Raw genomic sequence first — 57,671 nt, forward strand, 5'->3', positions numbered from 1 at the left:
TTTAATCGGAGCATGTCCCTGATCGTGGTAGCAAGCAACTACGATATCGAAGTCACCGCGGCCTGCACGGAAGAACAATGTATCCGCAGGGAGAGGACCAACCACGTTAATGCCTTCCTGTTGTGCACGCTCAATTCCTGGCTGCAGTTTTTCTTCTTCTTCACCATTACCGAACAATCCGTTCTCACCTGCGTGTGGGTTAATACCGCATACCGCTACACGTGGGTTCTCGAAGCCTGCTTTTTTGAGTGTATCGTGAGCAAGCTTAACTACCGTGTAGGTTCTTTCCGGGTTGATGCTGGCAATCGCATCGATCAAGCCCATGTGTGTTGTCAGGTGAATAACCCGCAGGTTAGGCGTCGTAAGCATCATGGAGAAATCCTTTGTATCCGTCAGATCGGCCAGAATTTCGGTATGTCCCGGATACAGGTGTCCACCTTGGTGCAAGGCCTCCTTGTTCAGTGGAGCAGTGCAGATGGAGTTGATTTGCTGTTTTTTGGCCAGATCAATGGACTTGGCCAGGAATTGAAAGGCTGCATCTCCCGCTACGGCAGATACTTTTCCATATTCGAGATCGGCAGGAACTAGATCCAGATCAATGACATCCACTGTGCCGAATTCATACTTGGCTTCCGAAGGCTCCTGAATAGCGTTGACTTTCAAGCTTGATCCAATGACGGGCAGAACGCGTTCCAATATTTTTGAATCACCAATAACGAGTGGGTTGCAGTTGTCGTAGACCTCCTGATGGCCTAGTGCCTTCATAATAATCTCGGGTCCGATACCTGCTGCATCGCCCATTGTAATTCCAACTGTGGGTTTCATACTGGAATCCCTCCTTTTAATTTTTCAATGGCATGGATGAAGACTTCTGGTGTGCCGAAGCCTCCTGCTTTGGTAATGACATGTAAGCCTTCTATTCCGATAAACTTGGATATTGGAACACCAATCTCAAGTTCGTCCAGCAGCTCGAAGCCGCTAATATTCCACTTCATGCAAATTTGCTTGGCAGTGTCTCCACCGGTCATGGATACACCCTTGAAATTGCCTTCTTCAAGCAATCTGGCACAAATCTCGCCCATAGCCCGCACAATTTCGTTGCTGACCTCGGTATGATCCAGACCGCGGGCTTCACCCGTGGCACGTGCCAGTTCAATATCAACCTGCTCTGCCGTGGAATACAAGACAACGTCATGGCCTGCAAGAGACTTGGTTTTTACTTCTTTATACACACGCTCCATTTCCTCTGTCCGATCAGTTGCAGCGGATACGGCTTTGAAGGAGTGGAATGCAACAGAGGAAACGCTGGTCTGTCCCAGCAGTTTCTTCAACTGAGCACGTGAGTTTTTGTTTACACTGCCTACGACAGTTAGAATGGGTCCAGAGTTTCCCGGTATAGTCAGTTCCGTTGATTTACCCTCCAGACTGTAGTGCCCGGGAAGATAATTGGCAATCCCTGCAGAGCCTGCCCATGCAAAGGTGTACTCCAGTGCGCTGGTCATTTGCAAAATTTGCTCCAGATGCAGTTCCTCCGTCGAATCCACAAGCACGTATGGAATGCCGTTTTCTTTAAACTGGGTTAACTTCTTCTGAATATGGTCTCTGCCTGCTTCCAGATCGGATACGTTAATCTCACCTATTTCATATTTCGTCTGTAACTTCAGCAGTTCCGGAAGGTACGAAACAGTTACAGGTGTTTTGGGATCGTTTGAGATCTCAGTGTCTGCCAGTGGAATTCCGTTCAGGTAATGTACTCCACTTTGGATCGTACGATTGTTTTTCGGATAACCTGGTGCGATCATCATGAAATCCGGTTTAATCACGTCGTACAGTGCATCAATCTCAGTTCCAATGTTACCACGCATGGTGGAATCCATTTTTTTAAAGATGGTATCGAATCCGTTTCTCGTCAGAAACTCCGCTGCGTTACGAACACGCTGATAAGCTTCATCCGAGGCAATGGAACGGCTGTCCGTGTCGAAAACAACAGCATCATAATGACGAATGTTATTCTCGTCCATGTCGAATAGTACACTGGTTTTCAAGCCATGACGGGCAAGCTGGACCCCGCTGTCATTGGCACCAGTCAGATCATCTGCAATAATGGCTAATTTCATGCTGTTCTCGCCTCCTTGAGCAAAAAAAGTGAATTCATGTCCGGTCGTTATAGAGCTACATCCATTTATGTGGTCGGTCTTTGATTGTATTTCTCGACGCCGCCTGATTTCTCCAGCCGTTTAGAGAGGAAACCAATGAAGATCGGCAATAGAATAGCGGTGGTGACAACACTTGCTGCAATCTGTACGGTAGCAATTTCAGCAATTGGAGCAAAAGAAGCATTCGCAGCCACGATAGCAGCAGGTGTACCTACAGCGTTACCGGCTGTGGAACCTTCCGAAGCTCCGACGATGGGATTCCAGCCAATGGCTTTGAAGAGCAGGTAGCCAACGCCGCCAGTGATCAATACTGTAATTACACCGAGCATGATGCCGCTTAGTCCACCTTGAATGATAGACGAGAAGTTGATTCCCATACCTAGTGAAAAGGCGAAGAATGGAACGAGCTTGTCACTGCCTTTGTGCAGCCATTCAGCCAAGCTGCGATCCAGGTTACCAATAACCACACCGACGATCAGGGGAAGCAGTACCGCTACAAAAGCCATCGGGGAGAACATGCCATTGGCAAAGCCCATCGCACCGAAAATAGAGAGTGCAACCATAGTAAGAAAAGGTCCATCGCTGAGCGCGAGGAATGGATAAGCAGCCTTGTCATCCTCTTTGCCGTATTGTCCGGCTAGTGCGATGTACAGCCCGCCGTTGGAATTCGTCATCGCAGCAATAATGGCAAGTGGTGCCAGACCAAGGAATAATCCATTGGAATCCGCGAAGAAAATGGCGATCAAACCTAATATTGCACCAACAGCCCACTTGAACACAAGCAGTGTAATACCTTTACCGACAGATGAACCGGCTGTCTTGAACGTGATTTGTGTTCCGGCAATCAGGAGGAACAAAGCGATCAGCGTGCTTGAACTGTTAACGAACAGGGCTTCGGTAAATCCGCCAATCCGCAAGGCATTGGGGAAGAATGTGTTAATCGTTGCACCAAGTAACAGCGGGACAACCATCATACCGCCAGGAATACGATCTAATGTCGCTTTAATGTTCATAGTAGTAGCTCCTTTGAGTGAGTAATCGTTTTCATGAAGCGCTTGCAGGAATTATCTTAACGCAGATTGTTTATTTTAGCAACATTAATTTGCTGTAAATTTTAAGTAATCACTAAAGTGTTTAATAATGCAACACATTGGGTGATAAAAAAAGCACAAACTTAAAGATTATTCTTTAAGTTTGCGCCAAAGTGTGGCTCGGTTAATCCCCAGGCGATCTGCAGCCTTGGATTGATTATTGTTTTCTTCCTGCAGAACGTGTTGAATAATTTCCTTCTCGATCTCTTTCAGCGTACCGTTTAACCTCATCGTGTTTGTTGCGGACTGCTGATTAAGCAGGCGGGACAGCGTATCTGTCGAGATCACATAATCCTGCTCATTCAGGGCAGCCTGTTTGATAAGATGCTTCAGCTGGCTGACTGTCATCTGTGGAACCTGCTCCCGAATTAACAGCAGTGCATCCTCTTTGATCTTCACCGCAGCGGTTCCATACTTATGATAATAGTCGGTAAGGAACTGCTGGATCAGTGGAGCCAGATCCTCCAGCCTGTCCGCAAGACTTGGCATCATCATGGTACTCAGCTCGATATCAAGCGTCCAATACGGATTCAAGGGCTCTTCTCCCAGAATGAATACACCAATCTGCCTGTTTAGACAGGTTTGAATGAATGAGGTCACCTCTTCATCATGGAGCCGCTGTTCGATATGATTCAGCTCCACGTTGCGGACCTTGGAGAGCGGTATTTTATGCAAATGACCGGCAGGTACCTGCGACAGGTCTATTTGCAGCAGCAGTCCACCGCCTGAGTACATCTGATGCATGTGTTTTACCAGAAATGATTTGCCTGAATCCGCATGTCCGAGCAGATAGATGGGTTCGTGATTTTCATATAAAGCCTGAATGTTCTTCAACATCACCTGCATGGCTGGCGATTCGGCAACAATGGGCTCGATGGATATATCCGTGTAGGTGGTTATGCCGAATTGTGCAAACTGGTAGGGCTGTCCTTTTTCAAGTGTGTAGACTTTATAACCCTTATTATTCAGCGTTGTTTCATGGGCCGTTACCGTCAGCTGATAATCGTCGACCATGAACATATGTTGAACCTGGGATTGCTCAAACTCCAGATTGGTGTTAATCAAATGAATGTAATTATCCGTCAGTGGGTTCTGTTCGAAGTCTGTCAGGTTCTCAAATACAATATCATTCCGGTCATCTAAAATAAGCAGATTGGGGTGTTCCTGTCTGACCAGGTTATTCAAAATGACTGAAATGGCTTGGTTCTTGCTCAGATAGCGAAATACCAGCTGGGCATCTTCAAGCGCGCGCAGAATGGCTTCCTTGCCTGACTGGATCAGTAACCCTTCGAGCCCATAGGTTCTGGCGGTATCTACGGTGATAACGTCCCCAACAATCTGACGGTACCCGGATGCTTTCAGCTCCAGCAGCAGCCTGGCGACATCTTCGGAACTGCGAATCGTATATACCTTGAGGGGCAGGTCCATCAGATCAATAATGGACTGTGCACCTGAGGTGATATTCGAAAAGCCAACGATGGCCGTTTTGCCGTTAAACTGGCTGGCCAGAGTCAACGAACGAATCATGTCATATCCCGAGAGCTGCACGTCAATGACGGGAATCGTGACGGCTTCCTTGATCAGCTGTGCAGTACCCCCACGGCTAATGATAATTTCGGCCCCGTTTCGTTCGGCTTGTGAAGCCAGTTCGGCCCCCTTTGCCAAGTCGCCCACATCGCATTGAATCGATAATTGAGGAAACTGGGGAATGCATTCTTGTATAATGGTAGTCATGGATTCGTAAGGAGCAATGATATGAACTCGTGTACGCATAATGTTCCTGCCTTTTATAGAAATCTCATTTCATGGTTCCCTTATTATAGCCAACTTACGAGAGATTGGCATCTTTGGCTAAGGACAGCTTCAGAGTGCAGGATAATAGAGAAGGATTGCCAGGCTGTTTGCTGCACTACGACCTTGTGATAATTATCACGGAAGTTCGGAATCCATTTTTTCAAAATGAATACATAGCATCAACGATGGTAAAGGAAGAAAGGAGCGTCATGCGATGTCAGCATTTCGTGAAGCGGTAGAGCAGGATCAGATTATTCAATGCGTGGTTAATGAGTTTACGTGCAGAGTGCTCTGGAGCGAAGGTCGTCCATGTCTGGAGTATCAGCATGAGGAGGATCTGAAGCATATTACGGCATATGTTGAGGCAAACTTTGGTGTAGAACTGCTGGATGTATTCTTTACCGCGGTAGAGAGTCTTCCCGCCTGATCCAGATAGCCTTACCATAAAAAATGGATAGTGCAGCTTAAGAGCAACCATCAGCAGGAGCTGATGGTTTTTCATTTGGGAAATACCAGCCAATCCAGGGAAATGAAACCTCGTTCTTGGAATTCATGTATTATAGGGTATATGTAAACTTTTCGGAGGAGGAACACAGGAATGGGAATCTTATCGAGGTTTAGGGACGTGATGAAGGCCAATGTGAACAGCTTACTGGCTCGGGCGGAAGATCCGGAGAAGACCGTGAATGAATATATGCGGAGTCTGAGCAGTGATCTGGGACAGGTAAAGGCAGAGACGGCGGCCGTTCTGTCGGAGGAGAGCAGGGCGAAGCGAGCTTTGGACGAATGCAGCGCTGAAATGAAGAAATTGCAGCGGTATGCAGAGAAGTCGGCAGAATCAGGCGATGAAGATAAGGCTCGGAGTTTTCTGGAGAAGAAAGTGAAGCAGACAGAGAAATGGAACGAATTACAGGCAGCGTATGAACGTGCCTCCGCGAAAGCCAAAATGATGAAGCATATGAATGAGAAATTGGTAGCAGACCTAGGACAATTGGAAGCCAGACATACCGAGCTGAAAGGCAGAATGGCAGAGGCGAAGGCCCAGCAGCAGGCCAATGAACGGAATGCTTCAGCAGGGAAAGCAAATGCGGCTTTTCAGGCGATGGAAGAGAAGGCCAATCAGGCTTTGAATGAAGCAGAGGCACTTGCCGAGCTCCGGGCAGGGAAGCAGGAAGATGATCTGGATGAACTTATTGCGCAGCTGGAGAGAGAAATGAACGCGGAAGCGGGTAATAGTGACAATACAGCTCTCAGTGCGGAGGAAGAACTCGCAGCAATTCAGGAGAAGCTAAAGAATAATTAGGATGGATCCGATTATATTTCATTAATGTTGAGGTGAGCAGATGCCAGTTATTGAATACAAGTGTCCCAACTGTGGCAGTGGTATGGTTTTTGACAGCGCGACAGGTTCATTATCCTGCCCGAGCTGTGGGCGGCAGGACAATATTGAGCAAATCCCTGACCCGCTCAAGAAACAGGTGTTCACGGAAAATGAAGTGAAGCAATATCACTGTAACAGCTGCGGCGCGGATATCGTCACGGAACCGGAGACAAGTGCAACCACGTGCAGCTTCTGCGGGGCAGCTGTTGTGCTGAGCGACCGGCTGACGGGTGATCTGGCACCCGTCATGGTTATTCCTTTTTCCATCAGTAAGGAGCAGGCGAAGCAGGCATTCAAAAAGTGGTGCCGGAACGGCCTGCTGACCCCGAGCGGATTCATGAGCGCAGACCGGATTCAGAATATTACGGGGATGTATGTGCCGTTCTGGTTATATGAGTTACATAACAAAATCGAAGTTCACGGCCGCGGAACCAAGGTGAGAACCTACACGCAAGGCGACTACCATTATACGGAGACACAGCATTTTGATATTTATCGGAAAATCCGGCTCAACTATGTGAATCTGCCCATTGACGCTTCGGAGAAAATGAAGGATGAGCTGATGGATAAGCTGGAGCCGTTTCCCTATAACCAGCTGAAAGAATTCAAGACCCCGTATCTTGCGGGATACATTGCAGAGAAATACAGCTACACCGATGAAGAGTTATATCCGCGGGCCAAGGAGAAGACCCGATCTTATATTGATTCATATATCGCTTCAACCGTATCCGGTTATAACAGTGTAAGTTACACGGACAAACAAATCGATACGACACTTAAAAATGCAGACTATGTGCTGCTTCCCGTATGGATGGTCTATTACGATTTCAATCGTGCCCAATATACCTTTGCCATGAATGGTCAAACGGGTAAAGTGGTCGGCAAACCTCCCATTAGCAAAGCCAAAGTGGCCGGATGGTTCGCCGGCGTTTCCGCCGTGTCCTTATTGTCCTTGAAACTGATCTCCTGGATGATGGGAGGTGGGTTCCTGTGAAACAGGTCAAACAGCTTGCAATGGTGACCACGCTGGTAATGATGGTGTTTGGTCTGGCATTCTCCTTTTTGACTGTTCAGACTGCCTCGGCAGCCGAGAGTAAAAATCTCATCTATGATGAGGCCAATCTGCTGAGTGAGCAGGAGAAAAGCGAATTGAACGCACTGGCGAATGAGTATGGAGCCGAGAGGCAGACGGATTTTATTATCCTGACAACGAACAATACGGAGAATCAGGATGTAGAGCTGCTGACCGAGGATTTCTATGATGAACAGGCACTAGGGTATGATAAAGCCCACGGTAATGCCGTCATTTTGACAATGGATATGAATTTTCGAGAAGTGTACCTGGCTGGATTTTATAAAGCAGAAGATTATTTGGATAATGGGCGGCTGCAAGCTATCCGCAGCAGAATTACCCCCGACTTATCCAATGGTGACTATAAGCTAGCTTTTGAAAAATATATCAGACTCTCTTACGAGTACATGGGGTACAAACCGGGTGTGAATCCTAATAATATTTTATTCAACGGTTGGTTTCAACTTGCTGTATCAGTCGCAATCGGCGGAATCGTAGTTGGTGTAATGGCCTACCGATCTGGAGGACGGGTCACCGTCAATCGAGCGACATATGAGGATTCCGGTAATTCCAGTGTAATTGATCGTCAGGACCGATATATCCGTACAACGGTCACCAAACAAAAAATTGAACGAAACAGTAACAACGGCGGAGGGGGCGGTGGTGGAGGTACCACCCGTGGCGGCCACTCACATAGTGGAAGTAGAGGTTCGTTTTAGTATTTGAGCATTTGGGGCAGGACCAAATAGAAGGGATGGGAACGAGTATGGGATTTTTCAAAAATCAATTTTCGAATGTAGTGGAATGGGAAGAATTCAGAGATGACATGATTTTCTGGAAGTGGAGCAACCGGGAGATCAAGAAGGGCAGTAAGCTGATTATCCGTTCGGGTCAGGATGCGATCTTTTTGAACAACGGCAAGGTTGAGGGAATCTTTGAAGATGAAGGCTCATTTAATATTGATTCCGAGATCATTCCGTTTCTGTCTACATTAAAAGGGTTTAAATTCGGGTTCAACAGCGGCTTGCGGGTCGAAGTGCTGTTTGTGAATACAAAGGAATTTACCGTTCGGTGGGGAACGCAAAGCCCTGTACTTATTCCGACACCACAGCTCCCCGGTGGGATGCCGATTCGGGCCAATGGTACGTTCAACTTCAAGGTCAGTGACTACGTCACGCTGATTGATAAAATTGCAGGCATCAAGCAGAGCTATCTGGTCGAGGATGTCAAAATCCGCATGACTTCTGTACTGGACCAGCTGCTTATGAAGTGGATTAGCCGCGAGGGCAAGGATATGTTCAACCTGCAGGCGAACGCATCGGAGATTGCAAAAGGCATACAAGAAGACCTGGATATGCAAATGATGGACATCGGGATTGGCATAACCGGATTCCAAGTGATGAGTTTCAATTACCCGCAAGAGATTCAGGACATGATCACGAAGACCGCTTCGCATGAGATGATCGGTAATCTGCAGAAATACCAGCAGGTTAGCATGACGGATGGCATCGCATCCGGCAAGGTGAAAGGTGGCGGCGCAGCATCGGATATGGCGGGCATGATGATGGGTATGAATATGGCTAACGAAATGATGAAGAACATGAATCAGAATCAAGGCCAGAATCAAAATAATAATAACAATAACAGTTCAGCCCAAAATACGGATCAACCATCCGCGCCTAAGGAAGGATCTTCTTCTGAGGGAGCCAAGAAGCCGAACTTCTGTCCGAACTGTGGTGCCAAAAATGAAGGAGCCAACTTCTGTCCCAACTGTGGTCAAAAGCTGGTTTAACATAACGGAATTGAAGAAGGGCTCACATCGGAGTGGAAACTCCGTATGGAGCCTTTTTTTCTTTTGCTATTTCATTTTGATAAAAGTGTTGACAATACCTCAAAAATGATTTATCTTTAATTTAAGATATTTAATTCAAAGAAAAACACACCGAAGAATAATATCTAAATCCAATTACAAGGAGAGAGATCAAGATGATAATTCCAACATTGACCAGAATAAATGAACTTTCCAGAAAAGCTAAAGAGGCAGAACTGACAGAGATGGAGAAAGCGGAACAAATTCGTCTGCGCCAGGAATACCTGCAAATCTTTCGCGGTTCGATCAATGATATTCTGTTGAATGTCACCATCTATGATCCGAACGGCGATGACGTTACTCCGGATAAATTGAAACAGGAACAAGCAAGCCAAAACAACAGCTAAATTCAACCGGTCATATATCTTAAAGTAAAGATAATACAAATTACAATAAATAAAAAAACTAAAACCACCATATCCAATTCAAAAGTCCAAGGAGGAATTTTATTATGACACTTCAAACTGCAGGTATCCACCATATTACGGCTTTTGCGGGAGATCCACAGGCCAATGTCGACTTTTACGCTGGGGTTCTGGGACTTCGTCTCGTGAAAAAAACAATAAACTTCGATGCACCAGACGTGTACCATCTGTACTTCGGGGATGAAAAAGGCAGCCCGGGCACCATTATTACCTTCTTCCCATCTGCCGGATCACCTCGAGGCAAAATTGGCGGCGGCCAAGTGGGCATTACCTCTTATGTCATTCCTCCTGGGACTATTGGCTTCTGGCAGGATCGACTGGAACGGTATAACATTGAGGTAACCAAAACAAGTCGCTTCAATGAAGAGCTTCTTCAATTCGAAGACAGCGAAGGCTTACGGCTTGAGCTTGTTGAACGGGAAGAGGGTGCTGCCAGCACATGGGAGCATGAAGGAATTCCGGCAAACAAAGCAATCAAAGGCTTCGGCGGTGCTGTATTGTTCAGTGTGAATCCACTGAGAACGATGGATGCGCTCGAGAACATTCTGGGATTCGTCAGAGTGGATGAAAATGAAGAGTACGCCCGTTTCCGCTCCAGCGGAGATATCGGTAACGTCGTGGACGTTCCGGTCACCCGCATACCTCTGGGTGTAGGCGGCTCGGGCACAGTACACCACATTGCGTGGCGTGCCAAAGATTTTGAAGAGCATGAGGCATGGAGAGGGGCCGTATACCAATATGGCTACCAACCAACCCCAGTCCGCGACCGTCAATATTTCAATGCCATCTACTTCAGAGAAGCAGGCGGAATCCTGTTTGAGATTGCAACAGATCCACCGGGATTTGCCAAAGATGAACCTGCCGATGCACTCGGAGAAAAATTGATGCTGCCAGAGTGGTTCGAACCATACCGTGAACAAATCGAAGGCAATCTGCAGCCGATTGTGGTAAGAGCGTTGGAACCTGCCGCAACAGCTGCTCAGTAATGGACAATATAAACCATAGCGGCCAGAACGATGTTCCGGCCGCGAATGGATTAACTTTTACATAAGACAAATGAAGAATTGAACCCAAAGGAGCATCGAAGGATGATGGAGAAAAAGGTTACCTGGCTGGAGCTGTTTTACGATTTGCTCTTCGTCGCAGCCGTATCCAAAGCAGGACATGTCCTGCTGCATGCCGAACACGGCGTTATTTCGTTTGAATATCTAATGAAATTTGTATTAATCTTCATCCCCGTCTGGTGGGCATGGGTAGGACAGACTCTATTCATTAATCGATACGGTCAGGATGTCCTCAGCCATCGTATCTTTCTCATCCTTCAGCTTCTGTCGGTTCTCGTGATGACGGCAAGTCTTTCCACCCACTTTGATCAGTATTATCTGTCATTCTTCTTAGGGTATATCGGTTCAAGGGCATTTACCGCGATTCAGTATCTTACGGTTCACAAGTCCAAAAGCACACATCAACAACAGGCGGCCCGCTATCTCGGGATCTGCTTTATCATCGGTATTCTGATCTCCTCCGGTTCTCTGTTCTTCGATTCCTGGGTGCGTTACGTCGTGCTGTATGCGGGGATTGCCGTAGATATCGTACTTCCGCTGATTGGACGCAAAAATCTGGTGAAGGTACCGATCCAGACGCATCACCTGCTCGAACGCTTTGCACTCTTTACACTTATCCTGCTCGGTGAGTCGGTAGTTAGTATTATTGCCGTACTGCAGGCAGATCACTGGGATCTGAAATCCATCCTGTTTGCCGCCTTTACTTCCATATTCGTCATTGCGATGTGGTGGCAGTATTTCGATAACGTGGAGAAAAAGGTCAGCAAGGAGATTCAGACGGCGGGGCAAGCGATCATCTATGGCCATCTGTTCATCTACATATCAATGAGTATGATCGCCGCTTCAATTCAGCTGCTGTACCTGAATCAGCTTAACTATGTATTCATGCTGGGATTTGGCTTCGGATCGGTATTGCTCTACTTCCTGTCGACCTCACTCGTGTTCCATCGTTACCGACATGCACACTTAAGACTTCGTCCGCTTCATCTGGTAACGATGGTTGGCGTGCTGGCTGCATTTGTCATTGTGGATCTGATCTATCAGGTTCCGAACTACGTTATCGTGGGTGAAGATATGTTATTCTTCCTTTTATATGCGAAGCTGACGACTTGAATAGCGGTTTGAAACGAATTTATAAGTCACGGACGGATTGCGTTCGTGGCTTTTTGGTTTGATTTTTCTGAAATGTCATGTCGACAATGTGAAAAAGCGGTTTCGTGAGTTATTTTCTTCTATAGAATCTGTTAATATGGGACTATGTACAAGTGAATCTACCAAATCACTGAATATCTCATTTATAAGAGGGGCTTGGTGTAACAAGTACAATAGAACGGAGAGGGCAGAAATAACCTGGAGAAGCGAAGCGTTCGCCTTTATCACCGGATTTCTTCCTTAAAAAAGGGAGTCAGGAAATCTGGGGATAAGAGTGATCGGATGGTTGTTCTGCAATCGAAGTGGTCTAATGTAGGTTGGTTCCAAGTTCATTTTATACATAGCGATTCATGGATTATGGGGAGAACAATCAGGAGGGAAATCATTGAGTACACATCAAATCGGGGTTCCATTGGAAGGGTTTGCAGAATTTAGCCGCACGGTTGCCGCAGAAGGCGCGGTACTATTGAGAAACGAAGGTCAGGTACTTCCTCTTCGTGACAACGAAAACGTTTCAGTTTTTGGCCGGATTCAAGTTAACTACTATCGCAGCGGCACAGGTTCAGGCGGAAGCGTGCATGTAGCATATACAACGAACCTGCTGGATGGGCTTCGCAGCAAGAAGAATATCACTGTTAATGAAGAGCTGGCAGCCGTTTATGAAAAGTGGATTGAGGAAAATCCATTTGATGATGGCGGTAAAGTATGGGCCGCTGAGCCTTGGAACCAGAAGGAAATGCCTCTGACAGATGAATTGGTTGCACAGGCAAGAAGCAAGTCCGGCAAAGCCATCGTGGTCATTGGACGTACTGCAGGGGAAGATCAGGATAATGCCGATGCACCAGGCAGCTACCAGCTGACCGAAGATGAGAAAGCCATGCTGAAGCAGGTTACAGCGCATTTTGAACACACCATTGTGGTGCTGAATGTCTCCAATATTATCGATATGAGCTGGTTGAACGAAACGTATGTACATCCGATTCAGGGCGTCATTTACTCTTGGCATGGTGGTATGGAGGGTGGTAACGCGATTGCTGATGTACTGACGGGTGACGTTACACCGAGCGGTAAACTGACGGATACGATTGCGTATTCCATCGAAGATTACCCTTCAACAAGCAACTATGGCAACGAGTTCAAGAACCTGTATCAGGAAGATATTTATGTGGGTTATCGTTATTTCGAAACGTTTCGACCTGAAAAGGTGCAATTTGAATTCGGTTACGGCCTGTCTTATACGACGTTTGCCATTCAACCGCAAGATGCTCGCACGATTTCCACAGAAGGCCAAACCTTCATTGAGGTCCGTGTAAACGTGACCAACTCGGGCACGACCTATGCGGGCAAAGAGGTTGTACAGGTGTACTACGAAGCACCACAAGGCAAGCTCGGACAACCTGTGAAGGCTTTGGCTGCCTTCGGCAAAACAGGACTGCTCCAGCCTGGAGAATCGGAATTGCTGACGGTAAGCTTCCCGGTACATACCATGGCATCCTACGATGATGCAGGCGTCACAGGATATGCATCTGCTTACGTTCTCGAAGAAGGTACGTATCGATTGCATGTCGGTACCAGTGTAAAACAAGCAGACCCCATCGAAATTGACGGTCAGGATGGGTACATCGTAGAAACGATTGAATTGGTAGAGCAGCTGCAAGAGGCGATGGCCCCAACCGAAGATTTCACTCGGATGAAGCCAGGTGTTCGCAAGGCGGATGGGTCGTACGAGCTCATTTATGTAGACGTACCGAAGCGTCAGGTTTCCATGGCAGACCGGATTGAGCAAAACCTGCCGCAAACGCTGGAGCAAACGGGTAACCAAGGTTACAAATTAAGCGATGTCAAAAACGGAAAAGTTAGTCTGGAAGCCTTCATCGCTCAATTAAGCGATCAGGATCTGGCTGCGATCGTACGAGGCGAAGGTATGAGCAGTCCACTGGTTACCTCCGGTACAGCGTCCGCATTCGGTGGTGTCAGTGACAGCCTGTTTAACTACGGCATTCCTGTAGCCTGCACAGCGGATGGCCCGTCCGGCATTCGTATGGATAGTGGGGAGAAAGCGACACAAGTCTCGATCGGTACGCTGCTGGCAGCAACATGGAATACGGATTTGGTTGAAGAGCTGTACGTCATGGAAGGCCAGGAGCTGCTAAGAAATCAGGTAGATACGCTGCTCGGACCTGGACTCAATATTCGCCGCAGCCCGCTCAACGGTCGTAACTTCGAGTACTTCTCCGAAGACCCGCTGATCTCGGGTGTGTTTGCGGCAGCATGCACCAAAGGTATTATGAAGGGCGGATCCAATGCGACCCTGAAGCACTTTGCCTGCAACAATCAGGAGAAACATCGCAGCAAGGTCGATGCCGTAGTCTCGGAGCGTGCCCTGCGTGAGATTTACCTGAAAGGGTTCGAAATTGCCGTGAAACAAGGCGGCGCCAATTCCATCATGACCTCCTACAACCCGATTAACGGACACTGGGCTGCATCCAACTACGATCTGAACACGACCATTCTTCGCGGAGAGTGGAATTTCGACGGGATCGTTATGACAGACTGGTGGGCCATTATGAACGATGTGGTCGAAGGCGGAGAGGCTGACCGCAAATATACAAACTGGATGATTCGTGCCCAGAACGATCTGTATATGGTCGTGCCGAACTATGGCGCAGAGATTAACGGCTGGGATGATAACACGATTGAGTCCTTGGCAAATGGAACCCTGACACGAGGAGAGCTCCAGCGCTCGGCGATCAATATTTGCAAGTTCATCATGAATGCACCGGTTTCCTCGAGAAAACACGAAATCGTGGAGAACGTGGCTTCCTTCCAGGCCAATGCATCCCTTGCTGCAGACCAGGCCCAGGCTCTGGCTGAGAATGCACAGGTGAAGCCTGCTGTAAGCGAGCCGGTCTACATGAAAGTGGACGAGGCAGGCCAATATCGGATTATCGTACAGATCATGTCCCCTGAGCCGGAACTGGCCCAAAGCGCATGTAATGTGCTTTTGAATGACCAGTTGATGACGACCATTCAGACCAATGGTACAGAAGGCAAATGGATCAGACAGAAGCTTGTAAAAGTAGAACTGGAAGCAGGGCTGTATGAGTTGAAGCTGGACTTCACCAAACCGGGTCTGCAGATCGACTGGATTGAGTTCAAACAGGTCTAGCACAGGCATACAGGCATCCCGTGATGGGCATGTTGTCACTGGACAGGCTGACTGTTATGATGTTGTTAGGAGATCCTGGAATTCTGAACAATCTGGTCAGGAGTGTTGCGAAGGATGAGAAGGTATAATTTTTGGAGTCCAATCCTGCTGATTGCAGTGGCGTTGATTGTAAGAAGCCTGGTAACCAACCTGGGTATGCTGTTCGGCATGTCGCAGGAATCAGCAAGTAGTATTGCCATGATTGCCATGGTGATTGCCGCACTTATTATGTTTAATCGAATGACGAAGGCTCGTCGCAAAAAATAAAAAAGCCAGGATGACCGAAAAGGAAATCAAGGCAAGATAGGCACCCTCCGGGGTGTCTTTTTTTGTATTGACGTGCTGAACCTAACGTTTTAGACTAAACCTAAATCATGATAACGATATGTAAATAACAAAAATAACAATATAAGCAATGGATAAAATTTGCACAATTACATGGAAACGCAGAGGACTGAAAAACGGAAGAGGCGAGGAGCTCCCCTTACCCTGGATGTTAAGCTTCAAAGAGTGAGAAAAAGGACCGCAAATGCACAAGTGATGCGCTTTGTCGGTCCTTATGTCATGGGGCGTGGACGGAACTGGTTCGGTGAGAGTCCGGTACCCCGTCTGAATTGCCTGGAGAAGTGGCTGACGGAGTGATAGCCAAGTTCATCTGCGATATCCTCAATGGTCTTATTGGTACTGACGAGCAGCTGTTTTGCATGGTTAAGCTTCTTCTCCGTGACATATTGCCGAGGGGAGATGCCGTATATTTCTTTGAATATTTTAGTGCACTGGCTGCGGCTGAGATTCAGCTCCTCGGCCATCTGTGAGATGGAACCTTCACTCGAAATCATGTTCAGCAGCTGCTCTTCGATGCGATGTGCAGTATCAGCCTTATGCATGGTGACCTCCGGTATGGCGTCCGGGATAGAATTAGCTTCTTCGGATTGCAGCAGGATGATCTCCTGAATGATCAGGAGGATGTAGGCTTGCAGCGCCATTTTCTGAACAGAGGTCAGGGTGATTCTGGTTTCTGAGCCATTTGGAGCTGACAGGGAAGTCGATGACAGACTGTGCTGCATTTCCCGTTCAATTTTGGCTACATGGGCAGGCAGTTCAGTGGCAGCTGCCTTGCTGTGGGGAATCAGGCGATATTCCTGCTGGCTCAGCGTTCTTCGCAGCTCGGAATCATCAATATCGAAGTGAATGTTAAAAAAGTCAAAGCGTGAATGATGGATCGGTTCCATGTCGCCTGTGGACTCGCTGGTATGGGCGTTCTCCATCTGGTGCCTGGCACCTGCACGGATGAAGAACCAGTCTCCTGGACCAAGCAGAATTTCATCCGCACCGATCAGCATTCTGCCTTCTCCGCACTGGCAATACAGAACTTCATATAAATGATGATGGTGCTTTGGATAGACCCAGCCGGGTGATTTCCTGCCAAAATGACAACCCGTAACCTGCAGTGTGCTCGTCATATTGGGAAAGATCACATCCGTATCCATGGAATCACCGCCTTGAACTTGTTGACACAGATTATACCACTCGGCCAGCAGGCACAAAAGGTCAAAAAACCGGACGCTTTGTGAATGGTGAGAAGCCTCAAGGACTTATATATTGGAAGGAACGAAGGGAGTTATCCAATGAAGAGACAGCCCATATTGGAAGTGATTGCAGTAGATGCAGCAGACGCCAGGGCAGCCGAGCAGGGTGGAGCAGATCGAATTGAACTGGTCTCTGCCATGTCTGAAGGAGGCCTTACCCCCAACGTTGGCATTATCGAGCAAGTGGTGTCCCAAGTTTCCATTCCGGTATATGTCATGGTTCGTCCGCATAGCCGCTCGTTCTGCTATAGCGCTGAGGACATCCGTGTTATGACCCAGGAGGTGCGTACAGCTAGAGAACTTGGAGCATCTGGCATTGTGATTGGTGCCTTGTCGGAAGGCGGGGAAGTTGATCTTGCAGCCATGGCGTCATGTCTAGCCGAAGCACAGGGGCTTGGTGTTACATTTCATCGAGCCATGGATGTGAGCGCAAGTCTGATAGGAACACTCCATTCCATCAGCACGCTGGGACCGGTAGAACGTGTACTGACATCTGGAGGAAAACGGACAGCGCCTGAAGCCATTACTGAATTGAAACAGCTCCATGAACTGGGTCAGGCGTTGGATATAACGGTAATGGCAGGCTCAGGGGTAACCTTGGACAGGATTAGGGATTTGGTAAGGCAAACGGGTATCACGGAAATACATATGGGTTCAGGTGTCCGATATGAAGGCAGTTTTCATAAGCCCATTCATCCGCAGATGGTTGAAGAAGCCAAACAACATCTGTTAAGTGCATTCCAATCCACGAATGACGGGAGTGATACACGATGAGTCATGGACTGCAAGCAGCCGATTGGGTCAAGGCTGCAGCACAAGTCAGTCCTTCCAAGCGCCAGCTGGAATGGCAGGAGATGGAGTTCTACGCCTTTATTCATTTTACGGTAAATACATTCACGGATCGCGAATGGGGGACTGGCGAAGAAAGCCCCGCAATCTTCAATCCTTCGGAACTCAGCGCAGAGCAATGGGTAGAGACGTGTAAGGCGGCAGGGATGAAGGGATTGATCCTGACATGCAAGCATCATGACGGATTTTGTCTGTGGCCAAGTCAGTTTACCGAGCATACAGTCGCAGCCAGTCCGTGGAGAAGCGGCACAGGTGATCTGGTAAAAGAAGTGGCCGATGCCTGCCGTGAGGGCGGATTGAAATTTGGCATTTATTTGTCCCCTTGGGATCGTCATGAGGCATCATACGGGGATTCAGAGAGGTATAACGAGTTTTTCCTCCATCAGCTGCACGAACTGCTCACCAATTATGGCGATATCTTCTGTGTGTGGTTTGACGGAGCATGCGGCGAAGGAGCGAATGGCAAAAGGCAGGTCTACGACTGGGACGCTTACTATGAGCTTATCCGGGAACTCCAGCCGGAAGCTGTGATCTCGGTATGCGGCCCGGATGTCCGCTGGTGCGGCAACGAGGCTGGTCATACACGGGATTCGGAATGGAGTGTTGTGCCGGCGCATATGCAGGATAATGAGAAGATTCAGGAGCAATCCCAGCAGGTGGATGATGGGGAGTTTGCCAGAAGGGTCAATACGCAGGACAGTGATTTGGGAAGCAGAGAGGTCATCCGTGACCTAGGTGACCAACTTATCTGGTACCCTGCCGAGGTGAATACATCCATTCGTCCAGGATGGTTCTATCATGCAAGCGAGGATACCCAGGTCAAAACGCTAGAAGAGCTGCTTACCGTTTATTACGGCGCAGTAGGCGGCAACGCCAGTTTTCTGCTCAACCTGCCGCCGGATCCGCGTGGCCTTATTCACGAACGGGATGTGGAACGGCTGCAGGAGCTGGGAGATGTTCTGCGTACCACGTTTCAGGAAAATCTGGCATTGCATGCAAAGGCTGAAGCATCAGAGACGATGGATGAACAACATGAAGCCTCGCAAGTGCTGAGTGAACAGCGGGATACGTATTGGTGTCCGCGGGAAGGAACAGAGCAGGCGTGGATTGAGGTGGATTTGCTAACGGAGACAACGTTTGACCGGGTTGTGCTGATGGAACATATCCAGATAGGTCAACGGATTGAGCATTTTACACTGCAGGTTAGCAGGCCAGACGGTACCTGGGATGAGATATATACCGGAACGGTTGTAGGGTACAAACGAATTTGTCGCTTTCCGAGAGTCACATCGAGAAGGGTTCGACTAACCATTCATCAATCCAGGTGGTACCCGACGTTGTCCAGGCTGGGTGTATATCTGAGCGAGCGGGGAGAGGTGTAGCATGGCGGTTTTGACCTATCAAGGTTCACAATTCATGTATGATAACAAGCCTGTTCAAATTTGTTCTGGAGCCATCCATTATTTCAGGGTAGTGCCCGAATATTGGGAAGATCGACTATTGAAGCTGAAAGCTTGCGGATTTAATACCGTAGAGACATACGTGCCGTGGAATTTTCATGAACCACAGCCGGGACAGTATCGTTTTGAAGGCATGGCGGATCTGGAGCGTTTTATTCAAATTGCAGGAGATGTGGGTCTGTATGTGATTGTCCGTCCGAGTCCTTATATATGTGCCGAATGGGAATTCGGGGGATTGCCTTCCTGGCTGCTGGCTGATGATGCTATCCGTCTTCGATGTAATGATGAGCAGTTTCTGGCGAATGTGGACCGTTATTATGATGTGCTTTTGCCCAAATTGCAACCGCTCCTCAGCACTCAAGGTGGACCGATCATCGCGATGCAGATCGAAAACGAATACGGCAGCTTCGGAAATGATGCGAGTTATCTGAAATATTTGCGTGATGGCATGGTGCGGCGTGGTATCGATGTACTGCTCTTTACCTCGGACGGACCGACAGACCACATGCTGCAGGCTGGATCAGTGCCAGGACACCTGGCTACGGTCAATTTTGGCTCAGGGACGCAAGGGGCTTTTGCCAAGCTGCGCACATATCAAGCCGAAGAACCACTGATGTGTATGGAATACTGGAACGGTTGGTTTGATCACTGGGGGGAGTCGCATCATACTCGTGATGCAGAGGATGTAGCTGGTGTATTCGAAGAGATGCTGAGAGAAGGTGCTTCAGTTAACTTTTATATGTTCCATGGTGGAACAAACTTCGGATTCTACAACGGGGCCAATTGTCAGCAAAAGGATCAATACGAGCCTACCATTACAAGTTATGATTACGATTCTCTGCTCAGCGAATCAGGGGAGCCAACAGCAAAATTCCATGCCGTACGTGATCTTATTGCCCGGTACAGCGGCCGCGATATGGGAGAGCTTGTGCTGCCTGAATCAAAGGGCACCTTTGCCTACGGGCGAGTGGAGTTGACGGAACAGGCCGAACTGCTGAGACAGGTGGACAATATCTCGGTCCCAGTTCAGCGAACCAATCCGGAACCGATGGAAAAACTCGGTCAGGATTATGGATTTATTTTGTACCAAACCCGAATTTCCGGGCCCAGAGAGCGGCAGGAGCTGGTGGTTCAAGAGGTGCATGACCGTGCACTGGTGTTTGTGGATGGACAATTTCAGGGCGTGCTGGAACGCGGGAACGATGCTTTGTCAGTATCCTTTGAAGTGCCTGAAGAGGGTGCGGACATTACGATCCTTGTTGAAAACATGGGGCGTATCAACTATGGACCTTACCTGAGAGATCCGAAGGGCATTACAGAGGGAGTACGTCATGGCTTTCAATTTCTATTCGATTGGACGATTCATTGTCTGCCGCTGACGGATCTATCCGGATTGCAATTCGGCGAACGATCTACAGATATGGAGGGTCCGGCATTTTACCGGGGGAACTTTCAAGTCAACGAAGCGCAGGATACCTTTCTGCGACTGGACCATTGGACCAAGGGCGTCGTTTATGTAAACGGCTTCAATCTGGGGCGATACTGGGATAAGGGGCCGCAAAAAACCTTGTACGTCCCTGCGCCCCTGCTGCGCCAAGGTGTAAATGAAATCATCGTGTTTGAGCTGCATAAGACGACCGATCAGGCAGTAACTTTTGTAAATAAGGCAGATTTGGGCTAGGAAAAGGAAAAAAGCATAGCAAACGATTATTGGGAATTGTCGAGCCATCCGGAAAAAGGTATACGTTGGGTATGGTCATCGACTACATGAGAGGATGAGGTGAAGTATGAAAGTTGGACTTAGTACCTACAGTTTGCAGCAGGCACTTGATCGCAATGAATTGACCGTACCGGATGCCATCCGATTTATCGCTGACCAGGGCGGCGAGCATGTGGAAATTGTACCGATGGGATTCAGTCTGATCGACAATCCGGAGTTGATTGATGAAATTAAACATACTGCAGAAGAGGTCGGAATCGACATTTCCAATTATGCGATTGGCGCAAACTTCGCTGTACAGGAGGACGCCGATGCGCTGGAGCAAGAGATACAGAATGTGATGCGGCATGTGGATGTGGCTGCTGCGCTGGGTGTTAAGCTTATGCGTCATGATGTAGCTTTTCGTCCGGCCGAAGAAGGGACTGTAGCGCAGTTTGAAACGGACCTGCCGGTACTGGTGCAGGCATGCCAGCGAATTGCCGATTATGCAGCAGGCTTCGGAATTACAACGAGTGTAGAGAATCACGGGTACTATGTGCAGTCCAGCGAGCGAATTCAGCGTCTGCTGCATGAAACGGCACGGGAAAATTTCAAGACCACGCTGGATGTCGGTAATTTTCTCTGTGTGGATGAAGATCCGGTGAGTGCTGTGAAAAATAACATTCCATACGCGTCAATTGTGCACGCCAAGGACTTCTACTGGAGATCTTTGTATCGGAATCCTGGTGAAGGCTGGTTCCAAACCTCGCACGGCAATTACCTGCGCGGTGCTATTGTAGGCAATGGCGATATCGACATGCCTGAGGTGTTCCGTGTATTGAAGCAATCCGGGTATGACGGATATATTTCGGTTGAATTCGAGGGCATGGAAAATTGCCAAACTGCCTCACGCATTGCGATGGATAATGTTCGCCGCCTATGGGAAGAGGCATAGGGCTGAGTATTTGTTTTAAATAAAAGTATGAATAGTTACGTATGGATCTAACGGAAAGTTAATTCAGTTAGGAAAAGTAGTGTAGGGGCGAATTCGATTCTGGAGAAGCGGAGCGTGCGCCTTTATCACCGGATTTCACCTTTGAAAGAAAGGGATTAAAGAAATCTGGGGATAAGAGCGATCGGAAGAACGAATCGCAACCGGAACGTCTACTCTGCGGAACGACAATCATTAGATTTTATTTATGGAGGGATCAGCACAATGTCCAAATTGAAAGTCGCCGTTATCGGTGCCGGATCAATATCCGATTGCCACCTGCAAGCCTATGCCAGTAATCCAGACGTTGAAATATACGCCATATGTGACCTGAATGAAGCACGTGCCGCAGACATGGCGAAAAAATATGATGCAACTCATGTATTCACCGATTACAAGGAACTGCTGGCCTTGCCCGAGATTCATTCTGTCAGCATCTGTACATGGAATGATTCTCATGCAGAGATCAGCATTGCTGCACTGGACGCCGGAAAAAACGTGCTGTGTGAGAAGCCGCTATGCCAAACCGTAGAAGATGCCCTCGAAGTAGAGAAAGCCGTTCATCGCAGCGGCAAGCTGCTGCAGGTCGGTTTTGTACGCCGTTATAGCGACAATGCGCAGATTCTGAAGAAGTTCATTGATGCGGGTGAGCTGGGCGAGATCTATTATGCCAAAGCATCCAGCCTGCGTCGCCTCGGTAACCCGGGCGGCTGGTTCTCGGATATCAATCGCTCCGGCGGCGGTCCGCTGATTGATATTGGCGTGCATGTCATTGATATTTGCTGGTACCTGATGGGCAGACCAAAAGTGAAATCCGTTTCTGCCAACGTGTCCAATCGACTCGGCAATCGTGCCCATATCAAGAATCTGTCCTTTTACAAAGCCGCAGACTATGACGCTGATCAGAACACTGTTGAGGACATGGCGAATGCCCTGATTCGTTTCGAAAACGGGGCAAGTCTGCTTGTGGATGTCAGCTTCACACTTCATGCGAAGGCAGATGAAACCTCGGTCAAACTGTACGGCGACAAGGGCGGTGCCGAACTGGAGCCGGAAATCTCGATCATTGGCGAGAAATTCAACACCATTTTGAACATGACCCCGCAGGTGGATTTCAAATCCTTCGATTTTATGGGCTCGTTTCGTAATGAAATCAACCATTTTATCGACAGCACACAGGGCCGGAAGGAGACGCTTAGTCCGGTAGAGGACGGCGTGGAAGTGATGAAAATGCTCTGTGCCATTTACGAGTCAGCACGCGAGGGACGCGAAATTTCACTATAATAATGCCCTTATTTGTTGAACTGAACGTTTAAGCCAAAACGGAGATTGCAGAACCAATCTGTATTACGAAGTAACAGGACTTAATATGTCTTTCTTAGTTGAACTAAACCGTTACACGTTAACGGAGAGGGCAGAACCAATCTGGAGAAGCGAAGCGCTCGCGTTTATCCCCGGATTTCCATCAATTATAAAGTGAATTCAAAAAAATCCGGGGATAACAGCGATCAGAAGATGGTTCTGACCGCGCAGTGGTCCAGTGTACAGCTATTTATTCAGCTTATGACATCTAATCCAAGGGAGATGAACGGGATGAGCGAAACCAAAGACGTGGTGCTGGAACAGGAAGAACAGGTCGTTGAAGCCGGGGTACACCATTTTAGCAAAGAGGAAGAATGGGTCAAACCAGAAGATCCGCTGCTCCTTGAGCGGCTGGAGTGGTTCAAGGACCAGAAGCTGGGGCTGATGATGCACTGGGGCCCCTATTCCCAGCTTGGACTCGTGGAGTCCTGGGCACTGAGCGATGAGGATGGCGATTGGTCGCGTGATGACATCGACTGGACGGACGACATGGAGCATTTCAAGCGGGAATATTTCGATCTGAACAAAACCTTTAATCCGATCCGTTTCCAACCCGAAGAATGGGCACAGATGGCAGCAGACAATGGCTTCAAATACTTCCTGTTCACGACGAAGCACCACGACGGTTTCTGCATGTGGGACACCCATACGACCGATTATCGGATCACGGGCAAGGATACCCCGTTTCATACCCATAAATATGCGGACATCTGTAGAGTACTCTTTGACGCATTCCGGGCCAAAGGGCTGGGGATCTCGGCGTATTTCTCCAAAGCGGACTGGCATACCCCGTATTATTGGGCACCTGGAATGGAGCGCGGAAGCCACATGTGGCGCGGACCATCGTACGATCCCCACAAGTACCCGTGGCTGTGGGAGAAATTCGTGGAGTTCACACATGAGCAGATCATGGAGCTGCTGACCAATTATGGCCGGATCGAATGTCTGTGGCTGGATGCCGGTTGGGTGCGAGAGGGTCGCCACGGCCAGGATATCCGGCTGGGAGAAGTTGTGGAGCGGGCACGTCAGACAACTCAGCCATGGCTTCTGTCAGCAGACCGCACCGTAGGTGGAGCATACGAAAATATTGTTACCCCAGAGCAGACCATCCCGGAACACCCGATGAATATCCCTTGGGAGAGCTGCATCACAGTGGGTAATTCCTTCGCCTTCGGATTTGATGACCAGTATAAATCGGGAAGACAGCTGGCGCATATTTTGCTTGAAGTGGTGTCCAAGGGCGGCAACCTGGCGCTGAATGTTGGACCGCAGCCGGATGGTCGCCTTCCCAAAGGGGCAGTGAGGGGCATCAAGGCACTTGGTGAATGGCTCAACACCCACGGTGAAGGGATCTATGGAACCCGGATCTGCGGACCTTATTTTACGAAGGATTGGGCCTTTACGCAGAAGGAAGATATCAATACCGTGTACGCCTTCCGTTTATACAGAAACGAGAACGAAGCAGTAGAAGCACAAGTCATCATCCCTTATTTGGTAAAAGTAGAGCGAGTTGAACTCGTGGGCACCAATGACGTAATTTCGTATCAGCAGACGGAGAATGGACTCGTTGTCGATCTGCCGCCATCTGCAGTTTCTGGGACAGCACCGATCACGCATACGTTCAAATTGTTAACAAGTGGGTAGATGGCATGTGAATTCCGGGGGAGCAATCAGGGCCTCCGGGATTTTTGTATTCAAGCATATGGAGGTGGGATTCCTGATAATAAAGGCGCATAAATGCTTGTGCCGCAAGGGTTTATGGAATATGGAGAGGTGGGAGAAAATTACGAATTGATCAAAAAACCATGTTCCATGTACTATCGAATTAAGAAAGCGCTACCTGATACTATTACTAACACGGTTAGCGTCAAAACATCAATTTGATCGAAAAACAGGATGTTTTAGTGAATTGAATGTAATGTATTATTACACTTGAGGTGTAGAAGGAGTGACGCAAATGAGTCGAGCTACGGAAAGCATACCCGCCAACCTGGAACTCCAGCAAAGGAATCAGGTGGAGCCCAAAAGGCAGCATCCATTCATCAAAAGCCTCAAGAAGCATTGGGAGCTCTATCTGCTCGTTCTGCCTCCCGTGTTGTATCTGTTGATCTTCAAGTACATCCCCATGGTTGGGGTCCAGATTGCCTTTAAGGATTTTAGTGTAGTCAAAGGAATCTGGGGAAGCCCCTGGGTCGGATTCAAACACTTCGAGGCATTCTTCGAATCCCCCAACTTCTGGCTCCTGATCAAAAATACAATCGGCATCAGCTTCTACTCCCTGATCGCCGGGTTCCCCATTCCGATCCTGCTTGCGCTGGCGCTGAATGAGATCCGAACGGGTTACTTTAAGAAGACCGTCCAGATGGTCACCTACGCTCCGCATTTTATCTCCACGGTCGTGATGGTATCCATTATTATTCTGATGCTGTCCCCGCATGTGGGCGTGGTAGACAAGCTGTTCACGCTGCTCGGCTTCCCGATGACCAACTTCATGGGCATTCCGGAATATTTCAAATCCATCTATGTCTGGTCCGGTGTATGGCAGGGCATGGGATATTCATCCATCATATACATCGCCGCCCTTGCGGGTGTTGATCCATCGCTGTATGAGGCAGCGAAGATGGACGGGGCTTCAAGACTTCGAAAGATATGGCATATCGATCTTCCAACGCTTGTTCCAGTCACCGTTATCATGCTGATTCTGAGTTTGGGCAGCATTATGGGTGTCGGCTTTGAAAAAATATATCTGATGCAGAATCCGCTCAACACAAGCGCATCGGAGGTCATCTCCACGTATGTGTACAAGGTTGGTCTGATCGGTGCAAATTTCAGCTTCTCCTCGGCAGTAGGGTTATTCAACTCCATTATCAATCTGATCCTGCTGATCATCGTCAACGGCATTTCCCGCAAAGTATCCCAGAACAGCTTGTGGTAAAGGAGGAGCTCATCCATGTTCAACCTGTTTAATCGTAACCGGATCAAGGATCCGCTCGGTGACCGCATCTTCATGACACTCAACTATATCTTTCTGTTCGCCATACTGTTAACGGTATTTTACCCCCTCTTGTATATCATCAGTTCTTCATTCAGCTCTTCACGAGCCGTTACATCCGGTCAGGTGTGGCTGTTCCCAGTGGACTTTAACATCAAGGCGTACATCTCCATTTTCAAAAGCCAGCAGCTCATGCTCGGTTTCTACAACACGATCATCTACACCGTGGTCGGCACCTTCATTAACGTGGCCCTGACCGTCATGCTGGCTTATCCCTTGTCACGCAAGTCGTTCTATGGGCGAGGGGCCATTATCATTTTCATGATGATCACGATGTTCTTCGATGGCGGCCTGATCCCAACCTACCTCCTGATGAAGGACCTGCACCTGCTCGATACACGCTGGGCGATGTGGCTGCCAGGGGCGCTCGCGGTGTTCCAGGTCATCGTCGCGAGAACCTTCTTCCAGTCTTCCATCCCGGAAGAACTCGGAGAGGCGGCGGAAATGGACGGCTGCCGGGATATCCGGTATTTGATCAGCGTCGTACTTCCGTTGTCGAAGCCCATCCTGGCTGTCATGACACTCATGTATGCCGTAGGTCACTGGAATGCGTATTTCGATGCCCTGATCTATCTGCGTTCCGAAAAGTTGTTCCCGCTGCAATATGTCCTGCGCAATCTGCTCATCCTGAATGCGGCTGATCCGGCGATGCTCGCCAATACCAGTCAGCAGATGCGGGATCAGGGCTTCGAGCAGGTATTGAAATATGCACTTATCGTTGTTGCAAGTATTCCAATTTTGATCATGTATCCGTTTGTACAGAAGCATTTTGTCAAAGGGGTCATGGTTGGTTCCCTCAAGGGATAATTCTCAGAAATGATGCCCGGCTGGCCTCTTGAAAGGAGGTGGAAGGAACACGCCGGCTTCCGGGATCGGTTTTATACGAGTGCAGTAAACGAGTTGTATGCCGTTTTGAACAAAAAGGAGGAGTCAGATTGAGAAAATCTTGGATTTCGATGTTGTTTCTGGTCTTTGCTTCGATGGCTTTGTTGTCCGCATGCGGTTCATCTGAAGAATCGGGTGCAGGTAGCGACGGTAGCGGCGAGAGCGGTGGCCCTGTAACGATGACTTTCTTTGCCCCGCAAGGCAAAGCATCCATGGAAGAGAATGAGTTTACCCAATTTATCGAAGACAAGTTCGACGTTACCCTGAAATGGGATCTGGCCCCGACAGACGCATTGCAGGACCGCAGACAATTGCTGCTCGCCAGTGGTGATTATCCCGAAGTGTTCCTTCACGGCAAGTTCACCACCTCAGATCTTCAGAATTATGGAAAACAAGGTGTGTTCCTACCGCTGCAGGATCTGATTAAGGAATATGGCCCGAATCTGACCAAGATCATGGAAGAGAAGCCATATTTCAAAGAAGCCATCACAGCTCCGGACGGCAACATCTATGCCCTGCCGATTTTCAACGAATGTTACCACTGTACGTATGCACAGAAGTACTGGATCAACAGAGAATGGCTCGATAACCTGGGCCTGAAAATGCCAACAACGACGGATGAATTGTACACGGTGTTGAAGGCGTTCAAGGAGCAGGATCCCAACGGTAATGGCAAGGCTGATGAGATTCCTCTCACTGGCGCACCGAACAAGTACGTATGGAACGGCAACATTGATGCCTACCTGATGAACAGCTTTATTTACAACGATAACGACAAATACCTGATCGTGAACGATGGCAAGGTTGATTTTGCAGCAAACAAGGATGAGTGGAAAAAAGGGCTGGAGTACATGAACAAGCTGTATGCAGAAGGCCTGATCGACCCGGCTTCCTTCACGCAAAACGATCAGGCGATCGGACAGCTGGGAAATAAGGAAGGCGACGAAGTGGTCGGCTCCATTACAACAGCACTGGTCAGCTATCTTGTGAACACCTATGACAAAGATATTACACGTCACCAGCATTGGGAGATCGTTCCTCCATTGAAAGGACCGGATGGCGTACAAACAACAGGTGCTACACAGAGCGTAGGCGAGTTTGAATTTGCTATCACCAACAAAGCAACAGAAGCACAGCAGATTGCGGCGATCAAAATTGTGGACTACATGTTCAGTGAAGAAGGTGCCCTGTACGCGGAATATGGCCCGACCGAAGGCAAGGGATGGAAGAAGGCTGATGCAGATGAGAAAAACATCAATGGCGAGCCTGCCAAGTACAGCTACTACAACCTGCCTGAACGTGACCCGAACGTTGTTGTTAACGAAAGCTGGTCGCAGATCGGAGCACATGACTTGTCCAATACGTTCCGTAACCTGTTTGCCGAAGGTCAAAATCCATTAGAGGCAGAAGGCTACGGTACAAGGCTGGCTCAAGCGACCAATGTGTATGAACCATATGCACCAAAAGAAGTATATCCGGCAAATGTATTTATTCGTCCGGAGGATACCGAATCGGCAGCACAACTCACCACGGCCATCAAGGATTATGTGCAGACCAATATGGCACAGTTCATTATCGGCAGCAAAAGCATCGATAAGGAATGGGATTCATATGTCAAAGGCTTCGATGGACTGGGACTCAGCAATTACCTTGAGATCTACCAGCGTGCAATTGAGAAGGATCAATAATAGTTGAGGAATTCAAGATCGAGACTGTCCCGAAGTCACCAGTGACCGGGACAGTTTTATCCTTTGACAACCCCACTTCCTCCGATATAATGCGGATTATTTATAGGTAGTTAACGACCAGAGCGAGTGGTTGTCGTCACATGTATAAACAGTGGTGGGGGGACCTTGGGGATGAACAACAATTGGTTTAGACGTTTGCTGCTTTCGTATCTGCCTGTGTTCTTTATTGTGACTACGATTCTATTTATTATCTTTTTCCAGATTTTCAATGAACAGAACCGCAAGGAAGCACTAAAGGCCAATGAATTTCTGGCTTCACAAGTGACGCAGTATTTGGATAATTCCCTGCGCTCGATCGATTTCAAGGTGCTGCGTGAGATTTTGACCAATCCGAATCTGAAAAATTATTACGCGGTAACCGGAAGTGATGATGTCTATGCCGGCATTCAGGCAGTTCAGGTTATCGACGAATTGAAAATAGAATATCCGTTAATCGACTCCATTTATATGGTCCGTTACAGGGATGATAAGGTATTCAGCAATGGCAAGCCCGTGCCCATCGAGGAGTTCCCGGATGCGGCATTTATAGAAGACAGCCGGGCTGCAGAAACGCAGAAATGGGTCGGCGGAAGAACCTTCAGGGCCTTTCCCACAGAGGAAGGAAAACAAGTCATTACACTGATCCGTGGAGTTGGCAATGGGAGTGGGCTGATTGTGGTAAATGTTGATCTGCAGACGCTGCAGAAGTCCATTATGCAGATGTACGATCCCGAGTTCACCTTCGTCAATATCTACAATCGGTCGGGCGGCAATCTGTGGGACAGCGGTGTGACAGAAGAGCATGCAGTCCAAGCCTCTTCCGGTGAAGTTTTCTCTGAATTCACTTCCAGCTACAGCGGGTGGAAGGTACAGACAGGGCTGAACAATGGCAAAGTCGTCAAATTTGCCCTGAAATTCTACAATATCTGGTTTGTGTTTGCCGTGGCTGTTGTCCTCATTGGTGTGGTGTGGGTGATCTATGTAACGCGCAGGAATTATAAGCCGATTCAGCAGATCGTCACGTTAATTGAGACGGTTGCTTCACAGAAACAGCCAGGCATGGGCCATTCCAAGGAGAACGAATTCCGATTTATCCAAGCCACGCTGGAACAAATGATTGACCAGACGAAGCAGTATCAGGAGGAGTACGAAGAGAATCTGATTTTGAAGAAAAAATACTTCTTTCAGGAACTGCTGGAGGGAACGAGGGAATTTACTGCCGATGAACTCTCGGCCGAGATGAACAGGTTCAGTCTGCCGCAATTGGACGACAGATGGACCGTGATGGTCGTGGAGATCGATCGCTACTCCCGCTTCATTGATGAATACCATGTGCAGGACCAGTCCCTTCTGAAATTTGTATTGTCCAGCATTTTGCAGGAGAGCGCCCGCAAGGAAGATACCGAGGTATGGGCGGAGTGGATCTCGGACCATCGGTTGTATGCCATCTTATGGTTACCGGAGACGCCGCAGCCGGAAGAGAGTGAACGCAGACTGCTGGAAGGTTATCTGGACCAGGTCGAGCAGTATCTGAACTTCACGGTAACCATTGGAATTGGGCGGGTGGCTGTTGATCTGCGTGGTCTCAGAGCATCCTTCAAGGAAGCGGTCCATGCGCTCGATTACAAAGCGGTGCTGGGTGTAAACCGAATTATTCCGTACGGTGATGTGCCGGGCTCAACCAATGACGTGTATGAATTCCTGAAGACCATATCGCTGTTGGTACAGGCCATGCGGCTGTCCGATGACGATTGGGACAAGCATTTTGACAGGCTGTTTGAGCAAATTCATGCCTCGATGCTATCCCGTCAGGAAATCATGAACACGATCCAGCTGTTGTTCCAGCATGTCAACCGGGAATTCGCAGAGCTGCCTCGTGAGTACCACGAGCTTTGGGCGGAGGTCATGGGTCATTTGCTTCGGAATGTGGAGGATTGGGAAACGGCCGAGGATCTGCAGGAATTGTGTAAGGATGGCTTCCAAAAACTTGCCGGACAGATGCAGGTGCTCCGTTGTTCCAAAAAACATCGGACGCATATTCTGGAGATTCGAAAGTATATCGAAGAGAACTATAACAATCCGGATCTGTCTTTGAATTATTTGAGTGACCTGTTCGATATTAATCCGAAGTATTTAAGCAAGCTTTTCAAGGATGAGATTGGTGAGAAATTTGTGGATTTGCTGATCAGTCAGCGGATTGAGAAGGCCAAACAGTTGATGCAGGAGACGGATAAGGCCATTCAGGAGATCAGCGAGGAAGTCGGATACACGAATTACAACTCCTTCAACCGGGCCTTCAAAAATGTGGTAGGGGTCGCACCGAGCGATTACCGAAAAGCCATTTGATCTTAATTGGAACACAAGCAGCAAGCCAAGCCAAATGCATAAGGAGAATGTGTGCACATGGATTATAGAGATGCTTCGTTACCGATCCCCGAGCGGGTACAGAATTTGCTTGAACAGATGACTACGGAAGAGAAAATCGGTCAGCTGATCCAGCCAATGGGCTGGAAGACATACCGGAAAGAGTCGGATGGCACCGTACAAGTGACGGAGGAATTCAAAGAAAATATCGCGCAAGGTGGTGTTGGTTCTCTATACGGCGTGCTTCGTGCCGACCCGTGGACCGAGGTAACACTGGAAACCGGGTTGACCCCGGGCCAGGGAGCGGCTGCCACCAATAAAATTCAGCGCTATGCGATTGAAAACTCACGTCTGGGCATTCCCATTTTGTTCGGGGAGGAATGTTCGCATGGCCATATGGCGATCGGGGCAACCGTATTTCCGGTGCCACTGACCGTAGGAAGCACGTGGAATACGGAATTGTACCGCAAGATGTGTGAGGCCATTGCGGTCGAGACTCGCAGCCAGGGTGGAGCAGCAACCTATTCGCCTGTGCTGGATGTAGTGCGTGACCCAAGATGGGGACGGACCGAGGAGTGTTTTGCCGAAGACCCATATCTGATTGGTGAATTGGCTGTGGAAGCGATCAGGGGATTACAGGGAGACCGTCTCGATTCGGACCGGACCATTATGGCAACGCTGAAGCATTTTGCGGGATATGGAAGCTCGGAAGGAGGGCGTAATGCCGCTCCTGTGCATATGGGTCTGCGCGAGCTGCACGAGGTAGACCTGCTGCCTTTCAAAAAGGCAGTGGAAGCCGGTGCCTGTTCTGTAATGACAGCGTACAACGAGATTGACGGTGTACCGTGCACCTCCAGCACGTATCTGTTGAATGATCTCCTGCGCGAGCAGTGGGGCTTTGAGGGGTTTGTCATCACCGATTTTGGTGCCATTCAGATGCTGGTCAGCGGACACAACACAGCGGAGAACGGGGAGCAGGCCGTAGCTCAGTCTCTTCAAGCGGGTGTGGACATGGAGATGTCCGGATTCATGTATCGTAAACATCTGGCGAAGGCACTGGAGCAGGGATTGATTCATCATCAGGATCTGGATACAGCGGTAGGGCGGATTCTGGAGATGAAGTTTCGATTGGGGCTGTTTGAGCAGCCTTATGTCGACCCAGAATTCGCCGAGCGAGTGATTGGTTGCGAAGAGCATGTAGAGCTGGCAAGGAAGGCAGCCCAGGAAGGGATTGTTTTGCTCAAAAATGAGGAGAATCTCCTTCCGCTCAGCAAGACGAATCCGAAGATCGCGGTACTGGGTCCGAACGCCAATCATACGTATAACCAGCTGGGAGACTACACCTCTCCACAACCGAGTGGACAGATCGTTACCGTGCTGGAAGGCATACGCCGCAAGGTTGGTGCTCATGCGGATCAAATCCTGTACGCGCCCGGCTGCCGGATCAAAGGCGATTCCAGGGAGGGATTTGCGCAAGCACTCGCTTGTGCTGAACAGGCCGACGTCATTGTGATGGTTATGGGCGGATCAAGTGCTCGCGACTTCGGGGAAGGCACGATTGATCTGCGGACGGGTGCATCGGTTGTAACGGATAATCCATGGAATGATATGGAGTGTGGTGAAGGTATCGACCGTTCATCGCTGAATCTGATGGGTGTGCAGCTGGAGTTGGTGCAGGAGATATATAAGCTGGGCAAACCCGTGGTTGTCGTATATATAAACGGGCGACCTATTGCAGAGCCTTGGATCGACGAGCATGTGCATGCCATTTTGGAGGCCTGGTACCCCGGGCAGGAGGGCGGCAATGCGGTGGCAGACATTCTGTTTGGAGATGTGAATCCATCCGGGCGTTTGACCATCTCCATCCCCAAACATGTCGGACAGCTCCCCGTGGTTTACAATGCCAGACGTACGCGGGGGAAGAGATATTTGGAGATGGATCTGGAGCCGCAATATCCGTTTGGTTTCGGACTCAGCTATACCGAATTCGAGTATGACCATGTGAGAGTGGTGCCTGAAATGATCGAACCGAATGGTGAGGCTGAGGTTCAGGTGGAGGTCACGAATACAGGTAAGGTAGCTGGAGCTGAAGTTGTGCAATTCTATATAACGGACGAAGCTGCTTCCGTCACTCGGCCGGAAATGTCACTTAAGGGTTTTCGCAAGATCTATCTGGAGCCCGGACAGACCCAAACGGTTACTTTTACCGTGAATGCAGAGCACCTGGAGCTCATGGACTCCCGCTATCAGTGGGTGGTTGAGCCGGGCAAGTTCCGTCTGATGGTTGGCAGCAGCTCTAAGAAGTGGAAGGCATGCGATTTACAAGTGCGAAGTGAGGTGGGACCGGTATGATTCGGATAAGCCGATTTATAGAGGATATGTCACAGCAGCAATGGTTAGCGAAGGTGGAGCTGCCCGAATGGCAGATGCAGAAGGCCAAATATATACGGCCTGGGGAATACCAGATGGAGCAGGAAGAGGCCTCCGTCCAATTTGTAAATCCCCTTCATAGTACACATGGAACGACATATTTTATGAGCAAGCTCATTGAAATCCCTGGCGATTGGGAGGATCATGCCATTGCTTTGACTTTTGAAGCGGGTGGTGAAGGGCTGCTGAAGGTGAACGGCATGCCGTATCACGGACTGGATCGCAATCATTGGCTGGTCCCGCTTCCCCGAAGCCGGGTTGGGGCATCACCCCTGCTGGAGATTGAGCTGTATGATCCCATTCCGGAGCCGCACGATCCACTGAATCGCCAGGCGGTCATACAACCACCGATCCGGGGCATACATACAGCCCTGGTACATATCAATCGTCCTCTGCAAAGTCTCATGTATAGCGTAACAGTGCTTGCAGAATCGCTAAAGGCATTGCCTGAAAAAGATCTGAAGCGTACCCGGCTGGTTCGGGCCATTCACCAAATCATGGATGAGATGTACAACGAGCCGAGGCGGTGGGTTGAGCCAGCGTGGGTGCAGCGCTTCGAACAATTGCTTGCACAGTCCGTGCAGGAGCAAGATCCGGAAGAACAACGGGATGGATTCATGCATCTTGTGGGACAGTCACATATTGATATCGCCTGGCTCTGGCCTGTACGGGAAACCGTGCGCAAATCCAGCCGTACCTTCTCCACGATGTGTACCTTAATGGACGAACATCCGGGGTTCGTGTATTCACAGAGCCAGCCTCAGCTATATGCCTTCGTGAAGGAGCATTATCCGGATCTGTACGAACGGATCAAAGCTCGCATTGCTGAGGGTCGATGGGAACTCGTCGGTGGCATGTGGGTAGAGCCGGACTTGAATATCCCGAGCGGCGAGTCCCTGGTGAGACAGATTCTGTACGGACAGAACTTCTACCAGGAGGAGTTTGGCAAGCGCTCAAGCATCGAATGGCTGCCGGACACTTTCGGCTACTGTGCGTCCCTGCCGCAAATACTTCAGCTTGCGAATGTTCCTTATTTCATGACCACCAAGCTCAACTGGAATGACACCAATGTGTTTCCTTACGACCTGTTCGACTGGGTTGGCATAGACGGTACCTCAGTGCTGGCGTATCTCAATCACGGGGTGAATGAGCATACGCGTCCCAAGGATGTGGATGAACACTGGCAATCCTATAAACAGAAGGATCTGCATCCGGAGCAAATGCTGCTCTATGGACATGGAGACGGTGGGGGCGGGGTTACACATGAGATGGTTGAGTTTGCGGAGCGTGCCCAGTTCATGGTTGGACAGCCGATCAGCACATTCAGCACGGCTAAGGCCTTTTTCGAAGGGATTTCGACCGATAATCCGACGCTGCCGAAATGGCATGGCGACTTGTATCTGGAGCTGCATCGTGGAACGTATACGACGCATGCGCGAAATAAACGAAGCAATCGCAAGGCTGAGGTGCTGTATAGGGATGCAGAAATCTGGGGGCAGTTTGCAGGGACTGAAGCAGAGCAGATCAAGAGCAACCTGGACGACGGATGGAAGCTGATGATGCTTAATCAGTTCCATGATATTATCCCCGGCACGTCCATTCCGGAAGCGTACGTTACATCAGCGGAAGAGTACACGAGGGTGTTTGAGCTGGGCACGTCGGCTCTGAATAATTCACTCGGCAGCCTCGCAGAGCGCATTGCAACGGATGGATGGGAAGGCATGCCGTATGTCATATTTAACAGTCTGGGCTGGGAGCGCGGAGAAGTGGTGACCCTTAGTGGGGGTGCTGAACTCAGCGGCATGGCAGCGTTTGACCAGAACGGTAATCGGATGGATTGTGATCTGGTGGAAAAGGAAGACGTACGGACCCTGTCTGTCGTTATCCCATCCATCCCTGCGTTTGGTTATACGACGATATGGCTTTGCCCAGACAAGCATTCTGCTCAAGCTGCATGGAAGGAGGACTCTTTTCCTTCCAGCTGGGAGACCCCATTTTATATGGTTGAATTCAACGAGATCGGCGAGATTACCAGATGGTACGACAAATCTGTGGGTCGGGAGTGGTTGAAGCCAGGGGACAAGGCGAATGAACTGCAATTTTTCCACGACAAACCGACCTACTGGGATGCATGGGACATTGATCCGAGGTTCGAATCTCAGCCTGCAGGTAAGGTTCAGCTAATCTCGAAGGAGGTTGTACAGCGGGGTGCAGCCAAGGATGTACTGCGGTTTCGCTGGAAGTTGAATGAATCTGACATCAGCCAGGAAATCGTATTTTATCGTCATCAGCGACGGGTGGATTTCCAGACAAAGGTCAGCTGGAATGAAACTCATAAGCTGCTCAAGGTAGCCTTTCCGGTGGATCTGGTGGCTGCGAAAGCAGCGTATGAAATCCCGTTTGGTGCGCTGGAACGGCCGACACATAACAACACCAGTTGGGAACAGGCACAGTTTGAGGTCTGTGGGCATCGCTGGGCGGATATCTCCGAGGGCAATAGCGGAGTAAGTCTGCTGAATGACTGCAAATATGGATACGACATCAAGGATCGGACAATTCGCCTGTCCCTGCTGCGTGCTCCGAAGTGGCCGGATGAACATGCCGATCAGGGCGAACATGAATTTACGTATTCATTATTGCCCCACCAGGGAGATTGGCGGGAAGCTGGGGTCGTACGTCAGGCGATGAAGCTGAATCATCCCGTTCAGGCCGTTGCCGCAGGCAGGCATGCGGGCGTCCTACCTGCGGAGCATGCCTGGATTGATTATCAGAGCAAGCATGTCATCCTGGATACGGTTAAGGCCTCGGAAGATGGTACGGGAACGATACTTCGCTTCTATGAATCGTCAGGTGGCCGGGAGACGGTACAGGTCCAGTGGAATGACCGGAATGTGGAGGCATCGATCGTCAACCTGTTGGAGGATGAAATCAATCCGCTTGCTTCTGAGAAAGGCACATTCGAGCTAACATTTAGACCCTATGAGATCAAATCGGTGAAACTTCGTCCTGTTGATTAAGGGGTAGCCAGGCATCGCCTGGACAACAGCTTGGAACCTACACGGTAAATGACGTAAATGGAATAAAAGGTGTTGGATTGATATGTGACGGCGATTCATACTTTAGTTATGATGAGGAAGAGTCGATAAGAGTCACTTCTCTATCATTGACGTTCATATCATCTGATTATCGGCTCAGACAGTATCCTGTTTTGAAAATACCAATTCACGGGAGGGCATGACATGACATTAACGAACAAGATCGGTGTAATCGTGGATAGCTTCGGCGTAGGTGTGCGTGAAGGGTTGAAAAAGGCCAAGGATGTGGGTGCTGAAGGTGTGCAAATCTATGCGGTCAAGGGAGAGATGGATCCGGAAAATCTGTCTCCCGCGGCACGCAAGGAGCTTAAAAGCTATATTGATTCCCTGGGTCTTGAAATTTCAGCCCTGGTCGGCGACCTGGGTGGTCACGGATTTCAGGTGAAGGAAGATAATCTATGGAAAGTCGAGAAGTCCAAGCGTATCGTGGATCTGGCTCTTGATCTGGGTACCCATATTGTGACGACCCATATCGGCATTGTCCCGCATGACCCCGCCTCAGAGGTATACGCTACGCTGCACGCAGCATGTGAAGAGCTTGGTCAGTATGCAAAAAGTGCAGGCGCGTACTTTGCAATTGAGACAGGACCGGAGACGGCAGCTGATCTGAAAGGATTTCTGGATACCCTCTCAACAAACGGGGTTTCAGTCAATTTTGACCCGGCTAACATGGTGATGGTGACGGGTGATGACCCGGCTCAGGGTGTGCGTCTGCTGAAGGACTACATCGTACATACCCATGTGAAGGATGGTGTACGCCTGAAGGAAGTCGATCCAAGGGATGTATACGGGGCAGTGGGCTATGCGCCGATGGATCATGAGAAAATTGCCGAAATGGTATCCTCAGGAACCTTTTTCCGCGAGGTGCCGCTCGGAGAGGGTGGAGTGGATTTTGACAGCTATTTTGCTGCCCTTCAGGAGATTGGTTATACAGGGTACCTGACGATTGAGCGCGAAGTCGGCGATCAGCCTGAACAGGATATCCGCAAGGCGGTTGAATTTATCAAACAATACCGTTAGGGAGCTGAGAAGATGAAGGTGGGCCTGAGTACGTATAGCTTGTTGAACGATTTGAAGTCGGGCGAGATGACGGTTCTGGACGTGATCGACTGGATTGCGGCAAATGGCGGCGAGCATATGGAAATGGTCCCGTACGGCTACACGGTGGAAGATAACCCGGAGCTGGCTGATGCGATTCGGGAGCGTGCTGCTTCCGCAGGCATAGAGCTGTCCAATTACTCGATGCCGGCCAATTTTGTACAGGAGACGGAAGAGGCTTTTGAGGAAGAAATGGCCCGGGTCAAAAGGCATGTCGATGTCGTGCACCGAATGGGTGTCAAACATATGCGTCATGACGTGACGGCCTTTACCTTGCCGAAGGAAAACATGACCATTACCTGGTTTGAGCAGCATCTGCCGCTCATGGTTCGGGGAAGCCAAATTATCGCGGACTATGCCGCACAGTTCGGCATTACAACGACGATTGAGAACCATGGGTTCAGTGTGCAGGCAAGCGATCGGGTGCAACGAGTGCTGCAAGCTGTAGACCGCTCCAATTTCAAAACAACGCTGGACATTGGCAATTTTATGTGTGTGGATGAGCATCCGATAATCGGTGTCATGAAGAACTTGCCATACGCTTCCCTGGTTCATTTCAAGGACTTTTATTTCCGTCCATATGATGAACATCCGGGTGGTGGTGATTGGTTCACCACAACTCATGGCAATTTTCTGCGCGGAGCCATTGTGGGGCATGGAGATATCCCAATCCGGAAAATTGTGAAGCTGATCAAGGAATTCGGATATGATGGCAACATTACGGTGGAATTCGAAGGCATGGAAGAGTGTAAGTCTGCATCCCAAATTGCGATGGACAACCTGCGCCGATTTTGGAAAGAAGCATAAGGCAATCATTTGATTTTATATCTCGGGCCACTTTACTTTAAAGTGGCTTTTTTTGGCTCTTTTACACGATTGTATTCGTGCAGACCGATCTGCGAGTATCCTCTCAGTAAGCTAACATATATTGGTTCTGTGCAAGGACCAAGTTACGATCGTCACAAGTGTGATATACTTAATCTATTCAGCCTGGAAATTTACTGGCTATGGATGGGAGAGATCACTGATCTATGCAGGTATTCGAGGACTGGAATCAAAAGGTGAAAAAAACATTTAATGCGACAAACCCCGCGGTTGTACTGACGGTTTCGGAGGCAGGCAGTCTGCTCGGTTTAACTAAAGATCAAATGAAACTGTATGTGGACAAAAACAAGTTAACCAAGGTGCCCATTATGCGAAGCGTACATCGGTATTTGTTGCTGGAGAGCGAGATTGCCGACATCGTCAAGAAGAATAAATCCATATAGTCCTTACATCAGCCATCTTACCGACATGAGTTCGGAAGATGGTTGTTTTTGTTTATATACAAGAAAAGGAGGATAAGTATGCTGAACCTGCTATCCAAATGGCTGTATAGTTGGGTGAACTGGAAATGGGTTTTGATCGCGATCCTGATCTTTGCCGGTTTTATTGCCTACATTTTGCCGTGGCAAGCAGAACAGTCTGAGAAAGCAACGGGTGGAGGGGCATCACCGGATTCGTCTTTCTTGTATTCTGCTGATGATCTGTACCAAATGGCCGAACAGTACGGAGAAACAGGCCAGCGTGCTTATGTAGAGGCGCGGTTCACCTTTGATCTCCTCTGGCCTATGGCCTATCTGTTTCTGCTGGTGATGCTTATATCCATGCTCTACCGCGTGCTCCCTGTAGAGAGCCACTGGCGCCAAATCAACCTGCTTCCTGTTGGAGGCTGGGCCATGGATATGCTAGAAAATATAGGTGCTTCCATCGTTATGCTTCGTTATCCTGGACGCACACCCGTGATAGCCGAAGTAACACCGATCTTTACCCTCTTGAAATGGTGTCTGATCTATGCCAGCTTCGCGGCGCTTGTACCAGGAATATGTATTTTGCTGACCCATTATATCAGGAGAGTCCGGGGATAAGATCTGACCGGAAAGGGTATTGCTTTAAGAAGGAAATACCTGCTTGTCAAAGGACAACCTGTCCTATATACTCATGTCGCAAGCGGCAGGAATGGTTATCAAAACATGTGCTTAAGGAGATGAAGAACGCATGGCGATTAGTTTGAATGTGTATCTTGTAACGGATGGAAACGGAAAAGAAGCAGTCGCGTTCTACAAAGAGATTTTTAACGCAGAAGTGTTGGCAATTCAGACATTTGGTGAAGGTCCGTCAAGTCCGGAGCATCCGATTCCGCCAGAAGCCAAGGACCGTATCATGCATGCTTCTCTGCAGATCGGGGGCTCAGTGCTCATGTTGTCGGATACGTTCCCGGGCATGCCTCATATCATTGGTAACAACATTAGTGTTACTGTGAATACGGATACCCCAGAGGAAGCCAAGCACATTTTCAACAGACTCGAAGATGGCGGAGAGGTGAAAATGCCAATCCAGGAGACATTCTGGAGCCCGGCATACGGCATGGTTACGGACAAGTACGGCGTTCAGTTCCAAATTAGCTGTACACCCGGCCAAGCATAACCATTTGTCTTCGTTCTATTCATAAAAAAAGCAAAGACCTCCACTGCCTGATTTTATCACGCGAGCTGGAGGTCTTTTTGGCCTAGACTTGCTTTTGAATCTTGGAAGGATTGTTGATCTTATAGGGCACCGGATTTCGAGTGAGCTTCTTCTTAATGATCTTTGCTTCAAAAGTAAGGACATCTCCGACTTCAAGCTCCTGCTTCTTCATCGTGGCACTATGGCTGGACCAGGCTTCACCAAGTTCAACGTGATCAGGCTCGGTGATGGCCACGCCTTCATAAACGATAACTTCATCATCATTGTCGGAGAAATGGTTTGGAACCGTCGTAAATTCCTTGACGACTGCCGTCATTTTCACTTTGCCTTCAGGCAGGTCAATCTTGACCGATTTCGCCTTGCTTGCCGTCTTCGCCTTCGGTTTCGCTTTACTGCTTGTCCCGCCTTGTGGGCCAACATATTCCTCTACAAGTCCATCCGGGTCACCCTTCAGTCCGGAATGGCTTTCCCCGGCATCGATGTCCAAGTCATTCAGATCCGATGGAATACCGTCCGAATCGGATATGGCATCCACGTGGACTGAAGCAGTAACAGCATGAGCTGCGTCCTCTGTCCGGGATACGTCCAATGGCTCACTCGCCTTATCCGTTTCTGCTGCCGTCACGGGTCTTACATTGTAGCTCGACGCTTGCATCTCTTTCAGATAAGAGGGATGAATGCAGTGTTTTTGTTCATTATCCAGTTGGATGACGGCAGCCATGTGATCCACATAACCAATGATGGTACAGGGCGTGTTCAGTCCGTTTCCTTTATAGTAGAACGTTTTGAGCTTGGTTGCTTTACCCGAAAGCAGGCCCCACTCCTGGCACTTTTCAATGAGTTCCTCATCGTTGTCCACGGGAATGTACTGCTGAGGCTCTATCATAAAAGCATATGTCATTTCGTGATTCCGCCTTTCCCATTGTTTCTCCATTCATCGTTTCCAATTTACAATCAGTGTATCACAAGTATATACCCGAAGATGCATTTTATAAAAGTCGATCCAAGGCATGCCTATGATATAATTTGAGGAGAATACAGGACAGAAAATTGTTATAGAACCTTATTATACATATCCTCTGAAAGGATGATCACTGTGGAGAAAAAAGTGAATCCCCAGGCTCTATGGCTTGGGTTAGGGCTAGCACTCGGAGTGAGTATTGGTACGGCAACGGATCAGCTCGCCCTCGGCATTGCTTTTGGCGTGGCCCTTGGCGTCGTGATTGGATCAGCGGTAAGCAAACGGGCAATTGCCGGTACGGAAGATATGTTAAAGGAACATGTCCGTGAACTCCGCAGACAGGAAGACTGGGAAGAGGCACTTCAATCTTCGGAGGATCATCCCGTACTCATCCTGAAGCACAGCACCACCTGCCCGATCAGCGCGAGAGCGTACCGCGAGTTTATGGCATTTGTGGGCTCCAATGCGTCCGATCCCAGACAGCGGATGGACTATCATATCGTCAAAGTCATCGAGAATCGCCCGCTCTCCCGCCGGATTGCGGAGGAAACAGAGGTACATCATGAATCACCACAGGTGCTGCTCTTGGATCAAGGGCAGGTCATCAAGCACACATCCCACGGCAAAATCACGAAAAAGAGACTGCTGCAATGGGCACAGAATCCGTTTGGATAAAGATCAAATCACTAATAGACCCGTTTTCTTTCAGCCATTGGCAAAGAGACGGGTCTATTTTTACGTTTTTTTTACACCTTGGCAGGGATTTCTTTACCCCCTTTTTACAGCGTTCAGGTATAAGATTTTACACGTAGCAGGTTGAAAGAACGGTAGAGAGAGGGAGGAAGGGCATATGGTCAATGATGCTTCTATGATCGGATTGGTTGTACTGCTGTTCGTGGTGTTCTGGGGTTTCATTAAATTCTGCGAGAGAGCCTAGGGCTATAGTCAGAGAGGGGAAGGTGCATATGACCGTTATAGGAATAATTGTGCTGGCACTGATAGTCTATCTGGGCTATGTGCTCGTAAAGCCGGAGAAGTTCTGAATCATTTGGAACGCAGATTAGGGAGGAACTATGGATATGGGTAGCGGTTTATTACAAGTGGCGGTCACGCTGCTGATCATCATCCTGCTGGTGAAACCGGTGGGTAGTTATCTGGTCAAGGTATTCGATGGCAAGCGGACAGGACTGGACCGGATCTTCGGTAGGCCTGAACGACTGCTCTATCGACTAATGGGGGTTCGGGAGAATGAGTCGATGGGCTGGAAAAAGTACCTTTCAGCTGTGCTCATTTCCAACTTCGTCATGTTGATTTTGATGTTTCTAGTGCTGCGGCTGCAGCAGTTTCTGCCGCTCAACCCGGATGGCATCAGCAACATGCCTGCAGCGCAGGCGTTTAATACAGCAGCATCCTTCATGACCAACACCAACTGGCAGTCGTATACGGGCGAGAATGCCCTGTCGTATCTGTCACAGATGCTGGCCGTGACGTTCCCGATGTTTACATCAGCGGCAACGGGCTTCGCTGTAGCCATTGCGTTCATCCGCGGACTGGTTGGCCGGAGGGATGAACTGGGGAACTTTTATGTCGACCTGGTACGGTCGATTACAAGAATCTTTTTGCCGCTGAGCTTCATTGTGGCCTTATTCCTGGTCTTTCAGGGTGTGCCACAGACGCTGGCAGGGGCGGTGAACGCGACCACGCTGGAAGGCGGAGAGCAGACAATCACTCGCGGATTGGTTGCTTCACTCGAGTCGATTAAACACATTGGTACGAATGGCGGCGGCTGGTTTGGAACCAATGCAGCACATCCCTTCGAGAATCCAACGGCGCTGGCGAATCTGGTCCACATTGTCTGCATGATGCTGCTGCCCACTGCACTGGTGTATGCATTCGGACTGATGGTAAACAACCGGAAGCAAGGCTGGGCATTGTTTGCAGCGATGAGCTTTCTGTTTCTCGTGATGCTCACGACTGTTTTTGTATCGGAGTACCGCGGTGTACCTGCGCTGGATGCCGCCGGCATTCAAGGGAACATGGAGGGGAAAGAGGTCAGGTTTGGGATAGCCGAATCGGCGTTATTCACGGCAGTGACTACAGCTGCGACAACGGGATCCGTCAACAATATGCATGAGTCGCTCACGCCGCTCGGCGGAATGGTGGCACTTGCTGAAATGATGCTCAATAACGTATTTGGCGGTAAAGGGGTAGGCCTGCTTAACGGATTGCTGTACGTCATTCTGGCCGTGTTTATCTCCGGACTGATGGTAGGACGGACACCTGAATTTCTGGGCAAAAAAATTGAAGGGAAAGAAGTAAAGCTCGCATCGATTGCGCTGCTGATTCATCCCTTGATTATTTTGGCTCCAACTGCACTGGCGCTTATGCGGCCCGAAGCGGTAGCCTCGATTTCAAATTCAGGCATGCATGGCCTGACCGAAGTGCTTTATGCTTTTGCATCGGGTGCTGCCAATAATGGGTCCGCTTTTGCCGGACTGAATGCCAATACCGACTTTTACAATATCGCCATTGGTGTGGTGATGCTTCTGGGAAGGTACATCTCCATGATTGCCATGCTCGCGATTGCAGGATCCCTGGCAACGAAACGAGTAGTTCCGGTAACAACGGGTACACTTCGTACACATACCCCTTTATTCGCAGGGATTCTGGTGATGATGATTGTGGTGGTCGGAGCGCTCACCTTCTTCCCATCACTGGCGCTTGGGCCGATCGCTGAGCATTTGGCGATGCTCCGGTAATGGATGGACGGTCTATGAAGTGGATTACGGAAGTACAGCAAGGATGTTAAGCATGGAGGTGCACGAAATTAATGGGTGCTATAGAGCGAAAGAAGGAACACATGGTGGAAGGAACAAGTAACCAAGCAATTGCAGAAACAGACAACGAAGCATACAGACCAAGCGGAAAGGGTGAGGGAAAGGAGATTAATCCCCGCCAACAAGGTCCAGGCAAAAGGAGATTAAGCGGGGACATCGTACGGCAGGCTTCTCTGGACGCCTTTAAGAAACTTAATCCGATGGTCATGATCAAAAATCCCGTCATGTTTATCGTGGAAGTTGGCACGTTCATCACGCTGCTCTTATGTATCGATCCCGATCTTTTTGCTGCATCGGAAGCGGGACGGGGGTACAACGTTGCGGTGTTCCTCATCCTGTTGTTCACACTGCTGTTTGCCAACTTTGCTGAAGCGCTCGCCGAAGGCCGGGGCAAAGCCCAGGCAGATACCCTGCGCAAGACGAAATCGGATACGACCGCCAAATTGATGCAAAAGGATGGGACAATTCGGCAAGTATCATCGACTCAGTTGAAAAAGGGAGATATTGTCCGCGTGGAAGCAGGAGAACTGATCCCCACGGACGGCGAAATTATCGAGGGTTTGGCCTCCATAGACGAATCGGCCATCACGGGTGAATCAGCTCCGGTCATTAAGGAAGCAGGCGGTGATTTTTCCTCCGTAACGGGAGGTACACGAGTCACTTCCGACTATATCGTCATGCGGGTACAGACCGATCCGGGAGAATCCTTCCTTGACCGGATGATCTCTCTGGTTGAAGGTGCGCAGCGTCAGAAAACGCCAAACGAAATCGCGCTGACCACACTGCTGGCCGTATTGACCCTGATTTTCCTGATCGTCATTCTGACGATGGTTCCGATGGCGAGTTACCTAGGCATTCGCCTTGATTTGGCGACACTGATCGCCTTGCTGGTTTGCCTTATTCCTACAACAATAGGCGGCCTGTTGTCCGCAATCGGAATTGCCGGAATGGACCGGGTCACGCAGTTCAACGTGCTTGCCATGTCAGGGAAAGCAGTGGAAGCGGCAGGGGATATTGATACGCTGATTCTGGATAAGACCGGAACAATTACGTACGGAAATCGCATGGCCTCCGAATTCATTCCCGTTCAGGGTGTGACCGTGCAGGAGATGACCCGGGCAGCGCTGCAGGCCTCGGTTCGTGATGAGACGCCGGAAGGACGCTCCGTGGTGGAGCTTGCAGGCAAGCAGGGAGAGCGCTGGCCGGAGCAGGAATATGCAGATGCGGAAAGTGTGGAGTTTACCGCCGAGACCCGTATGTCGGGTCTCAATCTGGGCAGCGGAATGCAGATTCGCAAGGGCGCAGTAGATGCCATCAAGCATCATATCGCTTCCCGGGGTGGACGAATTCCTGCCGATCTGGATGACATCGCCAATCGCATTGCCAAGGCTGGAGGCACTCCCCTTGCTGTTGCGATCGATGACCGGATCTACGGTGTAATCTACCTGAAGGATACAGTGAAGCCGGGTCTGAAGGAGAAGTTTGCCGAGATGCGGTCCATGGGCATCAAAACGATCATGTGTACAGGCGACAACCCTCTAACAGCAGCCACGATTGCACTGGAAGCAGGCGTGGATGACTTTATTGCTGAAGCGAAGCCGGAAGACAAGATCACCGCGATCAAAAAAGAGCAGCAGGCAGGCAAGCTCGTCGCCATGACCGGCGACGGGACCAATGATGCGCCTGCCCTGGCGCAGGCCGATGTGGGCCTGGCAATGAATTCGGGTACCATGGCGGCCAAGGAAGCGGCCAACATGATTGACTTGGATTCCGACCCGACCAAGCTGCTGTCGGTGGTCTCCATTGGGAAGCAGCTTTTGATTACACGCGGGGCGCTAACCACCTTTTCGATATCGAATGATATTGCGAAATACTTTGCCATTATCCCGGCAATGTTTATTATCGCCATGCCGCAGCTCCAATCGCTGAATATTATGAATCTGGCTTCACCGCAATCGGCCATTCTGTCAGCATTGATCTTTAACGCAATCATCATCCCGCTGCTCATTCCGATTGCGATGAAGGGCGTGAAGTACCGGGCCATGTCAGCCGAGCGGCTGCTCGGACGCAATGTATTGATCTATGGCGTGGGTGGCGTGATCGTACCCTTTATCGGGATTAAGCTGATTGACCTGATCCTTTCGGGGCTGCATCTGGTGTGATACTAACTCCTATAAATTGGACTCCTTTTTACACGAAAACGGAGAGGGCAGAACAAATCTGTAGAAATGAAGTGTTCGCCTAAAAGCTTTTTGCAAGAAAGCTACATCGGAAGATGGGGCTGTAATCGAAGTGATACAGTGTAACGCTCAGTATTTGTTTTAAAATAAACGATTTCAGGATGTGACTGATATGAAGACCATACTGCCTGCCATCCGCTTGTCTGTTGTTCTTATGCTGATCTGCGGTATCGTGTATCCGATGGTGACGACTGCTGCGGCACAGCTGCTATTTCCTGCACAAGCGAATGGGAGCCTGATAACCCAAAACGGAAAAGTAATCGGTTCATCCCTGCTGGCACAGGAAGTAAAATCACCGGCCATGTTCCAACCCCGTGCATCAAACGCGAGTTATGACCCGACAGCGTCGGCAGGCTCCAATCGGGCTGTAGCTTCGGCGGAGTATATTGGTGAGATGAATGATAAGATTGCTCAGCTTAGACAGCAAAATCCGACACTACAGCAGATTCCTGCCGATCTGGTGACGGGTTCGGGCTCAGGTCTGGATCCTGACCTTTCGCCGGAAGCAGCAAAAGCACAGATCCCGCGAATTAGTCAGGCAACAGGTCTTCGTGAGCAGCAGCTCGTAGAACTTGTGGAAGCGCATGTTCAAGGGCGACAGCTCGGCATATTCGGCGAGCCGCGTGTCAATGTGACTGAACTGAATCTGGCGCTGACATTAGAGCTGAATTAGCTTGCAGGAATGTATCTGAGCTCAAGTCAATAACGTCAATTGGACTGCCTAACGATCATTGGCCTTCTTCCGGATTTCGGAAGGGGCTTTCTCCATTTAGATCATTGGAATGGAAAGGAGACATCAACGGATGCATGAGAGCTTCAAGCGCAGATCAGCCGAGGACATTCTGAAGATGATTACGAAGCTGCAGCAGGGCACGCTCACCATCTATATCGGTCCGGTCAGTGGTTCAGGCAAAACCTATCATATGTTAAGAGAAGGGAATACGCTGCGCCAGCAAGGCATTGATGTCGTGATCTGCGCGGTATCGACCATGCAAAGACCCGAAACCGTGGAACAGCTCGGCGAGCTTGAACGGATTCCGAGTATTCACTGGTGCCGTCAGAGAGATGGCATGGAGATGAAGGACCTGAATATAGATGCTCTGCTGGAGCGTAATCCGGAAGTGGTGCTCGTTGACGGACTGGCGCACAGAAACCGCGAGGGAGCTCTGCATGCTACGAGGCTGAAGGATATTCAGTATCTGCTGAAACACAACATCAGTGTGATCACAACGGTGAACGTCTACGAGCTGGAGGGGTATACCGAACTGGCCCGTAAACTTACAGGTATTGCGGCAGATTATACCGTTCCTGCGGGGACACTTGAATTGGCTGACGAAGTGAAGCTGATCGATGTGACACCGGAAACGGTTTTGACCCGGCTTGCTGAAGGACATTTGAAGGGGTATGAGGGAGAGGCTTTGTTAAGGCAAGGCAACCTGGGCATTTTACGGGAACTGGCGCTGAAGCTCGTTGCCGAAGGAGTCAATGAATCCCTGCGGGAACACCGGGAAGAGATGGGTATTACCATGACAACAGGCATCATGGAACGGGTGCTGGTGTCGACCCAATATCATTGGAATGGATCCATTTATATTCGGAGAGGGCAGCAGATTGCGAAGAGACTGAATGGTGATTTATGCGTGGTCACGTTCCGCGATATGAAGAAGGCATTAACTAAGGAAGCCACGGTATTTCGCCGAAACATGATCAAGCTGGTGGAGAAATTCGGAGGAGCATTCGAGGAATTGCCCATGACGCATCGTCGCAGAATTCCATCCACCTTGGCACGTTATGCTGCCAGGCAGCAGATTACCCGAATTGTGATGGGTCACTCACGTCATACCCGCTGGCAGGAGTTATGGCAAGGTTCTGTCATCAACTCGCTCCTGCACAAGCTGCAGGGGGTAGATCTGTTCCTGCTTGCAGATCGAACCGAGCTGGATGGAGAACGATTACTTCCCGCAAAATTGCCGGATACCCGCAGCACAACCTATCGCAGATTAAGCGATCAAGAAGTGAAGAAACAGATCGGCCAGATTCAGCGAGGCAAATTCAAAGTATACATCGGTGCAGCCCCGGGTGTAGGTAAAACCTATATGATGCTGCGGGAAGGCAACGATCTGCTCCGCAAAGGCATTGATGTTCGAATCGGCCTGCTGGAGACGCACAATCGGGCTGAGACCATGGAGCAGATCGGACAGCTGCTTGTCATTCCACGGGATCGTCGGACATATCAGGGAGTGGCATTGGAGGAGATGGATACGGAGGCTATTCTTCGCCTTTGTCCGGAAGTCGTGTTGGTGGATGAACTGGCCCATACCAATGTGCCCGGAAGCGTAAGGAAAAAACGTTACGAAGATGTGCTTCATCTGCTGGATGCAGGGATCTCGGTAATCACGACTGTTAACGTGCAGCATCTGGAAAGCCTGAACGATGCCGTAGAGCACATTACGGGAATTCGGGTCCGGGAGACGGTACCGGATCAGATTCTGCAAATGGCAGATGAAGTGCAGTTAATCGATGTTGCACCTCAGGCCTTGCGGCAGCGCATGCGGGAAGGTAAAATCTATGCAGCAGCCAAGGTGGAGCAGGCACTTGCGAATTTCTTCCGCATCGGTAATCTGATTGCATTGCGGGAACTTGCCCTGCGTGAACTGGCCGATGATGTGGATGAACGGCTGGAAGCGAAGGAGCAAAAAAGTGCGCTTCGGGGCCCTTGGCGAAGACAGGAAGCAGTCTTTGTTTGTGTAAGCAGTGACAAACATGCGGAGCGGTTAATTCGCCGTGGTTTTCGCACGGCTTATCGGTTGAAGGCCGTATGGCATGTTCATCATGTACATGTTGGCAAGGCAATGAGTGACGAAGTCAAGGATCAGCTGAAGGCCCTGGAACAGTTAACCGTCAGGCTGGGTGGGGAATTTCATATTCATCACAGTGAGAAACTGAGGGAAGTATCAAGTATTTTGGCAAGCAAGGCAGCAGAGGAAAAAGCAACACAGCTGGTGGTTGGTCAAGCGAAGAGGCTCTGGTGGCTAAATGGCTATCGTGGTTCCGGATCGGTGGTCAATCGGCTGGTACGGCTGTCCAGACATATGGATGTATTAATAGTTGCAGATTACGATTATGATCCAAGCGGGATGTGAACAGTACAGTGCCTGAACGAAACACAGAAGAGAAGGGGAATCCTCCTTTGCACCGGGTTTCCCAATATGTATGGGTAACCATTGGCATTACCTTGTTAACCCCACTGCTTCATGTCATCGGCATGAGTAGTGATCTGGTTAACGTCTCGCTCATTTACCTGTTTCCCATTTTGGTGAGCGCCGTTTACTGGGGATTGGGCCCTGCAATCTACGCAGCGAGTCTTAGCGTAATCATGTTTGACTTCTTTTTTGTACCTCCGAATCTCAGTTTTACCGTTGCAGATTTGCGATATATTTTTTCTTTTGTTGTGTATTTGGCCGTAGCGGTGTTAACAGCCACACTTTCCAGTCGCTTACGTCAGCAGCTGGAGATGGTTAGGCAGCGTGAAACCACTACCAATTCATTGTATGCGCTCAGCCGCCAGATGACGGCTGTTACGGATCTGGATACACTGCTCGATCATATTGCGAAGCAAGTATCATACACACTGGGTACCCAGGCTGCCGTATATTTGCCTGATGCTCATGATGAGCTGAAAGTAACAGCATCAGCCGATGACCTGGGAAACGCAGTCTGGGGTGGAGAGGAATCAGAGATCGCGATTGCCAAGTGGGTGTACAGGAATGGCGAAACTGCGGGGAGAGGTTCTACCATCCTGCGGGAATCTTTGGGTCTATACGTTCCCTTGCGTACGGAAGATCAGATACACGGCGTGCTTGCCGTCCGTATGGAGGCCAGGGATATTCATGAGCAGCGGGAACAGCTGCAATTGCTGGAGGCCTGTGGAGGGCTGGCGGCCAGTGCAATTGCTCGCGTCAAACTGGCAGAGGAAGCAAGGGTGGCACAGATGACTGCCGAATCAGAGCGCATTCGCACGGCTTTGCTGGACTCTGTGTCCCACGAACTGCGGACGCCCTTAACGACGATCATTGGATCTGCTACAGGATTGATCGAGAATGACGCCATCTTTACCCCGGAAGACCGGAAGGAGCTGACGGGCAATATTCGGGATGGTGCCATGCGCATGAACCGATTGGTGAGCAATTTACTGGGCATGGTGAAGCTGGAGAGCGGTATGCTGCAGCTGCGCAGGAAATGGTGTGACGTCGGGGACATGATCAGCGTGGTGTTAACGCAAGTAAGGGAATTCAGCAAGCATCGGAGCATTCGTGTGGATTTGCCGGATCAACCGTTATTTATATGTGGAGATGAAGTGCTGCTGGAACAGGTGCTGATCAATGTGGTTAGCAATGCCATTAAATATTCTCCTGACTATAGCGAGATTGTCCTCACTGTTACGAGGGATGAGAGAAACGCCAGGCTGACCATTGTGGTAGCGGACACTGGTGTAGGTATTCCTGATGCTGACAGGGAGCGGATTTTTGAAAAGTTTTACCGGTCGGAATCCTCTCGTCATGTGACGGGCACAGGACTGGGACTGGCTATATGCAAAGGGATTGTTGAAGTTCACGGAGGAACGATTGAAGCAGATCCCAATCCGGGAGGCGGAACAAGAATGAGCATCTGTTTGCCCATGGAAGCGCCGGAAGCATTATTTCCCTATAGAGGACAAGGAGAGGTTGAGTAACATGACGGCATCGCAAGGGGCACGCATATTGGTTGTAGATGATGAACCACAAATTCGCAAACTGCTGAAGGTGACCCTGCAGGCTCATCAATTCGAAATTCATGAATGTGCCGATGGCGACGAGGCTGTCATTCAGGCGAGTATCGTTCATCCAGATCTGATCATCCTCGATCTGGGTCTGCCGGGGATGTCCGGGATGGACGTGCTGCATCGCGTCCGCGAATGGTCCCAGGTGCCCATTATTGTACTGACGGCGAAGGAGCGCGAGGAAGACAAGATTGCTGCGCTTGACGGTGGGGCCGATGACTATGTAACGAAGCCGTTTGGCATGGGTGAACTGGTTGCCCGGATTCGGGTTGCACTTCGGCATGTGGCGAAGACAACCGATGAACCTGTACTGCGTTTTGGATCCCTCACTATAGATCTGGCACAAAGGCAGGTGGAGCTGGACGGTTTGCCGATCAAATTAACACCCACAGAGTACGATATGCTCAAGGTTCTGGCCTCCAACGCCGGAAAGATCATTACCCAGCGCCAGCTGCTGCAGCAGGTATGGGGCGGGCATCATCACGAATCTGATAGTCATTATCTGAGGGTCTACGTGGGTCATCTGCGCAAAAAATTAAAGGAAGACCCTACGCAGCCACGATTCATTCAGACCGAGCCCGGAATTGGCTATCGCTTTTTGCTTCAGGATTAGTATGAAATTGTAACAAGAATCCCTTATTAGAAAAACGCCGGAGCCTCCTGGATTTACAGAGGTCTTCGGCGTTTTTCTAATCATCAATGAAATAAAAACTGTCTTTTGCTTTAGGATGTATACTTCGGCAGCCAATCCCCATGAGCCTCGATCAGTTCATCGCACATGGCAACGATGTCATCAATGGACAGCTCGGCAGCAGTGTGCGGATCCAGCATGGCGGCATGATAGATATGTTCCTTTTTGCCCGTCATGGCCGCTTCAATCGTCAGCAGCTGGGTGTTGATGTTGGTGCGGTTCAGTGCCGCCAGCTGTGGGGGCAGGTCGCCAATGTAAGTTGGGCTGATTCCAGATCCGTCCACCAGACATGGCACCTCGACACAGGCCTCACGAGGCAGGTTAGTAATCAGACCGGTATTCATTACATTACCGCCGATTTTGTATGGACGGTCCGTTTCCATCGCTTCCATGATATGCGAAGCGTATTCACGGCTGCGGGTATGTTCAATATGTTCACTGGCAAACAGCTTCTCGCGCATTTCCTTCCATCCTTCAATCTGGTTCACGCAGCGGCGCGGATACTCATCCAGCGGGATGTTGAAGCGTTCGATCAATTCCGGATAATTCCGTTTGATAAAGTATGGATGGTACTCAGCATTGTGCTCGGAAGACTCCGTTACGTAATATCCAAAACGATTCATCAGCTCGAAACGCACCATATCATGATGCTGCTCCTTCTGTTTCTCCCTCGCCAGACGTTTAATCTCCGGATACAAATCCTGGCCATCTCTCGTTACTTCCAGCAGCCAGGCCATATGGTTGATTCCTGCCACTTTTGCAACTACGCCTGTCTGATCCATTCCCAGCGCTTCAAACAAGTGAGGCACGCATACCTGCACGCTGTGGCACAGACCTACCGTTTTGATCCCTCCATGCACGTTCATGACATTGGTCAGTACGGCCATCGGGTTGGTGTAGTTCAGGAACCAGGCGTCAGGACACACTTCCTGCATGTCCCGGGCAAAGTCGAGCATGACCGGAATGGTACGCAAATTACGGAAGATACCGCCAATGCCAAGGGTGTCAGCAATAGTCTGACGCAGTCCATATTTCTTCGGTATTTCGAAGTCCGTAATTGTACATGGATCATATCCGCCCACTTGAATGGCGTTAATGACATATTTGGCACCGCGCAGCGCTTCTTTGCGGTCTGTGTATTTTTTTACGGAACAACGGCTTCCAAGAGAACGGCCCATACTGGTCAGCAGTCGCTCCGAATCATTCAGCCGCTCGGCATCAATATCAAACAAGGCCAATTCAAAATCCTGCAGTGCTTCAGTCATCATGACGTCACCTAATACATTTTTGACAAAAACGGTGCTGCCTGCACCGAGAAACGTAATTTTGTTCATCTCAAGTCCAGCCTCCTTGAATAATGGTGTACCCCAACTATAGGCCGATCCGGCTTATATAACTATGGCTCAACCTCACCCATATATGGCATAATCCCATTTTTGGTCCCGCTTTCAGCTGATATTTAACCAATATACCTGTTATAATCTAAAGTAAGATCAATGTTGATGCGGAAGAAGGGAAGGGGTGGGAAGGTGAGTCCAATCGAGATGAACGTGGTGCCCATGGACTGGACACAGATGGAGCTGGTGCTGCTATTTTTCGGCTGGGAGGATTGTGATCCGTCTCATTATTGGGGTCCGGGTGTACGAGATTCCTATGTGGTTCATTACATTCATGAGGGACGGGGAACCGTTCGTATGGAAGACAGGGAGTACCATCTGACGCAGGGTCAGGGCTTTGCCATTCTGCCGGGTACGATCATTCATTATGAGGCCGATGCGAATGATCCTTGGACATACTCCTGGTTCGGATTTAAGGGCGTACATGCCAAGACATTCATGCAGCGGGCAAACCTGAGTCCAGCATCCCCTGTATTTAAAGCTAGCGATCCAGAGGTAATGGATGGTTTATATGAAAACATGGTTCAGGCCACATCGCGCAATGGTGGAGATGTATTCAGCCAGAGCCTGCTGTACCGATTAATGGCTGAACTGATCTCCTCCTCCCCTGATGAGGACAAGCCGCAGAGGCCTCTTTCCACCAAGGATGAATACATCAGGCAAGCCGTTCAGTTTATGGAGAACAGGTACAGCCAGAAGACGTCCATCCTTGATATTGCACAGTCCGTCCGTCTGGATCGTACGTATCTGTCCGGTCTGTTTAAGGAGAAGTACGGGAAGTCGCTGCAGGCCTTTTTTCTTGAATACCGGATGAATCGCGCAGCAGAGCTGCTGCAGAGTTCAACGCTTTCGGTCAGTGAGGTTGCCCACTCCGTGGGGTATACGGATCCGTTGTTATTTTCCAAGATGTTTAAGCGCGTGACAGGAGTCTCCCCGAAAGGTTCGAGAGAGCGGGAATAGGCTGACGAGCTGTTTCAAATTTGAATAAATGCTTTGATCATTATCTGTGAGCCAGCTATACTGGTACAGAATGCATTTCAATTGAATATGTGGAACTGGGTGCTATACCTTCGGGTAGAAGCTTAATAGGGAAGACCGGTGTGATGCCGGCGCGGTCCCGCCACTGTAACAGAGGAGTTATGCAGCGTTATGCCACTGGTTTAGACCGGGAAGGTGCTGCAATGACGAGGATTCTGGAGCCAGGAGACCTGCCTAGTTTAACAACACAGTAGTACCTACGGGAGATAGGAAGGTGTTTAGAGAGCATGATTTTTTCTGAAAATCTGTTTATTTAAGACGTCCTTATCCGGTACTAGCGGAGAGAGACGTCTTTTTTGATATGCATGGACAAGTCACGTGCGGGGTTGGAGATTGGGGAGAGGATGTCAGACATGTGAGTAGATATATTGTGAAAAGATTCATTCAACTGGCAGCCGTGTTATTCGGCATTTCGTTTCTGACGTTTCTGCTGACCTATCTGTCTCCGGGGGACCCGGCAAGGCTTATGCTCATGTCTACAGGGGTCACACCGTCGGACGAATTGGTACAGCAGGTGCGTGTCCAGCTGGGACTGGATCAGCCATTTTGGATACGCTACGGAACCTGGCTGGGACAGGTGCTTACCGGAGATTTCGGAACGTCCTATAAATACGACAGGCCTGTGCTCGACATTCTGCTGTCCAGGCTTCCAGCTACGCTTCGGCTAACAGGAAGTGCCCTGCTGCTGGTCGTTCTGATTGCGTTTCCACTGGGTATTTTGTCTGCTGTCTACAGAAACAACGTTCTGGATTACGTCATTCGCCTGTTTTCGTTTGCAGGGCTGTCCATGCCCAGCTTCTGGCTCGGGATGCTGCTTATGTTGGTATTTGGAGTTCAACTCAAGCTGCTGCCTGTCATGGGAAGTTCGGGCTGGAACAGCCTGATATTGCCGGCATGCACACTGGCGTTACCTCTGATTGCCCAATATATCAGGCAGATCCGTACGGTGATTCTGGAAGAGATGTCCCAGAACTATGTAATGGGGGCCAGAGCCAGAGGCGTGAAGGAGAGAGTTATTATGATGCAGCATATTTTACCCAATATATTATTGCCCATCGTTACGCTCATGGGTATGTCTACAGGCGCCCTGCTCGGCGGGGCAGCCATTGTGGAAAGTTTGTTCGTATGGCCCGGTGTAGGGCAGATGGCGGTGGATGCCATCTTTACAAGGGACTATCCCCTGATTCAGGGCTATGTCATCTGGATGGCAACCATCTATGTATTGCTGAATCTGATTGTTGATCTCTGGACACATCTGCATGACCCGCGGATTCGACTGGACGTGGATGTGTAAATGAGAGAATTTAAGCTTATTCTGACACAGCATCGCTGGTTCACGTTTCTATGTTCATTGACACTCCTCTGGGTCATTCTCGCCATGATTGCGCCGCTGCTAGCACCGCATGATCCACTGGCAACGAATTTTGCCAAGGTACTGCAGCCAGCCAGTTCGGAATATCCGCTTGGAACCGATCAGCTTGGACGCTGCGTGTTATCCCGTATCCTTTACGGGGCCAGGACGTCGCTTCTGCTTACATTTATAATGATCGGAATTGTGTTTGTGCTTGGTGTAGCCATTGGTGTTATCGCGGGTTTTGCCCGTGGTCTGACGGATACAGTACTGATGCGGTTATCCGATACACTGATGGCCTTTCCAGGATTAATCTTCGCTATCGCAGTAGTGGGGATGCTGGGGCCAGGCCTATTTAATACGGTAATTGCCCTGGCGGTTGTTTGGTGGGCGAAGTATGCACGACTGGCAAGAAGTCTGGTGATCTCGCTTCAGCAAAAGGAGTATGTCGCTGCGGCAGCCTTCAGCGGCGCGCGGAAGATTCAGATCATCATCAGAACCATCCTGCCCAACATGCTGTCTCCTCTCATTGTTATGGCGATGATGGATGTGGGCGGCATGATGTTATCCATCTCAGGCCTGTCCTTTTTGGGGCTGGGTGCTCAGCCTCCTGAACCGGAGTGGGGGGCGATGCTGAATGAAGGCAGACGATATTTGCAGACAGCTCCGTGGCTGTTGATTTATCCGGGACTTGCGATTTTTTGCACGGTGATCATTTTTAATTTGCTGGGCGACAGTCTGAGGGATGTGCTGGATCCCAAGAAAAAGGCAGCTTAACAGGAGGAACGGGAATGAATTCGAGATATGGAAAAACGCTAACGCTTACCGTACTGTCATTATTGGTTTTATGTATTATCGCGGCATGTGGCCAAACCACAACAAGTACCTCCACCTCATCATCATCTGGCGAAAAGGCGGCTGAGGCGGACAAAGGCAGTGCAGTTGCACCGACTCATCTGAATGTAGCGCTATTCTGGCTTGGAAGTAATCTGGATCCGGCAGAGGAGTGGAACGGCTGGACCCTTACACGGGCAGCAATAGGAGAGACCCTGATTCAGTTTGACGAAAATATGAAATTGGTACCGAAAATTGCGGATAGTTGGGATCGTATTGATGATACGACATGGCATTTTCATATCCGGGACGGCGTAACGTTTCACAACGGAAATAAGGTCACAGCAGATGCGGTGAAGAAGTCCATTGAACGTTCCATGGAGCTGAATGAGAGAGGACAGTCGACCTTGCCGGTAGCTTCCATGACTGCCGAAGGTCAGGATCTGACCATTAAAACAACTGAGCCTTATGCATCCCTTCTTGGCAATATTGCTGAACCCCTGTTTGTAATCGTGGATACGAGTGCGGATACGTCCAAATTCAAGAGTGAGCCTATCGCTACAGGGCCGTTTATGGTCACAGGCTATACCCCGGATCAGGAGATTCAGGTGAAAAAGTATGACGGATACTGGGACGGGGCAGCGGATGTGGATACCATTACATTCAAATATATCAAGGATGACAGCACGCGTGCCCTTGCACTGCAATCGGGTGAGATTGATGTAGCCAGCAACGTGGGACGAAGCAGCCTGGCATTATTCCAGGATCAGAGTCAATATACGATTGATGAAATCCCGAGCCTGCGTACGCAGTTTGTATGGTTTAATACGCAGAATCCGCTGCTGAGTGAACCGGACGTACGGCGTGCAATCTCGTACGGCATAGACCGCGAGATGTATGCAAACACACTGGTGGGCGGTCAGGCGGCCAAAGGACCGTTTACCTCGGCTCTGCCTTTTGGCTATGATCAGGTCAAGGGGTATGACTATGAACCGGAGACAGCCAAGAAGCTGTTGGATAAGGCTGGTTACATGGATGCGGATGGGGACGGTATTCGGGAAATAGACGGACAAAAGCTAACGCTTCAATTGATTCTCAATTCGGCTTATGAATCGGACTCCATTGTGGCTGCTGCAATGCAGTCCCAGCTCAAGGAAATTGGAGTTAATCTGGAAATGACCTCT

At 49.5% G+C, this 57,671-nt stretch carries 46 protein-coding genes and 1 riboswitch (2 of these 47 cut by a window edge); of the genes, 39 read left to right on the top strand and 7 right to left on the bottom strand.

Features of this window, described 5'->3' with window-relative positions:
- The 4 genes from pdxA to AC3WQ3_RS21485 form a co-directional block, all read right to left on the bottom strand.
- Positions 1–825, bottom strand: the 5' portion of a protein-coding gene (gene pdxA / locus AC3WQ3_RS21470) for a 4-hydroxythreonine-4-phosphate dehydrogenase PdxA (RefSeq protein WP_492473466.1). 171 nt of this gene lie to the left of the window's left edge; 825 of the gene's 996 nt are visible here — the first part of the coding sequence; the start codon lies at positions 823–825; its stop codon lies off the left edge, out of view.
- Positions 822–2,117, bottom strand: coding sequence for a four-carbon acid sugar kinase family protein (locus AC3WQ3_RS21475; protein WP_492473468.1), 1,296 nt, complete (start codon positions 2,115–2,117; stop codon positions 822–824). Before AC3WQ3_RS21475 ends, pdxA begins: the two co-directional genes overlap by 4 nt.
- A 65-nt stretch (positions 2,118–2,182) precedes the next feature.
- The gene (locus AC3WQ3_RS21480) at positions 2,183–3,169 is read right to left on the bottom strand and encodes a 2-keto-3-deoxygluconate permease (protein WP_095293059.1); all 987 of its coding nucleotides are present in this window, start codon (positions 3,167–3,169) and stop codon (positions 2,183–2,185) included.
- A 168-nt stretch (positions 3,170–3,337) separates the two neighbouring features.
- Positions 3,338–5,020: a PrpR N-terminal domain-containing protein gene (locus AC3WQ3_RS21485; protein ID WP_492473469.1), complete on the bottom strand. Its 1,683-nt coding sequence runs from the start codon at positions 5,018–5,020 to the stop codon at positions 3,338–3,340.
- A gap of 235 nt (positions 5,021–5,255) precedes the next feature.
- Between AC3WQ3_RS21485 and AC3WQ3_RS21490 the strand changes: the two genes are divergently transcribed.
- From AC3WQ3_RS21490 to AC3WQ3_RS21535, 10 genes are all read left to right on the top strand, one after another.
- Positions 5,256–5,468 carry a hypothetical protein gene (locus tag AC3WQ3_RS21490; RefSeq protein WP_492473470.1) on the top strand — a complete coding sequence of 71 codons (213 nt, stop codon included), beginning with the start codon at positions 5,256–5,258 and terminating at the stop codon, positions 5,466–5,468.
- Between the two features lie 171 nt (positions 5,469–5,639).
- Positions 5,640–6,344: a PspA/IM30 family protein gene (locus AC3WQ3_RS21495; RefSeq protein ID WP_492473471.1), complete on the top strand. Its 705-nt coding sequence runs from the start codon at positions 5,640–5,642 to the stop codon at positions 6,342–6,344.
- A gap of 40 nt (positions 6,345–6,384) precedes the next feature.
- Positions 6,385–7,416 (top strand): TFIIB-type zinc ribbon-containing protein, encoded by a 1,032-nt coding sequence (locus tag AC3WQ3_RS21500; RefSeq protein ID WP_127540562.1) that lies wholly within the window; start codon positions 6,385–6,387, stop codon positions 7,414–7,416.
- Between the two features lie 38 nt (positions 7,417–7,454).
- Complete coding sequence (locus tag AC3WQ3_RS21505; protein WP_492473516.1) at positions 7,455–8,213, top strand: TPM domain-containing protein; 759 nt, start codon at positions 7,455–7,457, stop codon at positions 8,211–8,213.
- A gap of 47 nt (positions 8,214–8,260) precedes the next feature.
- Positions 8,261–9,286: an SPFH domain-containing protein gene (locus tag AC3WQ3_RS21510; protein ID WP_492473472.1), complete on the top strand. Its 1,026-nt coding sequence runs from the start codon at positions 8,261–8,263 to the stop codon at positions 9,284–9,286.
- Between the two features lie 194 nt (positions 9,287–9,480).
- Entirely contained in the window at positions 9,481–9,711 is a 231-nt protein-coding gene (locus AC3WQ3_RS21515) for a DUF896 domain-containing protein (protein ID WP_492473473.1), read from the top strand.
- 104 nt (positions 9,712–9,815) lie between these two features.
- Positions 9,816–10,775, top strand: a complete 960-nt coding sequence (locus AC3WQ3_RS21520; protein WP_492473474.1) for a ring-cleaving dioxygenase — start codon at positions 9,816–9,818, stop codon at positions 10,773–10,775.
- A 102-nt stretch (positions 10,776–10,877) separates the two neighbouring features.
- Positions 10,878–11,966 (top strand): low temperature requirement protein A, encoded by a 1,089-nt coding sequence (locus tag AC3WQ3_RS21525; RefSeq protein WP_492473475.1) that lies wholly within the window; start codon positions 10,878–10,880, stop codon positions 11,964–11,966.
- A 424-nt stretch (positions 11,967–12,390) separates the two neighbouring features.
- Positions 12,391–15,174 (top strand): glycoside hydrolase family 3 C-terminal domain-containing protein, encoded by a 2,784-nt coding sequence (locus tag AC3WQ3_RS21530; RefSeq protein ID WP_492473476.1) that lies wholly within the window; start codon positions 12,391–12,393, stop codon positions 15,172–15,174.
- A 114-nt stretch (positions 15,175–15,288) separates the two neighbouring features.
- On the top strand, positions 15,289–15,480 hold the full coding sequence (locus AC3WQ3_RS21535) for a hypothetical protein (RefSeq protein ID WP_095362005.1): 192 nt from the start codon (positions 15,289–15,291) through the stop codon (positions 15,478–15,480).
- A 290-nt stretch (positions 15,481–15,770) separates the two neighbouring features.
- Here AC3WQ3_RS21535 and AC3WQ3_RS21540 read toward each other — a convergent pair whose 3' ends face one another.
- Entirely contained in the window at positions 15,771–16,703 is a 933-nt protein-coding gene (locus tag AC3WQ3_RS21540) for a helix-turn-helix domain-containing protein (RefSeq protein WP_492473477.1), read from the bottom strand.
- A 138-nt stretch (positions 16,704–16,841) separates the two neighbouring features.
- On the opposite strand from AC3WQ3_RS21540, the gene AC3WQ3_RS21545 reads away from it, so the two are divergent.
- The 17 genes from AC3WQ3_RS21545 to AC3WQ3_RS21625 all read left to right on the top strand — a co-directional run bounded on the left by AC3WQ3_RS21545 (position 16,842) and on the right by AC3WQ3_RS21625 (position 40,280).
- The gene (locus tag AC3WQ3_RS21545) at positions 16,842–17,576 is read left to right on the top strand and encodes a copper homeostasis protein CutC (protein ID WP_492473478.1); all 735 of its coding nucleotides are present in this window, start codon (positions 16,842–16,844) and stop codon (positions 17,574–17,576) included.
- Positions 17,573–19,033, top strand: a complete 1,461-nt coding sequence (locus AC3WQ3_RS21550; RefSeq protein ID WP_492473479.1) for an alpha-L-fucosidase — start codon at positions 17,573–17,575, stop codon at positions 19,031–19,033. Before AC3WQ3_RS21545 ends, AC3WQ3_RS21550 begins: the two co-directional genes overlap by 4 nt.
- A gap of 1 nt (position 19,034) precedes the next feature.
- Positions 19,035–20,792 carry a glycoside hydrolase family 35 protein gene (locus tag AC3WQ3_RS21555; RefSeq protein WP_492473480.1) on the top strand — a complete coding sequence of 586 codons (1,758 nt, stop codon included), beginning with the start codon at positions 19,035–19,037 and terminating at the stop codon, positions 20,790–20,792.
- A gap of 106 nt (positions 20,793–20,898) precedes the next feature.
- On the top strand, positions 20,899–21,765 hold the full coding sequence (locus AC3WQ3_RS21560; RefSeq protein WP_492473481.1) for a sugar phosphate isomerase/epimerase family protein: 867 nt from the start codon (positions 20,899–20,901) through the stop codon (positions 21,763–21,765).
- Between the two features lie 261 nt (positions 21,766–22,026).
- Positions 22,027–23,085 carry a Gfo/Idh/MocA family protein gene (locus AC3WQ3_RS21565; RefSeq protein WP_110821807.1) on the top strand — a complete coding sequence of 353 codons (1,059 nt, stop codon included), beginning with the start codon at positions 22,027–22,029 and terminating at the stop codon, positions 23,083–23,085.
- 309 nt (positions 23,086–23,394) lie between these two features.
- The gene (locus AC3WQ3_RS21570; protein ID WP_492473517.1) at positions 23,395–24,807 is read left to right on the top strand and encodes an alpha-L-fucosidase; all 1,413 of its coding nucleotides are present in this window, start codon (positions 23,395–23,397) and stop codon (positions 24,805–24,807) included.
- Positions 24,808–25,120: 313 nt separating this feature from the next.
- On the top strand, positions 25,121–26,098 hold the full coding sequence (locus tag AC3WQ3_RS21575) for an ABC transporter permease (RefSeq protein ID WP_153976529.1): 978 nt from the start codon (positions 25,121–25,123) through the stop codon (positions 26,096–26,098).
- Between the two features lie 15 nt (positions 26,099–26,113).
- On the top strand, positions 26,114–27,022 hold the full coding sequence (locus tag AC3WQ3_RS21580; protein ID WP_095293099.1) for a carbohydrate ABC transporter permease: 909 nt from the start codon (positions 26,114–26,116) through the stop codon (positions 27,020–27,022).
- A 128-nt stretch (positions 27,023–27,150) separates the two neighbouring features.
- Positions 27,151–28,788: a type 2 periplasmic-binding domain-containing protein gene (locus AC3WQ3_RS21585; protein WP_492473482.1), complete on the top strand. Its 1,638-nt coding sequence runs from the start codon at positions 27,151–27,153 to the stop codon at positions 28,786–28,788.
- A gap of 171 nt (positions 28,789–28,959) precedes the next feature.
- Positions 28,960–31,173 carry a helix-turn-helix domain-containing protein gene (locus AC3WQ3_RS21590; RefSeq protein ID WP_492473483.1) on the top strand — a complete coding sequence of 738 codons (2,214 nt, stop codon included), beginning with the start codon at positions 28,960–28,962 and terminating at the stop codon, positions 31,171–31,173.
- A 57-nt stretch (positions 31,174–31,230) separates the two neighbouring features.
- Positions 31,231–33,543 (top strand): glycoside hydrolase family 3 N-terminal domain-containing protein, encoded by a 2,313-nt coding sequence (locus AC3WQ3_RS21595; protein ID WP_492473484.1) that lies wholly within the window; start codon positions 31,231–31,233, stop codon positions 33,541–33,543.
- The gene (locus AC3WQ3_RS21600) at positions 33,540–36,638 is read left to right on the top strand and encodes an alpha-mannosidase (RefSeq protein WP_492473485.1); all 3,099 of its coding nucleotides are present in this window, start codon (positions 33,540–33,542) and stop codon (positions 36,636–36,638) included. The genes AC3WQ3_RS21595 and AC3WQ3_RS21600 overlap by 4 nt, the downstream gene beginning before the upstream one ends.
- Before the next feature lie 222 nt (positions 36,639–36,860).
- The gene (locus tag AC3WQ3_RS21605) at positions 36,861–37,736 is read left to right on the top strand and encodes a sugar phosphate isomerase/epimerase family protein (RefSeq protein WP_127540531.1); all 876 of its coding nucleotides are present in this window, start codon (positions 36,861–36,863) and stop codon (positions 37,734–37,736) included.
- 12 nt (positions 37,737–37,748) lie between these two features.
- The gene (locus AC3WQ3_RS21610; protein ID WP_492473486.1) at positions 37,749–38,621 is read left to right on the top strand and encodes a sugar phosphate isomerase/epimerase family protein; all 873 of its coding nucleotides are present in this window, start codon (positions 37,749–37,751) and stop codon (positions 38,619–38,621) included.
- Positions 38,622–38,845: 224 nt separating this feature from the next.
- On the top strand, positions 38,846–39,082 hold the full coding sequence (locus AC3WQ3_RS21615) for a DNA-binding protein (RefSeq protein ID WP_492473487.1): 237 nt from the start codon (positions 38,846–38,848) through the stop codon (positions 39,080–39,082).
- A 78-nt stretch (positions 39,083–39,160) separates the two neighbouring features.
- Positions 39,161–39,721 carry a hypothetical protein gene (locus AC3WQ3_RS21620; RefSeq protein ID WP_492473488.1) on the top strand — a complete coding sequence of 187 codons (561 nt, stop codon included), beginning with the start codon at positions 39,161–39,163 and terminating at the stop codon, positions 39,719–39,721.
- 130 nt (positions 39,722–39,851) lie between these two features.
- A complete protein-coding gene (locus tag AC3WQ3_RS21625) occupies positions 39,852–40,280 on the top strand; it encodes a VOC family protein (RefSeq protein WP_492473489.1) in 429 nt (142 codons plus the stop codon).
- Positions 40,281–40,362: 82 nt separating this feature from the next.
- Here AC3WQ3_RS21625 and AC3WQ3_RS21630 read toward each other — a convergent pair whose 3' ends face one another.
- Positions 40,363–41,220: a hypothetical protein gene (locus tag AC3WQ3_RS21630; protein WP_492473490.1), complete on the bottom strand. Its 858-nt coding sequence runs from the start codon at positions 41,218–41,220 to the stop codon at positions 40,363–40,365.
- 195 nt (positions 41,221–41,415) lie between these two features.
- Between AC3WQ3_RS21630 and ytxJ the strand changes: the two genes are divergently transcribed.
- The 8 genes from ytxJ to AC3WQ3_RS21670 all read left to right on the top strand — a co-directional run bounded on the left by ytxJ (position 41,416) and on the right by AC3WQ3_RS21670 (position 51,789).
- Positions 41,416–41,955 carry a bacillithiol system redox-active protein YtxJ gene (ytxJ, locus tag AC3WQ3_RS21635; RefSeq protein WP_492473492.1) on the top strand — a complete coding sequence of 180 codons (540 nt, stop codon included), beginning with the start codon at positions 41,416–41,418 and terminating at the stop codon, positions 41,953–41,955.
- A 290-nt stretch (positions 41,956–42,245) separates the two neighbouring features.
- Positions 42,246–42,323, top strand: a complete 78-nt coding sequence (locus tag AC3WQ3_RS21640; protein ID WP_419720073.1) for a potassium-transporting ATPase subunit F — start codon at positions 42,246–42,248, stop codon at positions 42,321–42,323.
- Between the two features lie 36 nt (positions 42,324–42,359).
- Complete coding sequence (gene kdpA / locus AC3WQ3_RS21645; protein ID WP_492473493.1) at positions 42,360–44,039, top strand: potassium-transporting ATPase subunit KdpA; 1,680 nt, start codon at positions 42,360–42,362, stop codon at positions 44,037–44,039.
- Positions 44,040–44,110: 71 nt separating this feature from the next.
- Complete coding sequence (gene kdpB, locus AC3WQ3_RS21650; RefSeq protein ID WP_492473494.1) at positions 44,111–46,279, top strand: potassium-transporting ATPase subunit KdpB; 2,169 nt, start codon at positions 44,111–44,113, stop codon at positions 46,277–46,279.
- A 190-nt stretch (positions 46,280–46,469) separates the two neighbouring features.
- Positions 46,470–47,030: a potassium-transporting ATPase subunit KdpC gene (kdpC, locus tag AC3WQ3_RS21655; RefSeq protein WP_492473495.1), complete on the top strand. Its 561-nt coding sequence runs from the start codon at positions 46,470–46,472 to the stop codon at positions 47,028–47,030.
- A gap of 109 nt (positions 47,031–47,139) precedes the next feature.
- Positions 47,140–49,500, top strand: a complete 2,361-nt coding sequence (locus tag AC3WQ3_RS21660) for a histidine kinase (RefSeq protein WP_492473496.1) — start codon at positions 47,140–47,142, stop codon at positions 49,498–49,500.
- Complete coding sequence (locus tag AC3WQ3_RS21665) at positions 49,497–51,089, top strand: ATP-binding protein (RefSeq protein ID WP_492473497.1); 1,593 nt, start codon at positions 49,497–49,499, stop codon at positions 51,087–51,089. The genes AC3WQ3_RS21660 and AC3WQ3_RS21665 overlap by 4 nt, the downstream gene beginning before the upstream one ends.
- A 1-nt stretch (position 51,090) precedes the next feature.
- Positions 51,091–51,789 carry a response regulator gene (locus AC3WQ3_RS21670; protein ID WP_127540515.1) on the top strand — a complete coding sequence of 233 codons (699 nt, stop codon included), beginning with the start codon at positions 51,091–51,093 and terminating at the stop codon, positions 51,787–51,789.
- Positions 51,790–51,899: 110 nt separating this feature from the next.
- On the opposite strand, the gene AC3WQ3_RS21675 is transcribed toward AC3WQ3_RS21670, so the two are convergent.
- Positions 51,900–53,201, bottom strand: coding sequence for an alpha-glucosidase/alpha-galactosidase (locus AC3WQ3_RS21675; protein ID WP_127540513.1), 1,302 nt, complete (start codon positions 53,199–53,201; stop codon positions 51,900–51,902).
- Between the two features lie 210 nt (positions 53,202–53,411).
- Between AC3WQ3_RS21675 and AC3WQ3_RS21680 the strand changes: the two genes are divergently transcribed.
- The 4 genes from AC3WQ3_RS21680 to AC3WQ3_RS21695 form a co-directional block, all read left to right on the top strand.
- On the top strand, positions 53,412–54,224 hold the full coding sequence (locus AC3WQ3_RS21680) for an AraC family transcriptional regulator (protein ID WP_227780006.1): 813 nt from the start codon (positions 53,412–53,414) through the stop codon (positions 54,222–54,224).
- Between the two features lie 80 nt (positions 54,225–54,304).
- A riboswitch (cobalamin riboswitch) is annotated at positions 54,305–54,494 on the top strand.
- Between the two features lie 178 nt (positions 54,495–54,672).
- Positions 54,673–55,596, top strand: coding sequence for a nickel ABC transporter permease (gene nikB, locus AC3WQ3_RS21685; protein WP_492473499.1), 924 nt, complete (start codon positions 54,673–54,675; stop codon positions 55,594–55,596).
- Complete coding sequence (gene nikC / locus AC3WQ3_RS21690; protein ID WP_492473500.1) at positions 55,597–56,430, top strand: nickel transporter permease; 834 nt, start codon at positions 55,597–55,599, stop codon at positions 56,428–56,430.
- Between the two features lie 14 nt (positions 56,431–56,444).
- A protein-coding gene (locus AC3WQ3_RS21695) for an ABC transporter substrate-binding protein (protein ID WP_492473502.1) crosses the window boundary here: on the top strand, positions 56,445–57,671 show its 5' portion. Its footprint extends 369 nt past the window's final position; the window shows 1,227 of its 1,596 coding nt (coding positions 1–1,227); the start codon lies at positions 56,445–56,447; the stop codon falls past the right edge of the window.

The sequence above is a fragment of the Paenibacillus sp. FW104-T2 genome, assembly GCF_058789975.1.

Bases quoted from the DNA above. Each gene is read 5' to 3' on its own strand.
- AC3WQ3_RS21480 (WP_095293059.1), bottom strand. From the start codon at position 3,169: ATGAACATTAAAGCGACATTAGATCGTATTCCTGGCGGTATGATGGTT.
- AC3WQ3_RS21565 (WP_110821807.1), top strand. From the start codon at position 22,027: ATGTCCAAATTGAAAGTCGCCGTTATCGGTGCCGGATCAATATCCGAT.
- AC3WQ3_RS21630 (WP_492473490.1), bottom strand. From the start codon at position 41,220: ATGACATATGCTTTTATGATAGAGCCTCAGCAGTACATTCCCGTGGAC.
- AC3WQ3_RS21680 (WP_227780006.1), top strand. From the start codon at position 53,412: ATGAACGTGGTGCCCATGGACTGGACACAGATGGAGCTGGTGCTGCTA.
- AC3WQ3_RS21505 (WP_492473516.1), top strand. From the start codon at position 7,455: ATGATGGTGTTTGGTCTGGCATTCTCCTTTTTGACTGTTCAGACTGCC.
- kdpA (WP_492473493.1), top strand. From the start codon at position 42,360: ATGGGTAGCGGTTTATTACAAGTGGCGGTCACGCTGCTGATCATCATC.
- AC3WQ3_RS21590 (WP_492473483.1), top strand. From the start codon at position 28,960: ATGAACAACAATTGGTTTAGACGTTTGCTGCTTTCGTATCTGCCTGTG.
- AC3WQ3_RS21575 (WP_153976529.1), top strand. From the start codon at position 25,121: ATGAGTCGAGCTACGGAAAGCATACCCGCCAACCTGGAACTCCAGCAA.
- AC3WQ3_RS21475 (WP_492473468.1), bottom strand. From the start codon at position 2,117: ATGAAATTAGCCATTATTGCAGATGATCTGACTGGTGCCAATGACAGC.
- AC3WQ3_RS21605 (WP_127540531.1), top strand. From the start codon at position 36,861: ATGACATTAACGAACAAGATCGGTGTAATCGTGGATAGCTTCGGCGTA.
- AC3WQ3_RS21640 (WP_419720073.1), top strand. From the start codon at position 42,246: ATGACCGTTATAGGAATAATTGTGCTGGCACTGATAGTCTATCTGGGC.
- AC3WQ3_RS21525 (WP_492473475.1), top strand. From the start codon at position 10,878: ATGATGGAGAAAAAGGTTACCTGGCTGGAGCTGTTTTACGATTTGCTC.
- AC3WQ3_RS21670 (WP_127540515.1), top strand. From the start codon at position 51,091: ATGACGGCATCGCAAGGGGCACGCATATTGGTTGTAGATGATGAACCA.
- AC3WQ3_RS21660 (WP_492473496.1), top strand. From the start codon at position 47,140: ATGGAAAGGAGACATCAACGGATGCATGAGAGCTTCAAGCGCAGATCA.
- AC3WQ3_RS21495 (WP_492473471.1), top strand. From the start codon at position 5,640: ATGGGAATCTTATCGAGGTTTAGGGACGTGATGAAGGCCAATGTGAAC.
- AC3WQ3_RS21620 (WP_492473488.1), top strand. From the start codon at position 39,161: ATGCTGAACCTGCTATCCAAATGGCTGTATAGTTGGGTGAACTGGAAA.
- AC3WQ3_RS21540 (WP_492473477.1), bottom strand. From the start codon at position 16,703: ATGGATACGGATGTGATCTTTCCCAATATGACGAGCACACTGCAGGTT.
- AC3WQ3_RS21515 (WP_492473473.1), top strand. From the start codon at position 9,481: ATGATAATTCCAACATTGACCAGAATAAATGAACTTTCCAGAAAAGCT.
- kdpC (WP_492473495.1), top strand. From the start codon at position 46,470: ATGAAGACCATACTGCCTGCCATCCGCTTGTCTGTTGTTCTTATGCTG.
- AC3WQ3_RS21600 (WP_492473485.1), top strand. From the start codon at position 33,540: ATGATTCGGATAAGCCGATTTATAGAGGATATGTCACAGCAGCAATGG.
- nikC (WP_492473500.1), top strand. From the start codon at position 55,597: ATGAGAGAATTTAAGCTTATTCTGACACAGCATCGCTGGTTCACGTTT.
- AC3WQ3_RS21545 (WP_492473478.1), top strand. From the start codon at position 16,842: ATGAAGAGACAGCCCATATTGGAAGTGATTGCAGTAGATGCAGCAGAC.
- kdpB (WP_492473494.1), top strand. From the start codon at position 44,111: ATGGGTGCTATAGAGCGAAAGAAGGAACACATGGTGGAAGGAACAAGT.
- AC3WQ3_RS21570 (WP_492473517.1), top strand. From the start codon at position 23,395: ATGAGCGAAACCAAAGACGTGGTGCTGGAACAGGAAGAACAGGTCGTT.
- AC3WQ3_RS21485 (WP_492473469.1), bottom strand. From the start codon at position 5,020: ATGCGTACACGAGTTCATATCATTGCTCCTTACGAATCCATGACTACC.
- AC3WQ3_RS21500 (WP_127540562.1), top strand. From the start codon at position 6,385: ATGCCAGTTATTGAATACAAGTGTCCCAACTGTGGCAGTGGTATGGTT.
- AC3WQ3_RS21520 (WP_492473474.1), top strand. From the start codon at position 9,816: ATGACACTTCAAACTGCAGGTATCCACCATATTACGGCTTTTGCGGGA.
- AC3WQ3_RS21580 (WP_095293099.1), top strand. From the start codon at position 26,114: ATGTTCAACCTGTTTAATCGTAACCGGATCAAGGATCCGCTCGGTGAC.
- AC3WQ3_RS21535 (WP_095362005.1), top strand. From the start codon at position 15,289: ATGAGAAGGTATAATTTTTGGAGTCCAATCCTGCTGATTGCAGTGGCG.
- AC3WQ3_RS21625 (WP_492473489.1), top strand. From the start codon at position 39,852: ATGGCGATTAGTTTGAATGTGTATCTTGTAACGGATGGAAACGGAAAA.
- AC3WQ3_RS21490 (WP_492473470.1), top strand. From the start codon at position 5,256: ATGTCAGCATTTCGTGAAGCGGTAGAGCAGGATCAGATTATTCAATGC.
- AC3WQ3_RS21555 (WP_492473480.1), top strand. From the start codon at position 19,035: ATGGCGGTTTTGACCTATCAAGGTTCACAATTCATGTATGATAACAAG.
- AC3WQ3_RS21610 (WP_492473486.1), top strand. From the start codon at position 37,749: ATGAAGGTGGGCCTGAGTACGTATAGCTTGTTGAACGATTTGAAGTCG.
- AC3WQ3_RS21595 (WP_492473484.1), top strand. From the start codon at position 31,231: ATGGATTATAGAGATGCTTCGTTACCGATCCCCGAGCGGGTACAGAAT.
- AC3WQ3_RS21550 (WP_492473479.1), top strand. From the start codon at position 17,573: ATGAGTCATGGACTGCAAGCAGCCGATTGGGTCAAGGCTGCAGCACAA.
- AC3WQ3_RS21560 (WP_492473481.1), top strand. From the start codon at position 20,899: ATGAAAGTTGGACTTAGTACCTACAGTTTGCAGCAGGCACTTGATCGC.
- AC3WQ3_RS21615 (WP_492473487.1), top strand. From the start codon at position 38,846: ATGCAGGTATTCGAGGACTGGAATCAAAAGGTGAAAAAAACATTTAAT.
- AC3WQ3_RS21510 (WP_492473472.1), top strand. From the start codon at position 8,261: ATGGGATTTTTCAAAAATCAATTTTCGAATGTAGTGGAATGGGAAGAA.
- AC3WQ3_RS21675 (WP_127540513.1), bottom strand. From the start codon at position 53,201: ATGAACAAAATTACGTTTCTCGGTGCAGGCAGCACCGTTTTTGTCAAA.